The sequence below is a fragment of the Sporolactobacillus mangiferae genome, from assembly GCF_023336505.1.
Taxonomy (GTDB): Bacteria; Bacillota; Bacilli; order Bacillales; family Sporolactobacillaceae; genus Sporolactobacillus; species Sporolactobacillus mangiferae.
Window position 1 is genome coordinate 1 of sequence record NZ_JAMAST010000017.1, and the last position, 52,959, is coordinate 52,959.

General features: G+C 42.6%; 52 protein-coding genes, 1 pseudogene and 1 riboswitch. Of the genes and pseudogenes, 43 read left to right on the forward strand and 10 right to left on the reverse strand.

Going from position 1 to position 52,959, the window contains the following annotated elements; translation table 11 throughout:
* Positions 1–25 precede the first annotated feature (25 nt).
* Entirely contained in the window at positions 26–811 is a 786-nt protein-coding gene (locus M3N64_RS11480) for an exodeoxyribonuclease III (RefSeq protein ID WP_249102427.1), read from the forward strand.
* 327 nt (positions 812–1,138) lie between these two features.
* On the opposite strand, the gene M3N64_RS11485 is transcribed toward M3N64_RS11480, so the two are convergent.
* Positions 1,139–2,248 carry an iron-containing alcohol dehydrogenase family protein gene (locus tag M3N64_RS11485; protein ID WP_249102338.1) on the reverse strand — a complete coding sequence of 370 codons (1,110 nt, stop codon included), beginning with the start codon at positions 2,246–2,248 and terminating at the stop codon, positions 1,139–1,141.
* A gap of 250 nt (positions 2,249–2,498) precedes the next feature.
* On the opposite strand from M3N64_RS11485, the gene M3N64_RS11490 reads away from it, so the two are divergent.
* The 6 genes from M3N64_RS11490 (at position 2,499) to comGB (ending at position 9,246) form a co-directional block, all read left to right on the forward strand.
* Positions 2,499–3,461, forward strand: coding sequence for a D-2-hydroxyacid dehydrogenase (locus M3N64_RS11490; RefSeq protein WP_249102339.1), 963 nt, complete (start codon positions 2,499–2,501; stop codon positions 3,459–3,461).
* Between the two features lie 148 nt (positions 3,462–3,609).
* Entirely contained in the window at positions 3,610–4,032 is a 423-nt protein-coding gene (locus M3N64_RS11495) for a hypothetical protein (RefSeq protein ID WP_249102342.1), read from the forward strand.
* Between the two features lie 662 nt (positions 4,033–4,694).
* Complete coding sequence (locus tag M3N64_RS11500; protein ID WP_249102343.1) at positions 4,695–6,035, forward strand: murein hydrolase activator EnvC family protein; 1,341 nt, start codon at positions 4,695–4,697, stop codon at positions 6,033–6,035.
* A gap of 518 nt (positions 6,036–6,553) precedes the next feature.
* Complete coding sequence (locus tag M3N64_RS11505) at positions 6,554–6,943, forward strand: Spx/MgsR family RNA polymerase-binding regulatory protein (RefSeq protein ID WP_249102346.1); 390 nt, start codon at positions 6,554–6,556, stop codon at positions 6,941–6,943.
* A gap of 205 nt (positions 6,944–7,148) precedes the next feature.
* Positions 7,149–8,267 carry a competence type IV pilus ATPase ComGA gene (comGA, locus tag M3N64_RS11510; RefSeq protein WP_249102348.1) on the forward strand — a complete coding sequence of 373 codons (1,119 nt, stop codon included), beginning with the start codon at positions 7,149–7,151 and terminating at the stop codon, positions 8,265–8,267.
* Positions 8,215–9,246, forward strand: coding sequence for a competence type IV pilus assembly protein ComGB (comGB, locus tag M3N64_RS11515; protein ID WP_249102349.1), 1,032 nt, complete (start codon positions 8,215–8,217; stop codon positions 9,244–9,246). Before comGA ends, comGB begins: the two co-directional genes overlap by 53 nt.
* Here the strand turns inward: comGB and M3N64_RS11520 are convergent.
* Positions 9,233–10,036, reverse strand: coding sequence for a YqhG family protein (locus M3N64_RS11520; RefSeq protein WP_249102351.1), 804 nt, complete (start codon positions 10,034–10,036; stop codon positions 9,233–9,235). The two genes, comGB and M3N64_RS11520, sit on opposite strands and share 14 nt — an antisense overlap.
* The gene (locus M3N64_RS11525; RefSeq protein ID WP_249102353.1) at positions 10,014–11,690 is read right to left on the reverse strand and encodes a DEAD/DEAH box helicase; all 1,677 of its coding nucleotides are present in this window, start codon (positions 11,688–11,690) and stop codon (positions 10,014–10,016) included. Before M3N64_RS11525 ends, M3N64_RS11520 begins: the two co-directional genes overlap by 23 nt.
* Positions 11,691–11,824: 134 nt before the next feature.
* A riboswitch (glycine riboswitch) is annotated at positions 11,825–11,915 on the forward strand.
* Between the two features lie 263 nt (positions 11,916–12,178).
* On the opposite strand from M3N64_RS11525, the gene gcvT reads away from it, so the two are divergent.
* From gcvT to gcvPB, 3 genes are read left to right on the forward strand one after another with little or no spacing between them, the layout of a single operon-like run.
* Positions 12,179–13,276 (forward strand): glycine cleavage system aminomethyltransferase GcvT, encoded by a 1,098-nt coding sequence (gene gcvT / locus M3N64_RS11530; protein WP_249102354.1) that lies wholly within the window; start codon positions 12,179–12,181, stop codon positions 13,274–13,276.
* Positions 13,277–13,289: 13 nt separating this feature from the next.
* Positions 13,290–14,645: an aminomethyl-transferring glycine dehydrogenase subunit GcvPA gene (gene gcvPA, locus M3N64_RS11535; protein ID WP_249102355.1), complete on the forward strand. Its 1,356-nt coding sequence runs from the start codon at positions 13,290–13,292 to the stop codon at positions 14,643–14,645.
* The gene (gene gcvPB, locus M3N64_RS11540) at positions 14,638–16,101 is read left to right on the forward strand and encodes an aminomethyl-transferring glycine dehydrogenase subunit GcvPB (RefSeq protein ID WP_249102356.1); all 1,464 of its coding nucleotides are present in this window, start codon (positions 14,638–14,640) and stop codon (positions 16,099–16,101) included. Before gcvPA ends, gcvPB begins: the two co-directional genes overlap by 8 nt.
* Positions 16,102–16,425: 324 nt before the next feature.
* Here the strand turns inward: gcvPB and M3N64_RS11545 are convergent, their stop codons facing one another.
* On the reverse strand, positions 16,426–16,809 hold the full coding sequence (locus M3N64_RS11545) for a rhodanese-like domain-containing protein (protein WP_438271019.1): 384 nt from the start codon (positions 16,807–16,809) through the stop codon (positions 16,426–16,428).
* A gap of 195 nt (positions 16,810–17,004) precedes the next feature.
* Here M3N64_RS11545 and mntR point away from each other — a divergent pair, with 195 nt between their 5' ends.
* Positions 17,005–17,433, forward strand: a complete 429-nt coding sequence (mntR, locus tag M3N64_RS11550) for a transcriptional regulator MntR (RefSeq protein WP_249102358.1) — start codon at positions 17,005–17,007, stop codon at positions 17,431–17,433.
* Positions 17,434–17,509: 76 nt separating this feature from the next.
* Positions 17,510–18,397, forward strand: a complete 888-nt coding sequence (locus M3N64_RS11555) for a patatin-like phospholipase family protein (RefSeq protein ID WP_249102359.1) — start codon at positions 17,510–17,512, stop codon at positions 18,395–18,397.
* Positions 18,398–18,855: 458 nt separating this feature from the next.
* Here the strand turns inward: M3N64_RS11555 and M3N64_RS11560 are convergent, their stop codons facing one another.
* On the reverse strand, positions 18,856–19,263 hold the full coding sequence (locus tag M3N64_RS11560; protein ID WP_249102361.1) for a hypothetical protein: 408 nt from the start codon (positions 19,261–19,263) through the stop codon (positions 18,856–18,858).
* 20 nt (positions 19,264–19,283) lie between these two features.
* Positions 19,284–20,234: a DUF1385 domain-containing protein gene (locus tag M3N64_RS11565; protein WP_249102363.1), complete on the reverse strand. Its 951-nt coding sequence runs from the start codon at positions 20,232–20,234 to the stop codon at positions 19,284–19,286.
* A 129-nt stretch (positions 20,235–20,363) separates the two neighbouring features.
* Between M3N64_RS11565 and M3N64_RS11570 the strand changes: the two genes are divergently transcribed.
* The 28 genes from M3N64_RS11570 (at position 20,364) to M3N64_RS11710 (ending at position 46,309) form a co-directional block, all read left to right on the forward strand.
* Positions 20,364–20,960 (forward strand): YqhR family membrane protein, encoded by a 597-nt coding sequence (locus M3N64_RS11570; protein ID WP_249102365.1) that lies wholly within the window; start codon positions 20,364–20,366, stop codon positions 20,958–20,960.
* Between the two features lie 210 nt (positions 20,961–21,170).
* A complete protein-coding gene (gene efp, locus M3N64_RS11575) occupies positions 21,171–21,728 on the forward strand; it encodes an elongation factor P (protein WP_249102368.1) in 558 nt (185 codons plus the stop codon).
* 514 nt (positions 21,729–22,242) lie between these two features.
* Entirely contained in the window at positions 22,243–23,196 is a 954-nt protein-coding gene (spoIIIAA, locus tag M3N64_RS11580; protein WP_438271020.1) for a stage III sporulation protein AA, read from the forward strand.
* Positions 23,193–23,708: a stage III sporulation protein SpoIIIAB gene (gene spoIIIAB, locus M3N64_RS11585; protein ID WP_249102371.1), complete on the forward strand. Its 516-nt coding sequence runs from the start codon at positions 23,193–23,195 to the stop codon at positions 23,706–23,708. The genes spoIIIAA and spoIIIAB overlap by 4 nt, the downstream gene beginning before the upstream one ends.
* Positions 23,709–23,875: 167 nt before the next feature.
* Positions 23,876–24,079: a stage III sporulation protein AC gene (gene spoIIIAC / locus M3N64_RS11590; RefSeq protein ID WP_249102373.1), complete on the forward strand. Its 204-nt coding sequence runs from the start codon at positions 23,876–23,878 to the stop codon at positions 24,077–24,079.
* 14 nt (positions 24,080–24,093) lie between these two features.
* Positions 24,094–24,495 (forward strand): stage III sporulation protein AD, encoded by a 402-nt coding sequence (spoIIIAD, locus tag M3N64_RS11595; RefSeq protein ID WP_249102375.1) that lies wholly within the window; start codon positions 24,094–24,096, stop codon positions 24,493–24,495.
* A gap of 1 nt (position 24,496) precedes the next feature.
* The gene (gene spoIIIAE, locus M3N64_RS11600) at positions 24,497–25,696 is read left to right on the forward strand and encodes a stage III sporulation protein AE (protein ID WP_249102377.1); all 1,200 of its coding nucleotides are present in this window, start codon (positions 24,497–24,499) and stop codon (positions 25,694–25,696) included.
* Positions 25,697–25,710: 14 nt separating this feature from the next.
* On the forward strand, positions 25,711–26,346 hold the full coding sequence (spoIIIAF, locus tag M3N64_RS11605; RefSeq protein WP_249102379.1) for a stage III sporulation protein AF: 636 nt from the start codon (positions 25,711–25,713) through the stop codon (positions 26,344–26,346).
* Positions 26,347–26,352: 6 nt separating this feature from the next.
* Positions 26,353–27,012 (forward strand): stage III sporulation protein AG, encoded by a 660-nt coding sequence (gene spoIIIAG, locus M3N64_RS11610; RefSeq protein ID WP_249102381.1) that lies wholly within the window; start codon positions 26,353–26,355, stop codon positions 27,010–27,012.
* A 13-nt stretch (positions 27,013–27,025) separates the two neighbouring features.
* Positions 27,026–27,565 carry a SpoIIIAH-like family protein gene (locus tag M3N64_RS11620; RefSeq protein ID WP_283163431.1) on the forward strand — a complete coding sequence of 180 codons (540 nt, stop codon included), beginning with the start codon at positions 27,026–27,028 and terminating at the stop codon, positions 27,563–27,565.
* A 310-nt stretch (positions 27,566–27,875) separates the two neighbouring features.
* Positions 27,876–28,364: an acetyl-CoA carboxylase biotin carboxyl carrier protein gene (accB, locus tag M3N64_RS11625; RefSeq protein WP_249102383.1), complete on the forward strand. Its 489-nt coding sequence runs from the start codon at positions 27,876–27,878 to the stop codon at positions 28,362–28,364.
* A 15-nt stretch (positions 28,365–28,379) separates the two neighbouring features.
* Complete coding sequence (gene accC / locus M3N64_RS11630) at positions 28,380–29,732, forward strand: acetyl-CoA carboxylase biotin carboxylase subunit (protein WP_249102385.1); 1,353 nt, start codon at positions 28,380–28,382, stop codon at positions 29,730–29,732.
* A gap of 19 nt (positions 29,733–29,751) precedes the next feature.
* Positions 29,752–30,156, forward strand: coding sequence for an Asp23/Gls24 family envelope stress response protein (locus M3N64_RS11635; protein ID WP_249102386.1), 405 nt, complete (start codon positions 29,752–29,754; stop codon positions 30,154–30,156).
* A gap of 448 nt (positions 30,157–30,604) precedes the next feature.
* The gene (nusB, locus tag M3N64_RS11640) at positions 30,605–31,009 is read left to right on the forward strand and encodes a transcription antitermination factor NusB (RefSeq protein WP_249102388.1); all 405 of its coding nucleotides are present in this window, start codon (positions 30,605–30,607) and stop codon (positions 31,007–31,009) included.
* A 15-nt stretch (positions 31,010–31,024) separates the two neighbouring features.
* Positions 31,025–31,885 carry a bifunctional 5,10-methylenetetrahydrofolate dehydrogenase/5,10-methenyltetrahydrofolate cyclohydrolase gene (locus M3N64_RS11645; RefSeq protein WP_249102389.1) on the forward strand — a complete coding sequence of 287 codons (861 nt, stop codon included), beginning with the start codon at positions 31,025–31,027 and terminating at the stop codon, positions 31,883–31,885.
* Positions 31,886–31,890: 5 nt separating this feature from the next.
* A complete protein-coding gene (gene xseA / locus M3N64_RS11650; protein ID WP_249102392.1) occupies positions 31,891–33,246 on the forward strand; it encodes an exodeoxyribonuclease VII large subunit in 1,356 nt (451 codons plus the stop codon).
* Positions 33,239–33,493, forward strand: a complete 255-nt coding sequence (locus M3N64_RS11655; RefSeq protein ID WP_249102394.1) for an exodeoxyribonuclease VII small subunit — start codon at positions 33,239–33,241, stop codon at positions 33,491–33,493. Before xseA ends, M3N64_RS11655 begins: the two co-directional genes overlap by 8 nt.
* Positions 33,490–34,374, forward strand: coding sequence for a polyprenyl synthetase family protein (locus M3N64_RS11660; RefSeq protein WP_249102396.1), 885 nt, complete (start codon positions 33,490–33,492; stop codon positions 34,372–34,374). The genes M3N64_RS11655 and M3N64_RS11660 overlap by 4 nt, the downstream gene beginning before the upstream one ends.
* A gap of 757 nt (positions 34,375–35,131) precedes the next feature.
* Complete coding sequence (locus M3N64_RS11665) at positions 35,132–35,761, forward strand: hypothetical protein (RefSeq protein WP_249102397.1); 630 nt, start codon at positions 35,132–35,134, stop codon at positions 35,759–35,761.
* Between the two features lie 5 nt (positions 35,762–35,766).
* Positions 35,767–37,683, forward strand: coding sequence for a 1-deoxy-D-xylulose-5-phosphate synthase (gene dxs / locus M3N64_RS11670; protein ID WP_249102399.1), 1,917 nt, complete (start codon positions 35,767–35,769; stop codon positions 37,681–37,683).
* The gene (locus M3N64_RS11675) at positions 37,680–38,501 is read left to right on the forward strand and encodes a TlyA family RNA methyltransferase (RefSeq protein ID WP_249102401.1); all 822 of its coding nucleotides are present in this window, start codon (positions 37,680–37,682) and stop codon (positions 38,499–38,501) included. The genes dxs and M3N64_RS11675 overlap by 4 nt, the downstream gene beginning before the upstream one ends.
* Positions 38,502–38,733: 232 nt before the next feature.
* Positions 38,734–40,434, forward strand: coding sequence for a DNA repair protein RecN (gene recN / locus M3N64_RS11680; protein ID WP_249102402.1), 1,701 nt, complete (start codon positions 38,734–38,736; stop codon positions 40,432–40,434).
* 128 nt (positions 40,435–40,562) lie between these two features.
* Entirely contained in the window at positions 40,563–41,825 is a 1,263-nt protein-coding gene (gene spoIVB / locus M3N64_RS11685; protein WP_249102404.1) for a SpoIVB peptidase, read from the forward strand.
* A gap of 183 nt (positions 41,826–42,008) precedes the next feature.
* On the forward strand, positions 42,009–42,818 hold the full coding sequence (gene spo0A / locus M3N64_RS11690; protein ID WP_249102406.1) for a sporulation transcription factor Spo0A: 810 nt from the start codon (positions 42,009–42,011) through the stop codon (positions 42,816–42,818).
* A 461-nt stretch (positions 42,819–43,279) separates the two neighbouring features.
* Complete coding sequence (locus tag M3N64_RS11695) at positions 43,280–43,498, forward strand: hypothetical protein (RefSeq protein ID WP_249102407.1); 219 nt, start codon at positions 43,280–43,282, stop codon at positions 43,496–43,498.
* A 685-nt stretch (positions 43,499–44,183) separates the two neighbouring features.
* Positions 44,184–44,447: a hypothetical protein gene (locus M3N64_RS11700; RefSeq protein ID WP_249102409.1), complete on the forward strand. Its 264-nt coding sequence runs from the start codon at positions 44,184–44,186 to the stop codon at positions 44,445–44,447.
* A gap of 564 nt (positions 44,448–45,011) precedes the next feature.
* Complete coding sequence (locus M3N64_RS11705; protein WP_249102411.1) at positions 45,012–45,368, forward strand: DUF805 domain-containing protein; 357 nt, start codon at positions 45,012–45,014, stop codon at positions 45,366–45,368.
* Between the two features lie 722 nt (positions 45,369–46,090).
* Positions 46,091–46,309, forward strand: a complete 219-nt coding sequence (locus M3N64_RS11710; RefSeq protein WP_249102412.1) for a hypothetical protein — start codon at positions 46,091–46,093, stop codon at positions 46,307–46,309.
* A gap of 170 nt (positions 46,310–46,479) precedes the next feature.
* On the opposite strand, the gene M3N64_RS11715 is transcribed toward M3N64_RS11710, so the two are convergent.
* Positions 46,480–47,316 carry a hypothetical protein gene (locus M3N64_RS11715; protein WP_249102413.1) on the reverse strand — a complete coding sequence of 279 codons (837 nt, stop codon included), beginning with the start codon at positions 47,314–47,316 and terminating at the stop codon, positions 46,480–46,482.
* 671 nt (positions 47,317–47,987) lie between these two features.
* Here M3N64_RS11715 and M3N64_RS11720 point away from each other — a divergent pair.
* Together M3N64_RS11720 and M3N64_RS11725 are read left to right on the forward strand one after the other, a co-directional pair.
* Positions 47,988–48,417 (forward strand): annotated as a pseudogene (locus M3N64_RS11720) (GRP family sugar transporter).
* 266 nt (positions 48,418–48,683) lie between these two features.
* Complete coding sequence (locus M3N64_RS11725; protein WP_249102414.1) at positions 48,684–48,953, forward strand: phosphocarrier protein HPr; 270 nt, start codon at positions 48,684–48,686, stop codon at positions 48,951–48,953.
* Between the two features lie 229 nt (positions 48,954–49,182).
* On the opposite strand, the gene yidC is transcribed toward M3N64_RS11725, so the two are convergent.
* From yidC to M3N64_RS11740, 3 genes are all read right to left on the reverse strand, one after another.
* Entirely contained in the window at positions 49,183–49,869 is a 687-nt protein-coding gene (yidC, locus tag M3N64_RS11730) for a membrane protein insertase YidC (RefSeq protein ID WP_249102415.1), read from the reverse strand.
* A 706-nt stretch (positions 49,870–50,575) separates the two neighbouring features.
* Positions 50,576–51,256: an LrgB family protein gene (locus M3N64_RS11735; protein WP_249102420.1), complete on the reverse strand. Its 681-nt coding sequence runs from the start codon at positions 51,254–51,256 to the stop codon at positions 50,576–50,578.
* Positions 51,253–51,630, reverse strand: a complete 378-nt coding sequence (locus M3N64_RS11740) for a CidA/LrgA family protein (protein WP_249102440.1) — start codon at positions 51,628–51,630, stop codon at positions 51,253–51,255. The genes M3N64_RS11735 and M3N64_RS11740 overlap by 4 nt, the downstream gene beginning before the upstream one ends.
* A gap of 141 nt (positions 51,631–51,771) precedes the next feature.
* Between M3N64_RS11740 and M3N64_RS11745 the strand changes: the two genes are divergently transcribed.
* Complete coding sequence (locus M3N64_RS11745) at positions 51,772–52,665, forward strand: LysR family transcriptional regulator (RefSeq protein ID WP_249102423.1); 894 nt, start codon at positions 51,772–51,774, stop codon at positions 52,663–52,665.
* The last annotated feature ends 294 nt before the right edge of the window (positions 52,666–52,959 follow it).

A 52,959-nucleotide genomic window follows, 5' to 3' on the forward strand; every position in this document is an offset into this window, starting at 1 on the left:
ACATAAGAATTGCAAGGAGACGAAAATGAAGCTTATCTCATGGAATGTTAATGGCTTTCGGGCATTGTTGCGAAAAATGGATGTCTATGCCTGGATGCAGAAAAACAATGTGGATGCACTCTGTATTCAAGAGACAAAGATGCATCAGGGCCAGGTTCAATTCGATACGCCAGGTTATTATCAATATTGGAATGATGCTGTGCGTAAAGGATATTCGGGCACGGCCATTTTCACCAAATACAAACCCGTAAATGTGACCTATGGAATGGGTATTGATATGCATGACCAGGAAGGGCGGTTGATTACACTTGAATACGAGCGTTTTTTCCTGCTCGCGGTTTATACACCTAATGCGAAACGTGACCTGACAAGACTTGATTATCGTCTTGAGTGGGGCACAGCATTCAAAAATTATGTGAGACAATTGGATGAAATCAAACCGGTCATTTTTTGTGGAGACCTCAATGTTGCACATACAGAAATTGACTTGACCTATCCTAAGAGCAACAAGGGGAATTCAGGCTTTACCATTGAAGAGAGACAAGATTTTTCATCGTTGCTGGATTGCGGTTTTATTGACAGTTTTCGCGCGCTTTATCCGAATCAAACAGGTGCATATACGTGGTGGTCATTCCAGTTCAATGCACGCCAAAGAAACATTGGCTGGCGTATTGATTATTTCGTAACTTCTGAACGTTTACGCAACCGGATGATCGACGCGAAAATTCTTTGTGAAGTAGCCGGATCAGATCATTGTCCAATTGAACTTGATTTGAATGATTCTTTTACGACCGACAAAAATGCTATGTAAAGAATGCGAATGTTCTCTGCAGTGGGTTCGCTCATTCATGAAAAAATTGACAGTAAAATTCAGTGATTTTAATTAGAAAACCTGGCTTCGTCAAGCTTCCGGCGAAGGCGAAGCCGCCGTCGCGACGGCCATGGACGGCCTAGTGTCCGATAAGCCGCAGGACGCGGCGTTTTTTCGGACCACTTATACTATGTTCCTTAAAATTTATAAACTTTCTTATAGCTTAAAAAGAGAAGCGATTCATTTCTGATCGTTTCTCTTTTTTGGACGGTAAAAATTTTAAGATGATCATATCAGTGCCTGCGCCACAGAGATGGCCGGTTCAGGTCACTTTACTGCGTTTTGATTTGCCCACTTTTCAAGTTCGATAATTGCGTCATATACACGATCGACCGTACATTGAATTGGGTACTTATGAATCAGTGATGTCGGCTTTAATGCGGAAACGGCAATTTCACGGATTTCCTGCCTGGTTATGTTTCCTAAAGACAGATCTTCCAAACTTACGGGCAAATTGAGTGCGCGATAAAAGGGGAGCAGACGTTTCATTTCATCGAATTTTTCTTCGATAACGAGCTCTACCATGATTCCATATGCAACTTTAATGCCATGCAGCAGATGGTGTGTTTCCTTCCTGATGGTTAACGCATCGTGAATGGCGTGCGCCGCCGTTGCGCGTGCATATTCATCGCCGAATCCGCCGACCAGTCCGCTTGCCATAATATTTGTTTCCATCACTTGAATCCAGTCGTCACTCAGCTTTCCTTCCCGCATATCCTGAATCGCTTTTTCCGCATGCTGAAGCGGAATTTCAAGGCATTGTCTTGCAGCCTCACGTGAAAAATAAAGCGCGATTCCGCTTCGTTCTGCCTGTTGAAGCTGCAGGTCCGATTCATACCACTTGGCAATCGTATCAGCTACACCGGCAATAAAATAATCAATCGGTGAATCCAGAATCACACGCGGTTCAACCAGTACCAGACTGGTTTGCGAAGGGAAGATCTCATGCCCGATACATTCGCCGTTGTCTTTGTACATGACGGAAAGACAGGACCAGGCTGCGCAGTTGCTGGCCATTGTGGGCAGAAGGATGACAGGAACACATCCGGCTTTATATGCAGCCGCCTTGGCGGTATCCATCACTTTTCCGCCGCCGAGCCCAATGATCGCATCAGCGTTTTCGTTCTTCAGTAATTGAATGACACGATCAATTTCGTTATTCGAGCATTCACCGTTAAATGTGATATCGATGACATGAAAACCGTGCGCAGGCAAATCCGGCAGGTACTTTTCCGCTTTCCCCAATGATTTGGTGCCATGCAGGAAGAGTACTTTTTTGATAAAACGCGCGTTCAATGCAGATGGTAGTCGATCATAGGCTCCGACTTCCGAAATATACTCCTGCGGTGCAATTCTTGATATGAGTTGCAGTGCCATATGCATTCGCTCCTTAGTGAAATGAAATGAAGCTTTTAATTTTTTCAGTTAGTGTGTGTGAACTTTATACTAGTCGTTTTTTTATAGCTGTGTCAACGTAAATGAATCGAAAAATGCAGAGTTTTTGTATTGTTTTTTATGCATTTTTAGCATGGATGTTATTTCAAAGCCATTTTTATCGCTTCATCGTTTGAATGCTTATATACTTGCTTATAGGCAGAAGTCGAATTCAAAGAATGCAGGTGATCAAATGAATAAAATCGTATTTGGTTTTAATGAAGAATTTTTTTTGAACGAGCAGGAACTTCATAAATTGGAACAAACGACCATGGGCCAATGCTCTTTTGTGATTTTACAGAAGGATAAAATTCCAGACGGAGTTTCTATTTCTGACGCAGTTGCATTTGTCGGCGCCCCCTCAGATGAGATGCTGAAAAAGATGCCGTTACTGCGCTGGCTGCAATTGCCAAGTGCCGGAGCAAATCATTTTGTGAACCATCCTGATCTTGCAAAAAGTGTGGTGCTTACAAATTCAAGCGGCGTGTTTGGTGTGCAGGGTGCGGAGCATACGTTGGCGCTCATACTGGCGTTGGCCCGGGAAATTCCACTTTATGTGAAGCAGGCACAGCAGCATCTTTGGCAACAAGGGAGCAAGTGTCTCAGTATTGACGGATCGACAGCCACTATTATTGGCTTTGGAGATATTGGATCGGAAATCGCGCATCGACTTAAAGCATTCGGCACACGGATATTTGCAGTAAAAAGAAATGCAGGAAAAGTGCCGCAGGATGCTGACGCAGTGTTTGATCTGGACAACTTTGACCGCGCTTTAAATGAATCGGATATTGTTATTAACGTCCTCCCATTAACGAAGGAAACCGACTCAGTCATTAATCGGGAACGTTTCGATTCAATGAAAAGAGGCACGCTGTTCATCAATGTCGGCCGAGGCCGCACTGTTGATGAAACCGCGCTGATCGAAGCGCTTGAGTCAGGAAACGTTGGCGGTGCAGGACTTGATGTGACTGTTGAAGAACCTTTGCCGGCAGCGAGTCGTTTATGGGGTTTTTCCAATGTACTCATTACGTCTCACTCACTCGGAGTAGGTCCCGGAAAATATCAAAAAAGAGCTGCTTTGATTGAACGAAACCTGAAACATTTCATACTTGGCGAAAATCTGGAAAATCGTGTAGATCGCAGCCTGGGCTACTGAGTGGCAGAATGACTGATTCATAAATTAATAAAAAAGGCGATCACCGATCTTCAATTGCGTTAGCTTTTCATTTGTCAATATTATTCCATCAACCCATTGAAGAACTCTTTTGTCTAAAAGAAAACGACCGGAAAGGAATGCTATAGTAATGAGAATCTATCATAAGCGTAATTTTGCAGAGGGCTTATTTTTTGGAGTGCTTTTTCTTAGTTTAATAATAATTACAGTCATCGGACATAAAGAGCTATCGTTTTCAGAGATTGCTTTAGGGAGTCTTTCTCTTCTTATCTCGATTTCTTTTATCATGCGAAGCTTATCAAAGAAATCGAGCGCGAAAGATCTTAGAGATGAAAAAGATGAACGTAATCGACTCATAGAATACAAAGTCGCAATGATTTTTGAAAAAATCGTTTGGAATACTAGTCTAATATTAACAATTATTTTTGCTGTGTTATTTGCTGTTACAAAGTACTCATGGCTAATATGGCCGCTGTTAGGCTCAGCGATATTATTCAATGTAGGGTTTGTTATTCTATTACTGGGCTCAATCTATTTTGAAAGAAATTCTTAAATGTCGTAATTTATTGCCAGTAGTCTTGTCAATGTGACATGAATTAGATAAAGTCATACAAAATGCCATATTTAGCCCTGTACCATGCAAAGAAAGCAGTTGAATTGAGTAGTGAGAACGATCCGAATTATGTTGATTACCTTGCTGATCTTTCACATTTAAGGATTGAGCCAGTTGAACTGGTAACTAATAGAAGATGGCAAAATGATAGCAAAAAAAATATTAGAGATTGATCCTGACAATGCATTTGTCAATTGTGAAATTAAAAAAGGAAATTTATAATAGTCCACGCATACACCACATCTTTACATTATTATCACCGGATCTGTATTCTTTAGCGCGCTGATTGTGAGAGTAATAGACAATTCTGGTTCCCGTTGGCGACGTCCTCGTTTCTTTTTTAACTCACTCATTTCCATTTTTTCAAATCGCTGCTGCCAACTTCAGAAGGTCAGTTCACTTTTTGACCGTTTTTTTAACACTTTTTTAGTTTCGGTTAATTGAAATAAAGTTGTAATCAAAATTTGTCGGAAATAGGGAGAAACTGTTGTTATAATAGAGATATAAAGATTTAACAGATGGGTTGATACATAGTTTATAAGTCCAGTGAAATTTGTGTTGATGATGTGCTGCATCGTCTGCCTGCAAGGAGTTCGGTCGTTATGAAGTTAAAAATGAACGGAATTGCTGCTGTATGCCTTTCATGCACACTTGCGTGGAGTATAACCGGCATTCCAGTACATGCTGAATCGCAGTCTGAACTGAAGGCTAAGCTTAATGCGATTCAAAGCCAGAAAAAAGAAAATACAAATCAAATCTCTGAATCTAAGCAAAAGCTGACAGACAATCAAGAGAAGCAAGATACAATTGTGAGTAATTTAAAAGAATCGGAGAAGAAAATTACTTCAACGAATCAGAAAATTGAGGACACCTCCAATCGTGTACAGAGAAATCAGAGAGCTATGGCTGAACTCAAAAGCGAAATCAAAAAAATTGACAAGCGCATACAAAATCGTAATCAATTATTAAAAGGAAGGCTTCGTTCAATATACATAAGCGGGGGCGCAGTCCGCTACCTTGATGTTTTGTTCGGGTCGAAAAGCTTCGGTAACTTTCTGGATCGATTGCTCGCACTTAAAATGATTACTGATCAGGATAATCGGATTATCACTGATCAAAAAAAGGACAAACAGGCTCAGAAAACGAAACAGAAACGGCTCCGCGCAGTCCTTGTACAGACGTCCAACGATTTGCATGAGCTTCAGACAATGAAGAATGATCTTGATCAGGAAAAAGCTCATAAGCAGGAATTGCTTGCCGGCCTAAAGGATCAGGCATCGGATATTGAGAAAACGATGATGTCCTCAAAGGAACAGGCGGGCATTTTAGGAGCGCAGGAATCGGTCATCAAGAAGCAGTTGGCGGATCAGCAGGCTAAAGCACGTGCGGATGCGGCGGCAAAAGCTGAAGTGGAAAAAAAGAAAGCTGATGAAAAGAAAGCTGCGTCAGCTGATCACAACCGTTCGGTCACAGTTACAAGTACAACGCAGACTTCAGCGGAGACAACTGATTCGAACAACAGTTCTTCCTCCAGCAGTCAGGGTATGTTCGTGATGCCTGCGGCCGGTTATATTTCTTCAGGGTTTGGCTATCGAACCTTTGATGGAGAATTTCATCCGGGCATTGATATTGCCAACAGTACGGGCACGCCAATTCACGCGGCTGCGGATGGCATCGTGTTCCGCGCTTATCAATCGTCAAGTTACGGAAATTGTGTGATGATTTCACATGTGATCAATGGACAGCTATACACAACCGTTTATGCACACTTATCGGCGATCTATGTTTCAGATGGACAGAGTGTGTCTCAGGGGCAGTCGATTGGTGCGATGGGCAATACAGGCGAATCAAGCGGATCACATCTGCATTTTGAACTATACAAAGGACGTTGGACACCGCCGCCACATAACGGTGCGGTCAACCCGCTGAATTTTTTAAATTAATCGTTAACAAGAGGTGTCTCAAAAGTCTATTGACAATGGAGGCACCCTTTAAAATGACATACGTTTTGGATATTAAATGCGCGGGGAGTGGACGTCTGCGGGGAGCGTTTCAGCTGATCGCAGACAAAGGAGACCTCGCAGATTCCAGCTTGCCCGCGGCAAGCGAGCACTGAAGCGATGATGTCAACAAAACAAACAGATCAAAGACTCCGGTAGAAAACTGTGAAAACACGCGATGACCGGTAAATGATGATTAGTGACCGGTAAATCATGCTGAATGGTCGGTAAATCGCAGTCAAACGGCATCCTGTGAAAGTACGTCCTGTATGCAACGCGAAAGCCACCGCATCGTGCGGAAATAAGGACCGGGCTATGCCCGGTTTTTCTTATCAATCAATATAATTTTGGTGCTACGAAAATCAACAGTAAAGATTAACAGTTTGTTTACAAAAATGTTTAAAAAGTTAGTGTAGCGGGTAGAAGAAAATACACACAATACAGGAACAGGTGGGAGGCTGATGGCTAAAGTAATTTTTTATACCTATCCTAGCTGTACGTCATGCAGAAAAACCAAAGTCTGGCTGACCGATCACGAAGTTAATTATGAAGAGCGTCATCTTTTTCGCAATCGTCCGAATGCGAATGAATTAATGGAACTGCTTAAATTGTCAAAGTCCGGCGTTGAAGAACTGGTTGCAAAGCGAAGCGACACATATAAACGTTTAAAAGTAAATTTGAACGATCTTCCGCTTAGTCAGGCAATTCAGCTGCTTTCAGATGATCCTAAGCTATTAAAACGTCCAATTATTACGGATGGAAAACATTTGGTTGTTGGTTATCATAAAGAAGATTTACGCCGAATTGCTTCAGAAAAAGATAAACATAAACAGGAAAGTAAACTTGTATAGTGCAGTTAACAGTCGGAGTCTCTCATAGTGCCGGCTGTTTTACAGTTGCTTAGTTAACGCGGGCATCAAGGTTACAACAAAAAGAAGCCAAAAAATTAATTAATAAAAAAGGAGTTTATTCAAGATATAGAGAATTAATTATTAACCCTGATTTTTGGAAATAAGCCTGCTTAGCATTCTAATTTAATTTGAAAGCAGGTGACCTATGACCCAACCTTATCAAGACATGACTGAACTCAGAAGGAAGCTGCTTGAATATGCGTGCGGCTTCGGTGCCTCGGACATTCATCTTATTCCGCGTACCCATCACACCCTCGTGGAATTCAGAATCAACGGTTATTTTTATGAGCATGAACTTCTGCATGCTGAAGTCGCTGACCGGTTGATCGCCAGCTTCAAATTCTCTGCGGGCATGGACATCGGCGAACACCGCCTCCCACAAAACGGTGCGATGCAGGTACAGATCAAACATCAGTCCTTTGCACTTCGACTGTCCGTATTGCCAACCCCAAATAAAGAAAGCCTGGTTATTCGTATTCTCCCGCAGAAAAATGAACTAACGATTGAGAGTTTAACCGTATTTGATGAAGTAAAAAGAGGTTTGTCCTCACTTCTTGCCTATGAAAGCGGGCTGATCTTGATTTCAGGTCCAACCGGATCTGGCAAGACAACAACCCTTTACGCGCTCCTCTCCGCATTTCAGAAACGATACCATTCAAGAGTGATTACCATTGAAGATCCAATTGAGAAGAAATACGATGCGTTTATCCAAATGGAAGTCAACGAAAAGGCTAATTTCACTTATGCCAGTGGCTTTCGCGCACTGCTTCGTCACGATCCCGATATGATCATGATCGGTGAGATCCGTGATGAAGAGACCGCAAAAATAGCTGTGCGGGCATCGCTGACAGGCCATCTCGTGCTATCTACGGTTCACGCGTCGAATGCGCCTTTGACTGTGCAGCGTATGACGGAATTGGGTATTCCGCGTTTTGATCTTAAAGAAACTCTCGTTGCAGTTATCGCTGAGCGGCTGGTAACTGTTCAATGTCCTGAATGTGGTCAGACATGCAGTCCTGATTGTCCGCATCGCCATCATCCAAAGCGAACCGGGGTGTTCGAGATTCTTGCCGGTATGCCACTTTATGATTATCTGTCAGGTAAGATGCAACGGCCATCCATACCCGCATACAAAACGATTGAAGATTTCCTTGAAGAAGGTGTCGAAGCTGGGTGGATAGCAGAAAAAGCGACGAGGAGGGCGCCTGAAGATGTTCGAGCGAAAAAACTGGACGAGAAGGGAACAGGCTCATTTTTTAATTAATCTTGGAGAATGCATGAAAAGCGGATATCCATTGAAAAGCGCACTCCAAATTCAGGCAGATCGAAACAGATCACGGATCCGTAATGAAATCTTGCAAATGATCGAATGTTTGAAAGGCGGAAAACCATTTTACGAAACGCTGCTTATAAGTCGGTTTCCAGAAGATATCTCTTGTGTCATTTATTTTTCCGAGGCAAGCGGCAAACTGTCTGATGCACTGATCGAAAATGGACATTCATTGATGAAACGGGAAATTTACCGGCAAACATTGACACGCCTGATTCGCTATCCGTTGTTTCTCATCTGGTTTCTGTTTATGATTATTTACGTTGTCGGGCGTTTTTTATTACCCAATTTTGTTCAAATGTATCGCTCAATGGCTTTGGAGCTCCCAGCTATCACACGCTGGATGCTTTTTTTTGCTGAACACACAGTTTATATGCTGGGCATCTTAGTTGTTCTTTTTGCTGCTGTATTGTTAGTCGCGTTTTTCATTCGCCGTTTCAGTTTGCTTTCCAAAATTGCATTCATTGCTCGCGTGCCATGGATTCAGTCGTTTATTCAGCTCCACTATACGTATCAGTTTTCTTTTCACGTCAGCAGCCTGCTGCGTTCAGGATTGTCAATGGGACAGGTAATCGATATCTTCACAAAAAAAGGCGCCTCAGCTTTCCTTGAACTGGAATCCACTCGAATCAATCGTTTATTAGCCCAGGGAATCTCATTAGAAAAAACGCTTGAGAATATTGCTTACTATCTTCCAGAATTACAGACGGTCATTGTGCAAGGAAGTGTGCAGGGATCGCTTGGAGACGGACTCCACAATTACAGCAACGAACTGATGAAAAGGATGGAACAAAAAATCAAGGGGCTGCTGGCCATGTGTCAACCAGCTTTGCTCATGTTTATCGGCGGTTTTGTACTCTTATTGTTTCTCTCCATTTTACTGCCCGTTTTTCAAATGATTAACGGGTTTTGACGGTATTGGGCAGAAAAGTGGCTGAGTTGAGGTAAAACAGCCCAGCATTGATGAGTTGAATATGAATATATGGTTTGTATTGTGCCTCAAGCGCCTGTTTTTCCAGATCATAGCGTTCAGGCTTTTCGGCCCTATGCTCATAAAAGGAATCAAGCAGAGACTGGTCCTTTTCCCATCGCTTTTTCGCTTCTTCTGCCCACTTTGAGGACTCGGCATTAATTTCTGATTCGATATACTGTTCAATTCGTCTGATACCGCTTTGAATCGTAATCAGAGGTTTCAGAGTATAGCAATAGTCGGGCAGTTTTTGATTGAGGCGCAGGCGAGTAAGCATTGTCTGAAATCCTTCAATCAGCGTGCCGTTAATGAGTTGAAGCCCAATGGAAGTTAAGCGCTCCTTTTTCAGATCACATTGATAGCTGACTTTCATATTTATACCAATCCACGGCTCAAGAGCAGATGATTGTTGATAAGGAATAATTTGGTAAAGGCGAATATAACGCCCTAATTCCTCCGTGACATGAAAGATCTGATGAAGCCGCGGGGAACCAAAATGTATGAGTTCACCATCTTCAGTACGATCATCAAATTTGAAAGCCAGCACGGCCGTTTCTGCTTTCTGACGGGTTTGCTCGATATAATGCCAGTAAAATGGACGATTCATTAATAATTTGTCCATTTGTTTCGTCAGTTTTACTTTAAAATGCGGATCATTTTTTGGAGAGAGCACGGTACAATCGGAGCTTGTAAAAAAGCGTTCGAGAAAATCACGAATTTCCGCTTGATTCATGTTTTTCCTCCTTTGCTAACTGTTGCTGCTCAAAATTTATGACACTGGTAAGATTATCTAACTTGATTTTTATTTCTCCATCGGAATCGGATTCTTCAAAAATTCGGGAAACCTGGCGTTCCACGTTCTTTAAATCAATGTGCGTAAGAATTTTGTCCAATTCACCGACAACCTGCTCGAATAAATGAATTTTGTTGTACAGCAAATGTAAAATGTGACTTTCAACTGTTCCCCGTGTTGCAAGATTATAAATATGCACGTCATTTTTCTGACCCAGACGATGAATGCGACCGATTCTTTGTTCGATACGCATCGGATTCCATGGTAAATCGTAATTGATTAAATGACTGGCAAATTGTAGGTTAATTCCCTCTCCGCCTGCTTCAGTGGCAACAAGCACCTGAACTTTATTTTGAAAGAGCATGCGCATCCAATCCTTTTTGTTTTTTCTGAATCCACCGCTGAAGGGGACTGATGAAATTCCGTTTTTTTTCAGAAACCATTGCAAATAGAGCTGAGTCGCACGATACTCTGTGAAAATAATGACTTTGTCATTAATCTGACTGATGAGTTCGAGTACTTTCTCTGCTTTTGCATTTTGGTTGATCCGGTTTAATTTTTCAAAAATATCATGCCACAAATACTCGTTCATTGGTGATGCGGTTTTTTTATAAATCTTATTGAGCGTAACAAAAACCGCTTCGCGGCTGCTGCATGCTTCACGCTGGAGAGTGAGCAGTGTAAACGGCTGGATCATTTCATTCTGTTTCAATAGAGCTAGGCGATCATAAAATGCCTGTTCTTCAGCAGTAAAAGGAATATCAAATGATTTAATGATACGTTTTGGCCAGTTGAGACCGGTATCCTCTCGGCGGTTGCGTACCATAACCTGATTAACAAGCGTTTTCAGTTTTGCTTCATTTTTAACATTTCGCTCACCTGATTTGTAGTTTTTGGAAAAGTTCTCTGCGTCACCCAGATATCCTGGCTTGAGAAGTGAAACAAGATAAAAGATTTCATTCACACGGTTCTGGATCGGCGTTGCTGTAAGCAGCAGGCAAAATTTTTTCTTCAGTGATTGAACAAATTGATAGTTTTTTGTTTTATGGTTTTTTAATTTATGTGCTTCATCGATAATAATCAGATCATAATTTTGCTGTCTGACCAGTTTACGGTGCGGCTCCCGCTTTGCTGTATCGATCGATGAAACGACGATGTCGCACTGACTCCAGACATAGGTTTTCCTCTGGGCAACGGCAGGAATATAAAATTTAGTGTTCAGTTCAGAAACCCATTGATGTACAAGAGAAGCGGGAACCAGAATGAGCACTTTTTTGACCAGTTCTCGAATCATATACTCTTTGATGATCAAACCGGCTTCAATGGTCTTTCCAAGTCCGACTTCATCGGCAAGAATGGCCTTGCCGTGCATTTCTTCGATGACCATCCGGGCTGTTTCGACCTGATGAGGATGCAACGTCAGCTGGGGCAGCTGGCTGGGCGCAATCAGGCCGCGAAAGTTAGGGACGATCCGCTCTTTTGCTGCAAGATAGGCAAGTGAAAAGTGTTCTGCTTTTGACCATGGCCCGTCATCTTTAATTCGTTTAAAAAATGGTTCATGCCAGCTTCTGTCAAAATGAATCAGCGATTTCATTTGAAACACCTTTGTATGTTAAAATTTTGTGAACAAAGTATTGCTAAATTTATCGTTGAAATGGTAGGATAACATTGTTAGTATGTACGACATTGCTATGAGTTAAACGGATGTATAAATTGAATGAAATGCGGATGAATTTGTGGGGAGAGACCGATTTAAAACGGTCGCCGAAGGAGCAAGCGAACAGCGAATCTCTCAGGCAAACAGGACTCATAATGGACGCACCTCTGGAGAGTGCCACGGGGCTACCAAAGGGGATACCGCTTTTTTCAGGCTGATGCAAAAGCGATAAACTTTCAGGTATAAGGACAGGGGAAGACTGATAAGTGTCTTCTTCTGTCTTTTTTTTATAAAAAATTGATCCTGTTACATAAGTTAGAAATCATGGGTCATACAAGATGAAGATTGGTTTGTCTCACATGCTTTGTAACCTGAATAACATCAGCCTGCAGTTTTTAAAAATTTTGATCAGGAGGGAATTAAAAATGCCGGATTTGAAGACAACGCCATTGTATGATTTTTACAAAAAACAGTCTGCAAAACTGATTGATTTCGGCGGTTATTTATTGCCTGTGCAGATATCGGGAATTAAGCAGGAACATCATGCGGTTCGAACTGCGGCGGGCATCTTTGATGTATCACATATGGGTGAGTTTCTAGTCAGGGGTGACCATGCAGCCCAGTTTCTCCAAATGATGGTGACAAATGATATATCGAAAGCGCAGCCGGGAGATGCGATTTATACAGCAATGTGCTACGAAAATGGTGGTACGGTCGATGATTTGCTCGTTTACTGTCTGAGTGAAAATCATTATCAGCTCGTGGTCAACGCCGCAAACATAAAAAAAGATTTTCTTTGGATCTCTGACCATGCACCCCAACAGGTTATCCTGACTGATCAATCGGATAAAACAGCATTGCTTGCTGTCCAGGGACCAAGGGCTCTGGACATTGTTCAGAAAATTACTGATTTTGAATTATCAACGATCAAGCACTTTAAATTTGTCGAAAACGTTCCCCTTGGCGGCATTCCCTGTCTTGTTTCTCGAACTGGCTACACTGGTGAGGATGGCCTTGAAATTTACTGTGCATGGGAAAAGGCGCCGCAAATATGGGCCGCACTGCTTATCGCCGGTGAAAAAGACGGATTAATTCCCTGTGGACTTGGTGCACGTGATACGCTCCGATTTGAGGCGCGGCTTCCTCTGTACGGGCAGGAATTGAGTCCTGAAATTACACCGCTTGAAGCAGGAATCGGCTTTGCGGTAAAAACACAGAAAAGTGAAAATTTTATTGGCAAATCTGCACTGATTAATCAAAAAGCGGATGGATTGAAGCGCAAAATTGTCGGAATTGAGATGATTGACCGTGCAATTCCACGCACTCATTACTCTGTCTATGCAGAGGCAACAAAAATCGGCGAGATCACAACGGGGACACAATCTCCGACACTCGGTAAAAATCTGGGACTTGCACTGATTGACAGTAATTGGACGAAAACAGGGACCATTGTGGAAGTCGATATTCGAGGTAAAAGGAAAAAAGCCAAAGTAATCAAGACCCCTTTCTATAAAAAGAGCTGAGGAGGATTTATATATGTCAGAGTTTCGTTATCTACCGGTGACGGAGGAAGATCGCCAGGAAATGCTCGCAACCATTGGTGTTCAATCGGATGAAGATCTTTTCTCGGATGTTCCTGAAAAGATTCGTTTTAAGGGAGAATTAAAGCTGGAACCGAAACTGTCCGAACCGGAATTGTTGCGTTTTTTTAATGGACTTGCCAAAAAAAACATCAGTACGAGTGAATATCCGTCATTTCTCGGAGCAGGGGTGTACGAACATTACATTCCGTCTGTTGTGGACAGCGTGATTTCTCGCGGAGAGTTCTATACGGCTTATACCCCATATCAGGCTGAGGTCTCACAGGGTGAACTGCAGGCGATATTTGAGTTTCAGTCATTGATTTGTGAATTGACGGGAATGGAAGCTGCGAATTCGTCCATGTATGACGGTTCGACGGCGCTTGCTGAAGCCGCTCTTCTTTCAAGCGGCGTCACCCATAACAAAAAAATTGTTGTTTCTGATACCGTTCATCCTGAATACCGTCAAGTGCTGGCAACGTATGCACATGGACGCGGATTGGATATCGAGACAGTACCTGGTACTGACGGAAGCACCGATCTCAAAAAACTGGAAGCTGCAATGGATGATCATGTATCCTGTGTGATTGTGCAATATCCGAACTTTTTCGGTCAAATTGAGCTATTAAGAGATATTGAGGAAATTGTGCATGGAGCAAAGAAAGCACATTTTATAGTTGCCAGCAATCCGCTGTCATTAGGGATACTTACTTCGCCGGGTGAGCTTATGGCAGATATTGTTGTCGGGGACTGTCAGCCGCTTGGTATTACTGAATCGTTTGGCGGGCCACACTGCGGCTATTTTGCTGTCTCAAAAAAGCTGATACGAAAAGTGCCCGGCCGTTTGGTTGGTGAGACAGTGGATGAACAAGGTCAGCGCGGCTATGTGCTGACACTTCAGGCGCGTGAGCAGCATATCCGAAGAGAAAAGGCAACATCAAATATTTGCTCTAATCAGGCACTCAATGCATTGGCTTCTTCAGTCGCGATGAATGCTTTTGGAAAGCAGGGCATTACGGAACTCGCTTATCAGAACATTCAAAAAGCGCATTATGCAGCTGGAAAACTGAAGGAATCAGGTATTTCCGTTACCGATGGTCATCCATTTTTTAATGAATTCATCATTGATTGCCGCAAACCGGTATCCAGCGTAAATCGCCAGCTGCTGGAGAAAGGGATCATCGGTGGTTTTGATTTAGGGCGTGCTTATGAACAAATGCAGAATAAAATGCTGATTGCTGTTACGGAACTGAGAACGAAAAATGAAATTGATCAATTGACGGAAGTATTAGGAGGGATTATCGGTGACTAATCAAAATCAGCCGCTGATTTTTGAACGCAGCAGAAAAAATCGTACAGCGTACAGTCTGCCTGAACTTGATGTTCCGGAAAAGCCGCTTGATGAAATGGTTGGTCCGGACTATTTGCGTGAAAACAGTCCGGAATTTCCAGAGGTATCTGAATTGGAGCTTGTTCGTCATTATATGGCACTTTCAAAAAGAAACTTTGGTGTAGATAATGGATTTTATCCGCTTGGCTCTTGCACGATGAAGTATAATCCAAAAGTGAATGAATACATTGCCCGTCTTGATGGATTGACGCATATTCATCCTTATCAGGATGAACAGACAATCCAAGGTGCGCTGGAGTTGCTCTACCGACTGCAGAACAATCTTCAGGAAATAACCGGAATGGATGCGGTAACGCTCCAGCCAGCTGCCGGTGCTCACGGGGAATGGACTGGTTTGATGATTATTCGCGCTTTCCACGAAGCAAACGGAGATTTTAAGCGCACCAAGGTGATCATTCCAGACACCGCACATGGCACGAATCCTGCCTCAGCGTCCGTCGCGGGTTTTGAAGCGGTCACAGTTAAATCGAATGCACACGGATTGGTTGACATCGATGATCTTCGCAGGGTTGCGGACGAAACCACAGCGGCCTTGATGTTGACGAATCCGAATACACTGGGCTTATTTGAAACGAATATTCAGGAGATTGCCGACATTATTCATCAGGCCGGTGGAAAAGTTTATTATGATGGGGCCAATATGAATGCGATTATGGGAGTGACGCGTCCCGGTGATATGGGCTATGACGTTGTGCATCTGAATCTTCATAAGACTTTTACCGGTCCACACGGAGGCGGTGGACCGGGTTCTGGCCCTGTTGGCGTTAAAACAGAGCTTGAACCGTTCCTTCCGAAACCGTTGATCATAAAAAAGCAGGACGGCAGCTTCGGCTTTGACAACAATCGTCCGCAATCCATTGGCCGTGTCAAAGCGTTTTACGGGAATTTCGGGATTAACGTCCGGGCGTATGCCTATATTCGTACGATGGGCGGTAAAGGGCTTAAGCAAGTGTCAAAGGATGCTGTTTTAAATGCGAACTATCTGCTAAAACGGCTTTCCGATCATTTCGACACACCATTTAAGCGAATATGCAAACATGAATTTGTACTTTCCGGAAGCAGGCAGAAAAATTTAGGCGTCCGAACACTTGATATAGCAAAGCGCTTGCTCGATTTTGGCTATTATCCGCCTACAATTTACTTCCCATTACTTGTTGACGAGGCTTTGATGATTGAGCCGACGGAGACAGAATCAAAAGAAACTTTAGATGCTTTTGCTGATCATTTGATTGCCATTACAGAGGAAGCGGAGAATACACCCGAGATTGTTCAGGAAGCACCACATCATACGGTTATCGGCAGGCTTGATGAAACGAGAGCAGCACGTCATCCGGTTTTGCGTTATAGAAAGCAATAATCCATTCTATACAAATAGAAAACGTGGCTGAGCGCCATATAAATACTTTTTCATAGCTTCGTCATTCGTGTGATAACAACATGTTGCTTTAATATAGCTCAATCCATACAAAATTTCTTGCAGAGAAAAAGCACCCGAATGGGTGCTTTTTCCACTGTTTGTTTATTCCAGATCGACCATGAGTCGCTAATCTGTTCCTTTTGTTTGCATCATTGCTGTAGCCTGCCTGCTTGCCGTTGTCGCATATCTGCCCGTATGCTCAGCTGAGCCATTGTTTGATTGATTGGCTGTCATATACTTACTTTACCTTGTAAAAAATCTAAATTATCCTTTTTTAATACGGCCATTCCATTTTTTAAAGCCGCCGTCAAGCTGATAAAGATTTGTATAGTTCATTTTTTTTAGAACTTGTGCAGCCCGTGCACTGCGTGTTCCATTACTGTCATACAGATAGATCGGCATATCATGGCGCACTTCTGTATGACGCATTTTTAATTGAGTCAGCGGAATATTTCTTGCACCCAGAATATGTCCGTTTTTAAACTCATCCGGTTCACGCACATCGATTAGTTGCGCTTTACGGTAACCTGCACGAAAATCAACCTCTGAAAGCGTAGTGAGATAGCGTTTCTGTAAATACCTGGCAATAAAAAAATAGCCAAAATATGCAGCAATCATAGCAATTAAAATAATCCAACCCATGACCATTGTCCCCCTATTTCTTTTCATGTATCATTATAACGATTTATCTAATTTTATGAAAGATGCAGAGAAGCGCAAGTGCGGAGAAAGCATGTACCAAGTGTGATATGCATCTGCATTGATTTGGATAATTCTTGTTTTTTAAGTGCCATTATAGTAACATGGGAAAGTGAACATGGGAAGCCGTTAGGGGGAGACATGATGTCGCCTACTCCGAGTATGGAAGACTACATTGAACGTATTTACTGGTTAATTCAGGATAAAGGCTATGCAAGAGTTTCAGATATTGCAGAGGCACTTGATGTACATTCGTCTTCCGTGACGAAAATGGTACAGAAGCTGGACAAAGATCAATATTTAATTTATGAAAAATACAGAGGTTTTATCCTGACCCCGAAGGGCAAAAAAATGGGGAAGCGTCTCGTATACAGACATGAACTTCTGGAAGATTTCTTAAAGCTGATTGGTGTCCATGAAGAAAATGTCTACAAAGATGTGGAAGGCATTGAGCATCACCTCAGCTGGGATTCAATTGATCGGATTGGTGACGTTGTGCAGTATTTTGAAGAAGATCCGCAACGTGTGCACCAGTTGTTTGAGATAAAGGAAAGAAGCGATGAAGAAGAATAAAAGAGATCGGAAGGCAATCTTCCGGTCTCTTTTTCATTTTCCGATCATTTAATGATAAGTGAGGAGGGTGAGCGATGTGCTGATTGATATTGTTTTTTCAGGAGGCGGGGTTAAAGGCTTTGCTTTTTCCGGGGCACTTCACGTTCTTGAAAAAGCCGGATACACGTTCAAACGAACGGCAGGAACAAGCGCTGGTTCAATTGTTGCTTCGCTTGTCGCCGCAGGTTATCATGCAAATGATTTAAAAGAGATCATGGCTGAGATGGATACGAATCAGTTGATTGAGCCTTCTGCAGGTGGGATACGGTTTCAGCTTGTTAAGTGGCTGCGTCTTTATTTTAAGATGGGGCTGTTTAGCGGGAAGCAGCTTGAACAGTGGATTGCGGAACTTTTAAAGAAGAAGGGTATAGAAACATTTTCTGATTTACCCGATGACCGGTTGAAGATTGTTGTATCGGATGCCACAAAAGCAAAACTTGTCGTCATTCCTGATGATCTGCAAGATTACGGAATTGAGCCGGGCCGCTTTTCGGTTGCACGCGCCGTGCGGATGAGCTGTTCGCTGCCGTTCTTTTTTGAGCCGGTCCCACTTTATGATGCAAGCGGGGTTAAATCACTAATCGTTGACGGAGGTGTTCTGAGCAACTTTCCGTTGTGGATTTATGACAGGGAGAGTGAACTGCCCGCCCGCCCGTTCCTTGGTCTGCAAATTGTTGATCAAAATTCTGAGGCTGAAACTTTGAAAATAAACAATGCAGCAGATCTTTTTCGTGGTATCTTCAAGGCGATGCGCGAAGCACATGATGATCGCGTGGTTGAAAGGCTTAAGGGCTCCAATATTATTTGCCTTCCCATTGGGAGTGTACAGACAAAAGATTTACAAATCGCCAAAAAAGAACGTGAACGGCTATTTCAGATTGGGGCGGATTGTGCAAGAAAATTTTTAAGTCAGTGGAGCTATTAGTATGAACCGGAGAAAAAATCCGTTCAAAGGGTGCGGATCCCTATTCTTTGCTTTTTTAATCAACTAAATATGTCGCATCAAATATGTTCTGTTCCGATTCTCGATTTTCCGGACTATGTATTCGTATAAAAAAAGCAACGTGGAATCCGGTAGCTTTGAACCTTCGCGGATCATCTGCGTGAGCTCATATCAAATAGGGGATGTCTCGCCGTTAAGAAACTTTTGAGACATCCCCAAATGGTGGTTCTGTTGTTAGTGAAGCATGTTATTTTTCATCACAAAGTGGCTTATGAGTATAAATGAGCCGAAAAATTTAACAGAGCAAATGATAAAGGTATTTTTTCCAGAGTTCTCACGGTCTCCGGAAAATCGTCAGGAAGACAATGGCTTCGCCAGAGCCCCTGGCGAAACTGCCGTTGCACTTATTCGTTATTAAAAATATATATTTGCTTACAGTATTAAAAAAGTAATCTTTTCTTTTTTTTGTTTTTTCGCCCTTCAATGACGGTTAAATGACCATGCTCTTTATTCTGTTGGTGTGTCAGTTTTTTTATCGAATACGTACCATTTTTGATTACTTTAAGCTTTGTTGCTGCATGCATATTACGCGTTTTCCTGCTGTAAGCGGCAACCCTTCTCCGTCTTCGTGACTGGCGCGCTGCTTTCTTATAGCGTGCCTGATCAACATTCCCGGTCCATTCTGCAAGACGTCTGAAAAAGAATAAACCAATGATGACAACGAGAGCCAAAATAATCAATTGAGTAATAATCACTGTTTTCTGGCTCGGCAGAAACATGGAGAGCAGTCCGAAAAGTCCGAGCCCTCCGATAATAAGGAAGGTCAAAGAATAAAAAAATGTTTTCAAGGACACTCACCCCCGTTAAGTTACAGCACTTGTTGTACAAGTGTCTGATTTTTTTCGATTTCCGATTCTCTGCGTCGCATGGTTTCAAATGCACAGATACCGATTTCAATTTGTTCGTCGTCAGGCTCTTTTGTCGTCAGCAATTGAACCCAAAGTCCCGGGTAGCCAAGCCATCTTAGAACTGGAATATGCCGCACTTTATTGGTCAGCCGAAGGATCTCATAAGCAAGCCCCAGGTCGAGCGGAATCAGTGCAACCCGATAAATAAGGCGGAGCCAGAGCGGTTCAGTCGGGACGAAGAAATAGAGAAAGATACTGATTATTGCGGTAAACAGAATATAGCTTGATCCGCAGCGATAATGAAGTCTTGAATGCTTCTTTACATTTGCAACGGTCAGCGATTCGCCGCTTTCAAATGTATTGATTACTTTATGCTCTGCACCATGATATTGAAACAGTCTTTTCATCATTGGCGTAAGCGAAACAAAATAAACATACCCGACAAGAAGCAGAATTTTAAAGAAACCTTCAAGCAATACTTGAGCAGCATCTCCAGATATTATGGGCTCAAAAAGATTGGCGACGAATGCCGGAACCAGGGTGAAAACAAATTTGGCAAACAGAAAGGACAGGATGCCAAGTGCGGTTAACCCAATAACGGTTTCCAGATGAATGCCTCTTTCGGGCTCATTTTCGATACGTTTATCATCGCCTGGATCTTCATCGAAGACTTCGGACGCATAATTCAGATGTTTTGTTCCGATTGCGCTTGCTTCAATAATCGCTACCATACCGCGTATAATTGGTATTTTTCGAAAAAACGACAATGAGCGAAACGTTTTTTTAGGTGCCTCGAAATAGGTGACGGAATGATCTTTGCGGCGCACAGCTGTTACCGTTGTGTATTTGCCGCCCATCATTACACCCTCAATGACAGCCTGACCGCCATATATTGAAAGATTTTTATGCATGATTGAATCAGCCCGATCTCTTTTTTGATTTAATGTTTATATACTTATATTTATTCTACCTGAATTTAGTTAAAACCTCTACATTTCTGCTGTTCCTGTATAACGATTTCCAATCGGGATTTTTTTCGTGTGAACCGCGGTTTAATGTACATGCTTTGCAGGCTTTTCGGGCATAATGATGCACATAAAAAACGTTTGGAAGAAGTGTGGGCGATGGCCAGACGAGCAAAAAAAAGTAAATCCTCTAAAAAAAAGCAACCATTAGCTAAGTCATTGGGAAGAACTGCAATTACCGGATTATTCGGTGGTTTCTTTTGGGCGAGTATCGGGCTAGTCTGCTATCTGCTCAATTTTAGTAAAATCGGACCTGCATTGCTATTTGATCCTTTTCCCTATTGGTCATGGAGGAGTCAGCTAAGCGGACAGATGCTTGCCGTCGCCGGCATCAGTGTGCTTTCGGTCTTCGTTGCCATGCTGTATCTTGTTGCATTCAGCAGGATAAAATCCATGTGGTTCTCCATTGGATTTGGTCTATGCTTATGGGGGGGCGTTTTTTTCCTGTGTCGACCGTTTTTAAACCATTTGCCGCATCTGAAAAACCTGGATTTAAATACATTGATCACATCACTTTGTTTGTTCGCACTCTACGGTTTATTTATCGGTTATTCGATTTCTTTTGATTTTGAAGAACAAAATTCAACCGGGAACAGCTATTCAAATCAGTAATGCTGTGGTAAAATGGCTAAAGTGAATTTTTTTGCGTGTCGTTCATTGATGTGGGCGGGTAAATCACTGTTACATTTCTGTTCATGCATTTTTTCCGTTCAGGTGAATGCATGCTTTTTTCATGAGTGTGTTCATGCACAGCATTCTTTTTGAAAGAATGCTGTGCATGGTTTCCCGCTGCTGCAAGCGATGCATTAAAGGAGGAAGCTTATGATTTCTGTAAACGATTTTAAAACAGGCTTGACGATTGAAGTTGATGGAGATATATTATCCGTTATTGAATTCCAGCATGTCAAGCCGGGAAAAGGTGCGGCATTTGTTCGTTCGAAACTGAGAAATCTTCGTACCGGCGCCATTCAGGAAAAAACATTCCGCGGTGGTGAAAAAGTCAACCCTGCACGAATTGAAAACCGAAAAATGCAATATTTGTATTCAAGCGGTCCCACTTATACATTTATGGATATGGAATCCTATGAACAAATTGATCTGGATGAAAGCCAGATTAAAGAACAGCTTAATTTTCTAAAAGAAAATATGGAGTGTAACATCCAGTCTTATGAAGGTGAAACCCTGGGTGTTGCCCTTCCGAACACGGTGGTCCTTGAAGTGACTGCTACCGAGCCGGGCATTAAAGGAGATACAGCATCCGGCGGATCAAAACCAGCTACTTTGGAAACAGGCTACGTGGTTCAGGTTCCGTTCTTTGTAAATGAGGGCGATAAGCTCGTTATTGATACACGTTCCGGACTTTACGTTTCCCGGGCGTAATTGATTCTTTGCTTAAACTAAATGGATATGCGATGCAAAACCAGCTTCTTCGGAAGCTGGTTTTTTTAAGAGGTTAAAGAAGGATAAGATGGTGCCCTGCAGGCAACTAGCAAAACAATACAATGCCTTGCCTGGGCATCAATAAATCATGGTTGGAGATGGAGGACCGGGCTATGCCCGGTTTTTCTAATACTATAAGAAAGTATATAAAATTTAAGGAACATAGTATAAGCGGTCCGAAAAAACGCCGCGTCCTGCGGCTTATCGGACACTAGGCCGTCCATGGCTGTCGCGACGGCGGCTTCGCCCGTGTCAAAGGCTTGGCAAAGCCAAGCTTTCTAATGGGTTAACAAGTATTCTTTCACGTGATTCACAACGGTAAAAATTGAGACTTGGAATAAGAATGAATCTGTCATGAGCCGACGTATCAATCATATTGTGTACAAGCAGACATATATTTTGAAGAGGACTTATTAGTTGTCTGCCGCAAGTCATTGATCCGAGGTGAATGTCCTTGAAACAGATCCTTCCTTATCTACCTGAAGCTTTTCAGCAAATCATCTTTCGGATGCCTGAACATGACCGTGAAATGCTTGAAGAAATACGCCTGCGTACGGAAAGGCCGCTTGAACTGATTGTATCAGGGAAAAGGTGGAAACCGTCAGAAGGAACCGAACTTCCCATTTTCCACAGAGAACAGGCCAGGCAGCTGCTGCAAAAAATCAGTAAATATTCATTGTACACGCTGGAAGAAGAACTAAAACGCGGATTTGTTACGATTCAGGGAGGGCACCGCATTGGACTTGCCGGACGGGTATTGACAGAACACGGTCATGTGCTTCGACTGCGCGATGTCACCTTCTTTAATATTCGGCTTGCAAAACAGAAGATCGGTGCTGCTCTCCCGCTTGTGCCTTATTTATATAATCGGTTTCGATGGTACAATACCCTTCTGATTGGCGCACCGCAAACAGGAAAAACGACGATGCTGAGAGATTTGGCACGACTTGTGAGCGAAGGGATGCCTGAACGATATATCCAATCACGTAAAACGGCAATCGTCGATGAGCGCTCGGAAATTGCCGGCTGTGTGAACGGCGTTCCGCAAAATCGATTAGGATCACGTACGGATGTTATGGATGCCTGTCCAAAGGCGGAAGGGATGATGATGATGATCCGATCCATGAGTCCTGAGGTGCTTATTGTTGACGAAATTGGAGGCAAAGCAGATACAGATGCCCTTTTTGAAGCACTCAATGCCGGGGTTTCGGTTATTGCAACCGCACATGGCTTTACCTTTGAACAGCTTGCTCAGCGCCCTTCCATCCGGCCGCTTGTCGATGCCCGTCTTTTTGACCGTTATGTGATCCTTTCGCGACGAAGTTACGTTGAACAAACGGGCTGCCGGCTTACGATACTGGACCAGTCAGGTAGAAAGATGTCTGCGACAGAAGGGATCTGGCAGTGATAAAGATCATAGGGTCACTCTTAATCCTGTTTTCATCAACTGCGATTGGCTTGCTGCTTGCCAGGCGATATCGTGATCGTCCAAGAGAAATCCGTCAATGGCGTTCGGCACTTCAATCGATTGAAGCTGAAATTGTCTATGGACGTGTGCCTGTTGATCAGCTGGCGGATGATCTGTCCAGGCAAATGCCGGTACCGCTTTCAGATTTTTTTACTTTACTTAAAGAATTACTGGACGGACAAGACCTGCCACTTCAGGATGCATGGATTCGAGCGGTTCATCAATTTTGGACGAGGACCTCAATGAAGCAGCCCGAAAAAGAAATTATACTCCAGTTTGGTTCAACACTTGGAGCGGAGGATGCAGAAAATCAGCAAAGGCATATTCAGCTCGCCCTCGCTCATTTGGCACGCGAGGAGTCAGATGCACGTCAGGCTCAGAAATCCAATGAGAAAATGATGCGAAGTTTAGGTGTTTTAACCGGAGTTTTGATCGTTCTGTTATTTCTATAAGTTAGGCTCTGTTCAGCGTTGCTGCTGCTTTTTTGATTCATTGGTTTGCTGAACTTGTGTAAGAACAAGTCTTACTTTGAATACATGATGGAATACAAGATGACTCTTTAACAGATCCATAAATTAAAGCTGACTTTCATGTGCTGCGAGGGAGAGGAGGGGGCCCCGTGTCATTAGATGTAAATACGATTTTTCAAATTGCAGGCATCGGTATTATTGTTGCGATGATCCAGACAGTCTTAAAACAAATGGGAAAAGAGGACTGGGCGCAATGGGTCACATTAATCGGGTTTATTGTGATTCTCTACATGGCTGCAACGCTCATTGATGATCTGTTTGAGAAAATACGCCAGGTATTTCTGAACATGTAACGGGGAGACGGCCAATGGATATACTTCAGATCGTCGGGCTGGGACTCGCCGCCACATTTCTCGCCCTCGTACTTAAGGAAAAAAATCAAGTGTTCGCGCTGGTGGTTTCAGTTGCAGCGAGTGTCTTTATTTTATTGATGTTGATCGACCAGATTCAGCTGGTCATGAATATGTTAAAAAGCATGGCGAAAAATGCACATTTAAATAACGTTTATGTGGCTACTATTATTAAAATCATTGGCATTGCTTATATATCGGAATTTGGGGCACAAATTGCGAAAGATGCCGGCCAGGGCTCGATGGCAGGGAAAATTGAATTGGCAGGAAAGATCATTATTCTTGTGATGGCAATTCCGATTTTGACAGCGATCGTTGAAACGATTATGAATTTAATGCCGCAAATGGGAGGTGGTTAAAATGGCGGTCCGCAAAAGGATAGATGGTCTGCATGTTCTTTTTATTTTCATGGCAGTTCTGTTTTTTATTTTTTGTGCGGACAAGCCGGTTTATGCGGATCAGTCAGGTAATTCAGTTAAAGAATGGTCTGATCAGCAGCTGGATAAATTGGATACTGCTCAGATCGAGACCTATTGGAAAAAGGTTGTTAACGATTATGGCGGTTATCTTCCCGAGACCGATCCGAGTTTCAAAAATTTTGTGCATTCAAATAAGCAGGGCTTTGTTAAGCAGCTGATTAGCGGGGCGGTACATTCATTGTTCCATGAACTGCTGGTGAGCAGTAAGCTTCTTGGCACGCTGATTTTACTTACCGTCTTCTCCACATTGCTTCAGACCATTCAGTCTGCATTTGAGCATAAAGCAGTATCAAAGGTTGCTTATATCGTTGTGACAATGGTGCTGATCATTCTTCTCCTCAACAGTTTTCACCTTGTCATTACCTATATGAATGATACGGTGAATACGATGAGCCATTTTCTTGTTGCACTCATTCCGCTTATTTTTGCGTTGACTGCTGTTACGGGAGGTATGGCATCGGTTGCCTTTTTTCATCCACTTGTGATCTTTCTTGTGAATGCATCCGGCTGGCTGATTTCATCCTTTGTCATTCCCATGCTGATCCTGTCCGCATTGCTCGCAATTGTCAGTACCCTTTCTGACCATTACAAACTGACAAGGCTGAGTGACCTTTTGAAAAACGTAGCGCTCTTTACTTTAGCTGGTTTTTTCGCCGTTTTTCTAGGTGTGATTTCAGTTCAGGGAGCGGCAACAGCCATATCTGACGGACTGATGGTGAAATCGGCAAAGTTTTTTACAGGAAATTTTATTCCTGTTGTTGGGCGAATGTTTACAGAGGCAGCGGACACAATTATGGGCGCATCCGTGTTACTTAAGAATACGGTTGGTATCGCCGGCTTACTTATTTTGATTTGCATAACTATTTTTCCACTTATAAAAATTCTGTCACTCGCATTTATATACAATCTGGCAGCGGCGGTCCTTCAGCCGCTTGGTGGCGGACCGGTTATCGATTGCCTTGTTATTATGGCGAAAAGTGTTTTTTATCTTTTTGCTTCGCTTGCCGTTGTTTCACTGATGTTCTTTCTTGCAATCACGATCATCATTGCGTCGGGAAATCTCTCGCTGATGGTTCGATAGGGGGGATTTTTAATATGAACTATCTCGTCCATTGGGTATCAGAAGTTGTTTTGATCGTTCTCTTTGCCGTTATTCTCGAGTTACTTATACCGGCCGGAGCATTTCAAAAATACATCAAGTTTGTTATTGGGCTTGTACTCATTGTTGCGCTTTTGGATCCTGTCATCCGGCTGTTCCATGTGGATCCAAATAGTCTTCTTGGAGATCTGAATACGGAGCGGTACAACGGATCCGTAAAAAATGAAACATACCGGCAAAAAAGTGAGATACAAAAGGATCAAGCCGCATATATTCAAGAACAAGTGGTTGTCCAGATGAAGAATCAAGTGAAGGAGGAGTTGAATGAGAAATACGGATTGCAGATCACCCATTTGGCACTTACTGCAAAAAAAAATACCGGACAAGAATTTTCTTTGGACAAGGTTACGGTCACTGTGGGCAAAGCAGATACAGATTCAGGCGGCCAAGAATCAGGAAGTCAGACCATTCAACCCGTTAAAAGTGTTTCAATCAACATAGGTAAAGCGAGACATGTGCCTGAAAGTAAGAAATATGAATACAAAAAGCTGAGCGGCGTCCGCTCCTTCCTTGGCAAACGATGGGCGCTTGATCCGGGCCTCATCAAAATAAATACTGAAGGAGGGGGTTAACCCGAGATGCGATGGATCAAACCTATGCTGCAAATGATTTTCGGTAATCAGGACCATGACGGAAAGTTTACAAAAAATACAAAAAATACGTTTGTAAAACTTGTGATGCTGGCACTGGTCGGCATGGCGCTGCTCACGGCAAATCATTTTTTCTCAGGAAAACCTTCCTCCGCAACGCAGGAAAGCAAAACAGTATTCAGCAGCAAGGATTCCAAAGATTTGTCGGAGATCAAGGCTGGCGGCAGCCAGAATGCGTCAACGACGATTGAAAAATATGAATCCTATGTGAATCAAAATCTGAAAAATATATTAGAACAAATCCGTGGTGTATCCAATGTATCGGTGATGGTCACGTTTGCCTCAACAGAAAAGAACATCTATCAAAATAATACTAAGACACAAGATAATCAGACAAGCGAGACGGATCGAAACGGCGGGAAGCGTGAAGTGAACGAACGGAATGAGGACACGGAAGTTGTGATGATTGATCGTGATGGCAATAAGGCACCGGTTGTTATCGGGAAGGAACAGCCGACGGTTCGTGGTGTCATCGTCGTTGCACAGGGAGCTGCCGAGCCAACCATTAAAGTACAGATCATGAATGCAGTTGCGACGGTTTTGGACATCCCTACTTATAAGGTTGAAGTATTGGATAAAAATGAATGAGGAGGCAATCCAAATGTTAAAAAAACAAACGATCTGGCTGCTTACAATGTTAAGCTTAATTGTGGTTCTGTCGGTCTATGCTTTGTCCACTTCAGGCAGTCATTCAGGTCAGGAAGCCAAACCATCTGCACAGGAAGCACAGTCTGTATCAGCTGATGTAAAGAACGGTAAATCTACCGATGCGAACGTAAGTGCCGTGGCTGCAAAACTGGCTGATATTGAATTAAGCAAGAATGATGAACGTGCACAGCTTGAAAAAAAGTATGAAAGCGTCATTGCCTCAAAAAGCAGTTCTGCAAAGGAAATCAGTGCAGCATATGATCAGATGTCCACTTTGAAGTCATTGGCGGACAGTGAAAAAATGCTTGAAGATGTGATTCGGTCCAAGGGGTTTAAAAACAGTGTTGTGAAAACGAGTGGAAGCCAGGTTCAAATTTTTGTGGACTCAAATAAATTAACTGATAAGCAGGCGAACAATCTGATCCAATTGACAAATGAGTATCTGGGAACAGGCAGAGTAGTCAGTGTTACCTATGCGTTAAACGAAAAATGACAACTATGGAAATTAGAGAAGATTTTTAGCTTGAAATTCGGTAGAATAGAAACTGTTGCAATCATCTGCAGCAGTTTTTTTGTATGCTGTAAGAAACATTTTGCTGCATGAGTGCGTACAAGTTGTTGATATTTAATTATAGGTTGTGTTAAAGAAGCATGCTGTTTTTCAAGCGGTGACGTTTAACAGTGCCTGTAAACAGACGAAAACCTTTGCCTGATTATTGGTGAACGGATGATTGTTGATTCCGAAAAACGATCGATGATATGCTATAATTGGGAACAAAGGTACGGACAAAGGAGTGCTGGTTTTGTTGACTATTGAAGAAATAAAAGCATTAATAAAGGAGATGGATTCATCTTCGATCAGTGAACTGAAGTTTGAGTCGGATGATGCGAAAGTGACTTTGAGGAAGGCCGATGCATTTGCCGGCAAGACCGTTGTTCAAGCGATTCCCGAATCTGCGCCAATTCAGGTACCGGCGCAGCCGCAGCCTTTTGCTCAGCAAAGTGCGCCTGAGGAGCAGACAGTAAACGCTGATAAAGCGGAGGAAGCATCACTGCATCGAATTACGGCCCCAATGGTAGGGACTTTTTATTCTTCGTCATCACCGGATGCGGATGCTTTTGTTCAAAAAGGATCGAAGATTGACAAGAAATCAGTGGTCTGCATTATCGAAGCAATGAAACTATTCAATGAGATTGAGGCGGACTGCAAGGGAACCATCGTTGATATTCTCGCAGAGGACGGTCAACTTGTTGAATACGGGCAGCCATTATTTCTAGTCAGGGAAGATTAAGGAGTTCATACATTCATGATAAAAAAAGTTTTAATTGCAAATAGAGGAGAGATTGCGGTTAGAATTATCCGCGCATGCAAAGAATTGGGGGTAGAGACCGTTGCGGTCTATTCTCAGGCGGATAAGGACGCGTTGCATGTCCAGCTTGCTGACGAGGCCTACTGTATTGGCCCGAACGCCCCAAGAGACAGCTATCTGAGTTACACGAACATGATCAGTGTTGCGACACTTACCGGCTGCGATGCGGTTCATCCGGGATATGGATTCCTTTCCGAGAACGCGGATTTTGCTGAAATGTGCGAGGAATGTAATCTTATATTTATAGGGCCTACTTCGGACGCCATTAATAAAATGGGGATTAAGGATGTCGCAAAACAAACGATGAAAAATGCCGGTGTGCCGGTTGTTCCCGGATCGAACGGAGTCATCGGCAATGTGGAAGACGGAGTAAAGATTGCCGGCGATATAGGATATCCGGTCTTAATCAAGGCGACGGCCGGCGGTGGCGGAAAGGGCATCCGGGTTGCCAGAAACGAAGAAGAACTGCGTCATGGCATTACGATTACGCAGCAGGAAGCAGATACTTCATTCGGCAATTCCGGAGTCTACATTGAAAAATATATTGAGGATTTCCGTCATGTAGAGATCCAGGTGCTTGCGGATAGCCAGGGGCATGTGATCCATCTCGGCGAGCGAGACTGCACGATTCAGAGACGATTACAAAAACTGCTTGAGGAGTCTCCTTCACCGGCTTTGAATGAAGCGAAACGTCGTGAAATGGGTATGGCGGCGGTGCGTGCCGCTCGCGCAGTAAACTATCGGGGTGCCGGCACAATTGAATTTATCTATGAACCAAGCGGGTCATTCTATTTCATGGAAATGAATACGAGAATTCAGGTGGAACACGGAGTGACCGAATCAGTAACCGGTCTCGATCTGGTCAAGGAGCAAATTCGTATCGCTTCGGGGGAGCCGCTTTCTATAGATCAGGAGGCAGTCCGGTTAAACGGACATGCGATTGAATGCCGCATCAATGCTGAAGATCCGGAAAAGAACTTTATGCCTTCCTGCGGGCGTGTGGAGACCTATTTAGCTCCGGGCGGTCCCGGCGTACGCATTGATTCGGCAGCCTATCAGGGTTATTTTATACCCCCTTACTATGATTCCATGGTTGCCAAAGTTATTGCCTATGGAAAAACACGTGAAGACGCAATTAACATCATGCAGCGGGCACTGGACGAATATGTGATTGAAGGAATCAAGACCACCATTCCTTTTCACCTTAGATTGCTTCAGCATCCTGTGTTTGTGAGCGGTAATTTTAATACCAAGTTTTTGGAAAAATATCCGTTAAATGAACAGAGCTAACTATGGAGGTGTGTGACACATGCCTGAAAATGAAAATCGGTCAATTGAAGTTGAAGAACAGCAGGAGGATCTGGGGAGAATTGAAATTTCTCCAGAAGTTATTGAGGTGATTGCAAGCCTTGCGGCAGTAGAAGTGGTTGGTGTCAGCGATATGCATGGCCATTTTGCTTCAGGAATGGTTGAGAAACTGAGCGGCCGTAATTATCGGAAGGGCGTAAAAGTGGATTTAAATGATGACGGCATTACCATTGATGTACAGTTAACGATGAATTACGGAGTCTCAATTCCGGACGTTGCGGGAAGGGTACAAGAAAATATTGCTCAGGCACTGAAACGAATGACTGCGCTCGACGTTCACGAAATCAACATTCATGTCGTCGGCATCCATTTCCAGCATAAAGACAGTAACATCTCAGAAGGCTGAAAAGAGGATGTCTCAAAAGTCTATTGACAATGGGACATCTTTTACGTGCGCGGGTAGCGGACTCCTGCGGGATGTTCCTGTTGATCACGAGCCAAAGTGGACCTCGCAGGCGTTGTAGGATCTGACGAGGAGCCTCCTTGATCGTCCGCGTCGGCCCTGTTGATACGAGCAATCGGAGCGCAGTATAAAGTTCAGTACCTTTTGGGACAGTCTCTTCTTCATATGCGTGCAAAATGGGCATAATGTTCTTTTGTGATTGCATGCGTCTTATGCTGGAAGATCGTATCATTGCATTGTTTTTACAGACGAAATTGATCAGGTACACGTCATTTAAAAATTTTTTAGAACTGGATCCAGTGCATAACCTTATGCAGCCTGCAGTATAGAGCGGAGGCGCTTCTATCTGTGCTAAGGCTTAATAACGATCAGCAAAGGAGGGGGAATAAGCATGAATCGACGAGACGCACGCAAGATGGCTCTACAAGCCCTGTTTCAAATGTCACTCAGCGGCACGGATCGCACGACTGCACTGGAAGCGCTCAATGAGGGCGGACAACCGATTGATCCTTTTGTCAATCAGTTACTGGATCAGGTTCTGGCGCACGATAAGGAAATTGATCGACTGATTAGCAGGCATTTGCAGAATTGGTCACTCACCCGTGTTGGAAATATTGATAAAGCGATTCTTAGACTTGCGGTTGGTGAAATGCTGTTTATGGACGATGTTCCGGTTACCGTGACAGTTAATGAAGCTGTTGAGCTTTGCAAGGTTTTCAGTGACGAGCAGACAAGAATTTTTGTCAACGGTGTTTTATCAGGTATTTCCAAGGAAATGGAGACGAAAAAAAGGTAGGGGACGGGTCAAACGATGGTGGCCAAGCTAATCGATGGAAAAGCCATTGCAGCTGCGAAAAGGCAAGCGATAAAGGCACACATAAATATTTTGAAAAGACAGGGAATGATACCAGGGCTGGCCGTTATTTCGATTGGAAGCGATCCTGCTTCTGAGGCGTATGTCAGAGGAAAAGTTCGTGACTGCATAGAAGTAGGTATCCATTCGGAGGTTATTCGTTTTTCGGAAAATGTTACAGAAGAGCAGTTGCTCCGTGAGATCAGAGCGTTGAATGTCGATGATCATATTCACGGCATGCTTATTCAGCTGCCGCTTCCTGAGCACATCTCCAAATGGAAAGTTGCTCAGACGATTGGCCCGGAAAAAGATATTGACGGATTTCACCCGGTTAACATCGGGAAAGTGGCCGCCAATGAGGGTGGCTTTGTCCCCTGTACAGCGGCAGGCATCATTGAAATGATAAGGGAAACCGGTGTTTCTGTATCCGGTCAGCACGTGGTGATTGCCGGACGCAGCACGGTCGTCGGTAAACCTCTCGCCCTTCTTTTTTTAAATCAGGATGCGACGGTGACCATTTGTCACTCGAGAACCAGGCAGCTTTTCCAGTATACAAGGCAGGCGGATATTCTGGTTGCAGCAACAGGAAAAGAGGCTTTGTTTCATGCGGGGGACATTAAACCGGGCGCGATTGTCATAGACGTTGGCATGACTCGGAGCGCTGAAGGAAACCTTGTCGGTGATGTTGCATTTGAAGAAGTTAAAAACAAGGCATCATTGATTACGCCGGTTCCCGGCGGTGTTGGACCGATGACTCGTGTCATGCTTTTGGAACATACATTAATTGCGGCTGAACAGCAGCGCAAAAAGGGCAGCTGATTGTGATGGAAAACGATCATTATATAAGCGTGACAAAATTGACTCGGTATATCAAGCAACTCATGGAGACTGACGATGTACTGCAGGATGTATGGCTGCGCGGGGAAATATCTAATTTCAAGCGCCATTCACGCGGACATCTATACTTAACAATTAAAGATAAAAATGCAAGAATCCGTGCCGTTATGTTTGCTGGAAACGCGCGCCGGTTAAATTTTGAGCCTGAAGACGGAATGAAGGTGCTCATACAGGGATCGGTCGCCGTGTATGAACCATATGGAGAATACCAGATTTATATTCGCGATATGGAACAGGATGGATTAGGCAGACTTTATCTTGCCTTTGAAGCATTAAAAAAGAAGCTTCAGGAAAAAGGCATGTTTGATCCTTCATTAAAAAAACCGATTCCTGCGATACCCTATGAAGTAGGCATTGTGACCTCTACGACCGGTGCTGCAATACGGGATCTGTTTACGACAATAAAAAGAAGATTCCCTGCTGCCAGAATAACGGTTTTTCCGGTGCTCGTTCAGGGAGCCGCAGCTGCCCCATCGATCGCGGCAGCTATTGAGCAGGCGAATCAGTTCACACAACTTGATGTTTTAATTGTTGGTCGCGGTGGCGGATCGATTGAGGATCTTTGGGCATTTAACGAAGAAATCGTGGCAGAGGCAATATTCAGTTCGAAAATCCCTGTGATTTCTGCTGTTGGCCATGAAACTGATTTTACTATCGCTGATTTCGTTGCAGATAAACGCGCGCCAACACCTACAGCAGCTGGTGAGTTTGCAGTACCGAATCGTGCGGATCTTGATCTGAGAATCAAAAATTTGCAGACTCGTCTGACTCAGGCTCTGCTGGGACAAGTCCGCACGCTTAATGTCCGACTGCAGCGTATCCGGCAATCATATGCATTTCGCTATCCGAGACAGCTGATTCTTCAAAAAGAACAGGAATATGACAGAGTGATCAATCTGCTGAACAATGCCGTACAGAATCAAATGCTTCGTAAGCGCGAACGGCTGATCATGCTTCGTCGTCTGCTCGGGCAGAGCAATCCGCAGCAATTGATCCGGCAGGCAGAATACACACTGGCAGAGCGTAGACAGCAGCTTATGCATACGTTTAAGATTTACCTCAGGGATCGAAAAAATCATTTTGCGCATATGACTGCGCAGTTGAACAGCGTAAGCCCGCTCAGTATTATGGGCCGGGGCTATGGACTGGCATTCAATGAAGCAGATCATCTCATCAAGTCGGTACATGATACAGCACCTGGTGAAAAGCTTTGCCTCCAGCTGCACGACGGGAAAATCGACTGCCAGGTTTGGGGCATTGAGGAGGAGAACATACATGAGTGAGCAAGCAGAAGAAAATTCAAAAGAATTGGCATTTGAAGAAGCAATGGAGAATCTGGAACAAATTGTAAAGCAACTGGAGGAAAGTGATGTCCCATTGGAGAAGGCGATCGGGCTGTTTCAAAAAGGCATGGCACTCTCTAAACTCTGCCACGAGAAACTTCAATCTGTTGAGAAACAAATGGATCGGCTGATTGGAACGGACGGGAATCCTGAACCCTTTTCAGTTCAAGGGAATGTGGAACAGTGAACGCTACTTTAAAAACCTTTATGTCTGAGAAAAGAAAATGGTTTGACACGCAACTGTCATTGATTTTTCAGGATGCACCAATCACTCCTAAATTAAAGCAGGCCATGCGATATTCACTGGAAGCAGGCGGCAAAAGGATCCGTCCAATTTTGATTTTTGCGACATTGAATATGCTTGGAAAAAATGAAAACCTTGGGCTCCGAACGGCTATTGGGCTTGAGATGATTCACACGTATTCGCTGATTCACGATGATCTTCCGGCAATGGATAATGATGACCTGCGTCGCGGAAAACCGACAAATCATTGTGTATTTGGAGAAGCGACAGCTATATTGGCCGGTGATGGTCTGCTGACCTCGGCCTTTCAAATCATTGCAGAGGACCGGATGCTGGAACTCGAAACCCGAACGGAAATGATTAGCTTGCTGGCAAGTGCAGCCGGACCTGAGGGTATGGTCGGTGGTCAGGAGGATGATATCGAAGCGGAAGAAAAGACATTGAGTCTGCAGGACTTAATTCTTGTCCATAGAAGAAAAACCGGGAAATTGCTGCGGTTCCCTGTTGAAGCAGCTGCGGTGATTGCCAAAGTGGAAAAAGAGATCTACAGTACTCTGGTGCGTTATGCGGAGCATCTGGGACTGGCTTTCCAAATTGGCGACGATATTCTTGACATTGTCGGTGATGAAAAGAAACTGGGGAAACCGATTGGCAGCGATGTCGCGAATCATAAGAATACATACGTCAGCTTGCTTGGGATGACAGGCGCAAAAGAAAAGCTTTCACAGGAAATTTATGCCGCCATCGAACAGTTGAAGCGTATAAATTGTGAAAGCAGCCTGCTGAATGATCTGGCGCTGTATTTACTTGAACGCACCCATTGATTTGCATGTATTGATTGAGTGTTTGACAATTTTGTGATAAACTAAATTGCAATAATTGAAGGTGCAGTATTCTAGTCACTCTACTTCGCTTGAAGACGGGGCTAAAAATCCGTCAAAGGGCACATCGATGAAGTTCCTGGTGCCGGCTTAAGGCGCCCAGCTTTGGGCTTGTGCTGGGAGTAAAGGGCGTAGGGCGATCCGCAACGGCATGTGGGCGAAGACCCTGCGCCCGTGGAGACACATACGTTGTTTGCTTTTGGCAATGACTGTGTGGAAAACCTGTTACGTAAGTACTTCGTTAGGGGAAAGCGAACAGCGTAGCCTGCCTTGAGTGGGAAAGAGGGGATGGCTGGCACAGAACTTTGAAATACTTGGCCGGTATGATAAGGGGTGCCTACCTGAAATCAATTCTGCAAAAGAGGCTAGAGCGAAGCTTCAAGAGTGCCTGAGGAAATCTCCTAGACTGTCTGCTTCAGTTGCAGCATTTGAGTCGGATTATAGTGCGGTCTGAGTGGTGTTCCAGTTCAGTGTACGGCAACGGCACTGGTCAAATTTTAAAAGGAAACTGCCTGCTTGGCGACAACAGGTAATTTGATGGGAAAACCTACTGGACCTAAGCCGCAATATTTACTTCTCAAATGGCCTTTTTACATAATTTAACTATTTTTTATGTGTTATTTTATATATAAATGAAGGATTAATAAGGATGCGATAGATCTGGCCCGGCCTCAGGGACTTTTAGAAAGGCTGGAAGTTTATGAAAAACGAAATTAAAAAATCGCTTCGATGGGCACTGCCGTTAGCTATGATCACGTTTGTGCTGGCGGCTATTTTTTCAATTGTCTCTACTGCAGTGCTTAGCAATGCCAGCGTTTTCAGTGGTATTATTGTCGTTATCGCTATTATATTTGTAGCCCTTTTTTTTGATTTGATCGGCGTTGCTTCGACTGCCTCGAGTGAAGCGCCGTTTCATGCCATTGCTTCCAAGGGGATTAAGGGCGCAAAATATTCGGTTTGGTTAACCAAAAATGCCGATCGGGTCAATACATTTTGTACAGATGTGATTGGTGATGCAAGTGCGATTATCAGCGGGACGGCTGCTTCGGTTGTCGTGGTGGAATTCATGGCGCTGCTCGTATACAATAAGAACGGTGTTGCGGAATACGTCATATCTGTCATTGTGACCAGCTGCGTTGCTGCCTTAACGGTGTTCGTGAAGGCGCTCGGAAAGGGCTTCGCCATTAAAAACGCAACCAAAATTATTTTTAAGGTCGGCTACGCGATTTATATTATCGAAGAACGCCTGCATCTGCCGATTCTCAAAGTTCTGGATACAAAAAAGAAAAAAAAGAGCAAGAAGAGAAAAACGGCAAGAAAGGATGTATGATCTTCATGGATGTTTCTAAAATTAAGAACCCAAAATTTTTAAAAAAAATGTCCGTCAATCAAATGACCGATCTTGCCGGTGATATCCGCTCTTTTTTGATTGAAAAACTCTCCAAAACAGGCGGGCATCTTGCACCGAATCTTGGGGTCGTTGAACTGACGCTTGCACTTCATAAAATTTTTAACAGTCCGACCGATAAGCTCGTGTGGGATGTCGGGCATCAGACCTATGTGCATAAGATCTTAACCGGCAGAGGAGATCGCTTTGATACACTCCGGCAATTTAACGGTTTATGCGGTTTCCCAAAACGCAATGAAAGCGAACATGATGTGTGGGAAACAGGTCACAGTTCCACATCGCTTTCGGCTGCGCTCGGTATGGCTGTCGCGCGTGACCTGAAGCATGAGCACTTCAATGTCGTAGCGGTGATTGGCGATGGAGCACTGACCGGAGGCATGGCCTTGGAAGCTTTGAATGATATCGGCCATCAAAAGAGAAACCTGATTATTATCTTGAATGATAATGAAATGTCCATCGCGCCAAATGTCGGGGCACTTCATAATATGTTAAACCGGATCCGTTCAGCGAATAAATACACACGTGCAAAAGAGGATCTGGAATATCTTATGAAAAAGATTCCAGCATTTGGAGGCAAACTTGCTTCCGTTGCTGAACGCTTAAAAGATCGACTTAAATATTTGCTTGTATCCGGTGTTTTTTTTGAAGAACTGGGGATTACTTATCTTGGCCCCGTTGATGGGCATAACCTTAATGCACTGATTGACAATCTCAATTATGCACAAAAAAGAAAAGGTCCGGTTTTGATTCATGTACTGACACAAAAGGGCAAGGGCTACAGACCCGCAGAATTGGATGAAATCGGAACATGGCATGGTACAGGTCCGTACAAAATTGAATCCGGGGCCTTTATAAAACCGGTTGCCGCAGCTCCTGCGTACAGCAAAGTTGTCAACGACATCCTGCAGGAACTTGCACGAAAAGATAAACGGATTGTGGTCGTTTCGCCTGCCATGGTTGTCGGATCGAAACTTGAAGGCTTTGCAAAGGAGTTTCCAGACAGGCTTTTTGACGTGGGGATTGCTGAGCAGCATGCGGCAACCTTTGCTGCGGGATTGGCAACACAACATATGAAACCGGTGCTTTCGATCTATTCCACGTTTATGCAGCGTGCATACGATCAAATTTTACATGATATCTGCCGGCAAAATTTAAATGTGGTGATTGCCGTTGACCGGGCGGGTTTGGTCGGCGCAGATGGAGAAACGCATCAAGGCGTGTTTGATGTTGGCTTTCTGCGAAGTTTGCCCAATTTAACGATCATGATGGGTAAGGACGAGAATGAACTAAGAAATATGATCTTTACGGCGCTGCGTTATGATCAGGGTCCAATTGCGGTGCGTTATCCGCGTGGAAATGGGATCGGCGCGGTGATAAGCAAAAGCCCTACGGAGATTCCAATTGGTACGTGGGAGATCTTGCGTGATGGTCATGATGCATCGGTGCTTGCCTTTGGACCGATGCTCCAGCCTGCATTGGCCGCTGCGAAGCAGCTGGAGGGTGAAGGCATCCATTTAAAGGTGATCAATGCACGTTTCATCAAACCGCTTGATGAACGAATGCTGTCCGAACTGGCTGAGCAGGAGGCACCTGTTCTGACTGTTGAAGAAGGAATTCTGGCGGGGGGATTTGGCTCAAGCGTTCTGGAATATATGCATGATAAAGGCTTCCATAACTTAATCATTGAGCGTATGGGCATCGATGACTGTTTCGTTGCACATGGAAGTGTAAAGGAACTGCTTGCTTCCGTCGGTCTGACGAGTGAACGGATTGGCTCAAAAATAAAAAGTATGGTGCGAATGAAGTCAGGAAAAAACAAGATCAGAAGGGTTATTACTTCATGAAAGACAAAGAACGGGTCGATGTCCTGCTTGTGAGGAAAGGACTTTTTGAATCCAGAGAAAAAGCCCAGAGAGCGGTTATGGCTGGACTTGTTTATCATGATGAGCAGCGCATTGATAAACCTGGCAGCAAGGTGGAGAGTTCCATCGATCTTCATATCAAGGGAAACCCGCTTCCATATGTTGGTCGAGGCGGATTGAAACTTGAGAAGGCCATTAAGGTTTTTCATTTAAATCTTAAAGATATTGTTGCACTGGATATTGGGGCTTCAACCGGGGGCTTTACCGATTGCGCGCTTCAAAATGGCGCCGCAAAAGTATATGCGCTGGATGTAGGATACAATCAGCTGGCATGGAAGCTGCGCAGCGATCCGCGTGTCATCGTAATGGAAAAAACCAATTTTCGTTATTGCAGACCGGAACATTTTTTAGAGGGCATTCCAGAATTTGCGTCGATTGATGTTTCCTTTATTTCATTGAAAAAGATCCTTCCGCCGCTCATCGGTATCCTTAAGCGTCACAGCGAAGCAGTTGCATTGATTAAACCGCAATTCGAAGCCGGACGGGATCAGGTAGGTAAAAAGGGAATTGTCCATGATGCAAAAGTTCACCTTACTGTTATTGATGATATTCTGCGCTTCGCGCTTACATGCGGCTTTTCATTGCTTGATCTAAGCTATTCTCCGATTACCGGAGGAGACGGAAATATTGAATTTTTACTCCATATGCGCTCGGACCAGAGCCAGGCAAAGAATCTGCTTCAAAACCAGCCTGCAGAGATTGTTAAAGAAGCGCACCAGCATTTTAATCGCAAAGCATAAACGGATTTGTTTTCCGGTTATGCTTTTTCTCATACTAAAAAAAGTATATAAATTTTAAGGAAATAGTATAAGCGCGACGGCGACTTCACCCGTGTCAGAGGCTCGGCAAAGCCAAGTTTTCTAATGCAATTGATCGTTAATTTTTTTCCGTCATAAATAAGTTGACGTTTTAAAAAAAACAGTGGAAAATAGAAAAAGGGAACGAGCGTTCGGATGGAAGAGGTGAATTTTTATGCTAGCGGAATTGCAGATCATAAATTTTGCCATTATTGACAAACTGAATATATCTTTTGAAAACGGTCTGACTGTTTTTACCGGTGAAACAGGTGCCGGAAAATCAATGATTATCGATGCGATTGCCCTGCTTGCCGGTGCACGTGGGTCATCAGAATATGTTCGTCACGGTGCAAAAAAAGCAGAGATAGAAGCGCTGCTTGAAATTGAAGATCCGGAACGTCTGGCACCTCTGATCAGACAGACAGGTATGGATATTTCGGAAGATCAGATCATACTGAGAAGAGAAATTGCCGCCTCAGGCAAAAGTGTCTGCAGGATAAATGGCAAACTGGTTACGCTTTCTATACTGCAGCAGTTTGGTGAACTGCTTATTGACATTCACGGTCAGCATGAGCATCAGCGATTATTGAATCAGGCGAATCATATACGTTTCGTTGATCAATATGGAAGTGCATTGATCGCAAGCCTGAAAAGCAAATATAAAAAAACTTACGATCATGTGGCTGAAGTTGTGTCGGAATACAGAAGGTACAGCCGTGATGAAAAAGAAATTGCACAACGGATCGATTTGCTTAAATATCAGATTCAGGAGATTGGCGCTGCACAGTTAAGTGTTAATGAAGAACAATTGCTCAATGAGGAAAAAAGTAAGCTGGTCCATTATGAAAAGATTTTTAGTGCACTTAAATCAAGCTACCAGGCACTGAATGGGGAGCATGCCGTTTTGGATATGCTTCGGACCGTATCAGGAGGCCTGGATTCAGTCAGTGATCTGGATCCTCAGCTGGAAAATGTTTCCGAGTCAGTGGCCAACAGTTTTTATCTTTTAGAGGAACAAACCTCAACGATTCGAAACTACATGGAACAAATGGAGTATGATCCCAAACGCCTGGATGAGATTGAGGAAAGATTAAGCGACATCCAGTTGCTGAAACGCAAATACGGCAGCACGATCAAAGAAATCCTGAATTATTGGGTGCACGCAAAAAAAGAACTGGAAGAATTAAGTGCACGGGATGCAAATATGGAGACACTAAGCAAAGCATTAGCCGAAGGTCTGGCAGATTTAAGAGAAAAGGGAATGCAACTTAAAGATGCCAGAAAAGAAACGGGAAAACAGCTGGTTAAAGCAATTAATCGAGAATTTAAGGACTTGTGCATGGCAGATGCGCGCATGGAAATTCATGTTGATCTCAGCAATGATCTTGGTTCCTTTACAGGTTTTACTTCCGAAGGCATTGACTGCGTTACGTTCTACATCGCTACCAATCCCGGTGAACCTGCAAAACCGCTGGCAAAAATTGCCTCAGGCGGCGAACTTTCACGGATAATGCTGGCAATCAAATCTGTTTTTAAGAAAATGATGGGTGGAGCGACGATTATTTTTGATGAGGTCGATACGGGAGTCAGCGGACAGGCTGCGCAGGCAATGGCCGAGAAGATCAGCCGTTTATCTCAGAATGCTCAGGTTTTCTGCATTACCCATCTACCACAGGTGGCAGCCATGGCAGATCATCATATGTTTATTGAGAAGCACATGATGAAAGGGCATCGGACGGGTACAAGCATCAAATTATTAACAGAACCGGAAAAAATCAGAGAAATAAGCCGAATGATTTCGGGGTCTCAGATGACTGATCTGGCCCGGGAACATGCACGAGAATTAATTCGAATGGCTGAACAAGTGAAGCAATAATTACAGCTGGTATCCGTACCCTTTACTGGAATTAATCCTTTGCATGCATAGCTCATAATTCTTCTCGCCTCAGGAAATTTTAATAAATGCACGACAAGGTGCGGGTATTGGAGCGAGGAGAGTGAGTTATGAAAAAAAGAAAACATTGGGCATTAAGGGTTGTGCTTGTTCTTCTCAGCTTCATCATGATGAGTTCAAGCATAAGCATGGGAACTTCGGTTGTACATGTATGGCAGAACCTGAGTCTTGGCAGTTCTGGCATTTCAGAACGTATCGAACGAACGAGTGGATCACCGATTGCTATGATTGCAAAAAGACATAAAGTTCAATCGATACAAGAAGATCGGGAAACCGATAATAGGCTGAGGCAGGCAGATTATACCGTCAATACAGAAAAGCAGCCGATTTATTTAATTCCCGGTGGGCAATCCATAGGTGTACAGCTTAATACAAAAGGGGTGCTCGTTGTTGGCTATCATCTGATTCTGACAGAAAAAGGAGATGCGTCTCCAGGAGAATCCGCTGGTATTCGCATTGGTGATGTGATCACAAAAATTAATGGACAAAATATGGGATCAATTACCGATGTACGTCAGATCATGCGCCGAGCAGAAGCCGGAAGGCCATTGCAGGTCACGGTTCTCCGTCAAAGAGAAATCGTAGTCAAGCAGCTGAAGCCAATTTTGAACAAGAGAAACGGTCATTATCAATTGGGCCTTTTTATTCGTGATTCAGCATCAGGCATAGGCACAATGACTTTCTATGATCCAAACACGGGCATTTACGGAGCACTTGGTCACGTGATATCCGATCGAGACACCGGGCAGCCTCTGATGGTTAAAGATGGCCATATCGTTCGATCAATTGTGCAGGCGATTGACCGGGGGCAGGAAGGTAAACCGGGTGAAAAAATCGCATTTTTTCCCGAACATGCAGTAGGTATCGGTTCAGTCATAAAAAATACTCCTTTTGGTATTTACGGAAAAATGGGGAAAAGTTATATGACGCGATCAGATATATTTAAAAAGCCGCTTCCAATTGCAACTGCAAGCCAGGTTAAAGAAGGACCGGCAAAAATTCTTACCGTTCTTAACGGAAATAAAGTTGAGGCATTTAATATTCGAATTTTAAATTCCATTCCGCAGAAACATCCGGAAACAAAAGGATTGGTCATTAAAATTACGGATTCAAGGCTGCTTAAAACGACAGGAGGCATCATTCAGGGAATGAGTGGCAGTCCGATTATCCAGGATGGCCGGCTGGTTGGTGCAGTAACACATGTGTTTGTGAATGATCCAACGAGCGGTTATGGCGTACACATTGAATGGATGATCGATGAGGCAGGTTTACAGAGAAATCAGCAGGTATTAAATAAAGAAATAGCAAGCTGACCAATAATATTCGACAGATACAAGTAAAAATATGTAGAAAAAGTTCGATTGATGATTTTTTAACGATGATTTTGAGGAAAATGAAGGAAAAAAATAAACTGAAGTGAAAAAGAATAAAAAGGATACTCTTCCCTCTTGTCGAAAAGATAACATGTAGAACATTTTGACAAGGGGGATTTGATTTTGCAAACAATTAAGATCTGCCTGGCAGACGATAATCAGGAATTGATTTTTTTGATTACAGAATTTATAAAAACACAGGATGACATGGAAGTTGTCGGTACTGCAAGCAATGGGCAGGATTGCCTTGAAATGCTGAAAACCGTGACTCCAGACGTGCTTTTATTAGATATTATTATGCCGCATCTCGACGGACTGGGCGTCCTTGAACAAATCCATGAAAATCCTGAGTTTGCAAAACCAGGCATTATCATGCTCACTGCTTTTGGCCAGGAGGATGTAACAAAAAAAGCAGTTGAATTAGGTGTTTCTTACTTTATTTTAAAACCTTTTGACATGGATAATCTGGCAAACCACATTCGTCAGGTTGCCGGGAAAAAAGCAATGAATCCGATGTTCTCTGCACGTTCCATCAAAAAGCCATCATTATCCGATAAAAATCATGATCTCAACGCAAGCATTACAGACATCATTCACGAGATTGGCGTACCTGCACATATAAAAGGGTACATGTACCTTCGTGAGGCTATTTCAATGGTTTACCATGATATCGAACTGCTCGGTTCGATAACCAAAGTCCTTTATCCAGACATTGCAAAAAAGTATAAAACAACGCCAAGTCGCGTGGAACGAGCCATTCGGCATGCCATTGAGGTTGCCTGGAGCAGAGGAAACGTTGATTCAATCTCTAAGCTATTCGGCTACACAGTATCCATGTCGAAAGCAAAGCCGACCAATTCCGAGTTCATCGCCATGGTCGCCGATAAGCTGCGTATCGAAAACCGTGCGGAAGAATCGATGAAGATTTTGTGAATGCGTGAACTTCCGGTACATGGGGTAAAGTGGAAACTAAACGGTTTTACCAACCAGTTGTCATAATGAAGGCCACCTGTTTTTTCTTTCAATTTGAATGACATCTTCATTTATTGGGTTAAGAAATTCAATAAATGAAGGTGTTTATTTTTTGAAGGACTCTTTGTATATTGAAAATTTCATGCTGTATTGCATCTCCAAAAGTTTGTCCCAAAAACTTTTAATGAAGTGGCTGAAGTTGAGAATCAGCAAGTTCAAAAATACACTTTGTATTTAAAGAGAAAATGCATTCTCGTGATTGCATTAAAATGCCCGTGATCAAAATATATCATGTCAAATAAGCCAGCCCTCTCACGGAACTGAATATTTTTTATAACTATGCCGAATCGCGAGTTGTAAATGTGATAACAAAAAAAGGAAATTGCGGTATAGTTAAAAATAAAGGGAGGAAATGGAATTCAATGAAATATAAAAAATTCTTTTTTTGGCTGATCGTGGCCATTTTATTATCCTTGATTGACATGGACGTATCAGTAGGATATAGCTTAAATCATAAAATATGGTATCGATTTCTTGAGTTTTTTGTCTTGTTCCCGATTTGGATCTATGTCATGCTCATTTTTAAACCTGAAACAGCAAATAGAAAAATAAAAATGAAAAAAGAGAGGGTGAGTAAGTGAGTTTTTTCTCAAAAATAAGTGATCGAAATACTTTAAAGTGTTCTATCTGCGGCCGAGCAATCAATCCAGGGGAATTTGTGTGTATCATAGGAAAGTCGCCGGAAAAATCATACGGAGGAATGACTGTACCTATCATAAATCAATGGGTAAAAAGTTCCTCTGGAGAAATATTTTGCCAACCTTGCTTTAACAAAAATTGTAATGGTTGATTTCCGTTTCAGGCAAATAGAGACGGCAGCATAAAAATCAAGATATGTTTCAGTTTCTGCTTGCCTTTCAAACTGAGGAGGACTTATGAAAAAATGAATTCCAGTTTTAATGGGATTGACTTTACTATTTCTATTAAGTGCTTGTAATGACAGTTCACAGAATGTTGACGAAAAAGCCGATAAGAAGACCATTGATCAATCATCGGATAGGGTATCTGCACTAAGGGATATTATTATTATTGGATTCGTGAAGCATCAAAAAGTGCCATTGCAAATGGTAGCACGGGGACAGTGACAAAATTTAAAGTTTATGAAGATGGTACATATATAGAAACACCATGATTATATAGAACCAAAACAACAGGAAATAGCTGTTCATGGTTTTCGTAAGAAAAGAAACAGAACTGACCAATTAAATGATCTAAATGATCACCTGCACAAAAATGACTTTATGTATTTTGAAGGGAATTTTAATTATGGATATTCTGATTGATCTGATTTTTGGAATATTTGAGTTTATCTTTGCACCTCAAAATCGCGTTCAGTCTAATCTTGCATCTCTTGAAAGTAAGGAATGGTTTAGACGGAATTATAACAGAAAAATATTAGAGGATCCTAAATTTAGGAGATTTATAAAAAAATATCATTTGAAAAAGATATTTCAGGATAAAGATCGAGAAGAGAATTTTAAAAGGGAGCTAGAAAAATGGGTAAAGGCTAATCAGGCAAGATTTTATTAGCGAACGCAGCCAGTTCTTAATGCATCAGAAGGAGTTTTATTATTGTCCAGAAAAATGAAGTTATTAGTATCTATTATTTTTTGCCTTTCTACTTTACTTTATGCAGATCGACATAGTTGCTTTTTATCATTAGGTTTTCCATTGGATTACGTGAGAATCTATCACTTTGGTGAACCGATAAAAAGAAGCTTTTTGAACGGATTTTGGGATACTGTAATTTTGCTTACTAATTTTGCATTAGACGTTGCAATCTTTTATTTTATTATGACTGTAACCGATAGGATTATGATAAGAATAAAAAATTGTTCCACTAATTGATCTCCTGTTAATCCATCTTTGTTTACTGATTTGTCCACTGGTAATTTATAAAAAATCAAATAAACTTGCAACATTTAAACGCAAGTTAATCTTCTTCCACGTTGCTCATGCGCGATCCCGCACGATCCCGCACAAATAAATGCGTGGTCCCGCATCATAAATGCGGTCCCGCAAATTGAAATTTGCGGTAAAATTAAATGGAGGTTGAAATAAATAATAAATACATATTTTCTAAGGTGGGTAACGATGAACTGGTATATTGATGTCATTAAGAACTATGCGGTCTTTAGCGGTCGTGCAACGCGCATGGAATACTGGATGTTCACTTTATTTAATGTTATTTTTTCAGTTGCCGCTATGTTGATTGATCACTTTATACTGAACGGACTACGTCTTACAGATACTTTGTATACGCTGGCTGTTCTTGTTCCTGGTCTAGCGGTTGGGGCCCGCAGACTTCATGACATTGGGAGAACAGGATGGTGGCAGCTCATTGCTTTCATTCCACTTCTTGGGGCTATTGTCCTGCTCATTTTCTTTTGTACAGACAGCCAGGATAAAACCAATAAATATGGGCCTGACCCAAAAGAATTGACGATTTAAACGAAAAGGTGAGGGTGTCTCAAAAGTCTTTTGACGACGGGACACCCTTTAAAATTACGTATATTTTGGGATTAAGGCGAAGATGCAAGACTTCTGCGGAATGTCCCTGTTGGTGCCAACCGGAACGCAGTATAAGTTCGGTACCTTTTGGAACAGTCTCATATTTTATAAATAATTTTTCACAAGTAAAGGACAAACCAACAAAACATCTGGCCCATTCTTTACTTTTTTCAGAAATCCAAGGAATCGATTGCTCAGTTGGAAGATATGAAAGGGCAGTACTTTTCCTGCATGGCCCTAATCTGCATGAATCACAGTTTTATTATAGAATTCCGGATGAAAAGGATTGTGATGAAAATTAGAGCGATGATAACGTGTATTGTTGAAAAAGTTTTGCAAAAAATGGATTGGTCGTTTCTCCTGGCTTTTCCTGTTGTTTCTACAGCCATGTATGCTGTTCATGCTTATCGAAAGGTGATAAAAGTAATTTGCGGCAGAGTTTGAAATGGAGAATGCGAAATAAGAAAACACTTCAAAGAAAAATGACGGGTTAAGTTCTGCTTTTCGATTATAGTGCGGACATTTTTGGATTTATGAGGTGAGCCGATTAACAGTCGGTTAACCAGACGCGCCTGTTTGGAACACTTAATTAATCGGAAAAGTGTATACTGTGCAACTGAAACTATAAACGATTTGTCTTATTAAAGTTTGGAGGAAAGTACATGTACATAAAGTTTGCCTTCGTCCTTTTTATAACAAGCGCTGCAATGTTTTTCTGTATCGAGCTGCTAAACAAAGTTTATTCGATGCTGCTTTCAGGCGGTGTGCTGCAAACAGGTGATACAGATTATTCTTATTTTTCTTCAACGCTCATCTGGATACCGTTGATTTTACTTATCCTTTCAATTGTGGCTGCGTCTTACTCTTTTTATAAAAATTAATAAATGTACTGTCAGAAGGAAAATTCAATAAAAATGGCTGAATCTCCTGATCGGCTTATGAGTTTCGCCTTTATTCATCGTAACCATCTCTTTCGGATGGTGTTAGGAGATCCAGGACCCGATTTTTTGGGGCGAATGATACATGATGTAGAAATGGAGGGCTGGCTTATTTATTTTACTGATGCCGTTATTTTAAGCAGGGTAAGCGCACCTGACGTATCATTTATTGTATAGACGGTTTTTCCATTTTGCCAACTGATCGTGTCTTTTCGACTATCTGTATACATTTGAGCCGTCCCATAAGCGTGAGGAACAGGCAACGCAGTTTTCTCTAAAAATCCGACGACCTGTCTTGCCAGATTCGTACCCTTCTGGGATTCTGAGGTCGGAGACAGAACCGCAAGCATCCATCTGCCTTCGTTCCAGGAAATGCCTGCTGTGCCGGCACCAGCGTCTGAATAGCCAGTGATATTATGACCAAGGCTGACTGTGCTTCCATCGGAGGATGTGTACTTACGATATGGAATCTGCTTTTCTGCATCTGCAGCGCTGGGAAAAACGGTTGCTTTTATGGTAGCAATGGTTTTAGCATTTTTCAGAGCTGAATCATTCACTTTTGTTTGGCGATCCGTCTGTTTGAAGGTAACAGAGTACCCTTTTTCTGACGAACTGACAAGAGCTGAGAGATATTTACCGTTTGCTACAGGAAGGAATTGCGGCAAGCGCACGACATCAATTTTAAGTTTGCTGCGAACTTCATTGAGCACGCTTGATTCAGAAGCGCTATTTTTCGTTTTAGATTCTGCTGACGGTTCATTCGTCGAATTGGATGAAGCATCGGATGTTGATGAATTGCTGCCCGCGCTTTCGGATGAACTCTGCGCTACTTGACTTGAATTCGGCTCTTTGGACGTATTCGATTTCTGATCCTGATTTGATCCGCCCCAACAACCGCTGATCAGCATCATACACAACAACCCAGTAAAAAGAGCAGCTGATTTTTTCATGAGTAGAAACCTCCTCAGTTGAAAAGTAGGAATTGAGTTGAACTTGATCGTGCAAACAAAGCAACATTACATTTAAGTATATCAATCGGTCATTACACAGAGGTTAATGGATGATTACAATGGCACCTTTTATTCATGAAATCAGAAGATTAGGATGAGTGTCGGCGATATGTTAAGGCAATTCATATCTAAAATATACCTTTTTTCATTTCATTTTCGCTTTCAGAGCTATGTGGTGAAACGATCATTAATTTTGCGTCGATCAGGGACAAACAATCACGGTTATTATGTATTAAATTTGGCAATTTATCACTTTATACCGTTTAGAAAGGTGTGGAACGTTTGGTAGGCTTATTTATTTCAATGATTCCGTCACCTTCTATGGGGACAATTTCTCTTGTCAGCGCTAAAATGGGAGGTACACCCTATCATCAGGTGTTCGCATGGCAATCGGTGGATTGATTTTTTCAACTACACTGTTTTTTTTCGCTTCTCCAATGCTAAATTTAATGATTGTTATTATGAGTTTCATCTCTGGGTTTTGTTAGGCGATTGGCCAATTTCATCAGTTTGCCGCAATGAAAATGCTTGGCATTCCAAAGACAATGCCAGCTTGCGGGTGCGGCGTTATGCGGTATCATTATATTCCATGATGGGCTACTCTTGAGTGTATGAGTTTAGGCATTTCTGCACTTGTTCTGATCGTAATCGGGGTTCTGCTTACTTCAAGAGAAAAACGAACGCGAAAGCATCAGACAAATTCAACGGTTAAAGGAATTATTCTTCTTTTTGTGTCCACACTAGGGTATGTGTCATACATTGTGCATCTGCAATTATTTCGAATTGATGGATGGTCTGCGATTATGCCACAGACAACGGGTATGATTGCTGGAGCGCTTGCTCTGTCGTTCAATTTACAATCGTCATACTGTTTATAATATCATTTCCAGGCTCATGCGGGCCGGTGGCAATTTGTCACTGTTAGTTGCAACAAAAATGGAAGGAGTTACGATTGGTTTTTCAATGTCTCAGCTTAGGACCATGCTCTCAACGTTAGGTAGTATTTATTTGCTTGATGAAAAAAGACAAGAAATCAGATGAATTTGTTATTCATTGGATGTCTCGTGATTATCATTGGCGGCATTCTCCTTGGTTTATAAAAAGATGAATCAGGAAAGAAAAGAAACGATTTCAAAATTTTAATGATTTAGTCATGACATGAATGAAAATGAATGATAAAATAGAACTAGACTTTTTGAAGAATCTTGTCATCGTAAAGATGTAAACGGTTCTTTAAAGAACATCGCAGGCTAATCAAAAACAGATGCCTGTTCAGTTCAACTATTATGAATGGAGCGATTGGAAAAATGGAAAAAACGTATATTGTCACTGATGAAACGGGCATTCACGCACGCCCTGCTACCGTGCTTGTTAGTGAAGCAAGCAAATTTGAATCAAACATTAACATCGAATATAATGGCAAGAAAGCGAACCTGAAGAGCATTATGGGTGTTATGGCACTTGGCATCATGAAGGGTGCGGAATTTAAAATCGTTACGGAAGGCTCCGATGCGGAAGATGCATCCGCAGCACTTGACAATGTGATTTCTGCACAGGGAATTGGCAAAGAAAAATAATTTTCGTAAAAAAGACAGGCAGATTTGGGGTAATACCCGAACCTGCCTGTCTTTTTTTATATTTACATAGGTAAGGAAAGTATACGTTTTTGCCTCGTACCCAATCAATAAAAAAATGGTTCAGCTGCGTATCAAAGCGTTGGTGCAGGATGCACTCGTGTCAAGCCAGCAACCAAACTTAAAAGGACTCAATCAACATCTCGTGGTCGGATCGGCTGCTCGATTTTTCTTAACCAGTCTGTCTCTGCTTTCTTGTTTTTCGAAGGAGAAGATGTGAAAAATACGATTGTCCAATCAGAAAAAGCCCACCGACCACCCAATAAAGAGGAAGTGCTGCTGAAGTTGACATAGACGCAAAGACGATCATAATCGGAGACATCAGACCAATCCATTGAAGTGAACGGTTCTGCTGCTCATTTCCAGTGGTCGGCATGAGCTTCTGACTGATGCGGAACTGCAGAAAGTAAACGATGCCGGCAATCAAGGTTAATGTCAGGTCGGTATGCCCCAGATTAAACCAGAGAAAATGATGGGCAGCAATTTCGTGCGAGTTTCTGATTGCATAATAAAATCCCATTAATATCGGCATCTGGATGAAAACAGGCAGGCATCCCATCGAAGAAAAGACGTTCAGATTATGTTTTTTGTATAGCGCCATCATTTCCATCTGTATTTTTTGTTTTTCCGTTGGGTCTGTTGTTTCAGAAAGCCTCTTTTGAATTTCGGTTAGTTCGGGTTTCAATTTATCCATTTTTTCCCGAACCTCAAATTGTCGAATATATTGTCGCACCATCATTGGCGCGAGCAACAGTCGAATCAAAAGAGTCAATACTATAATCGCCAAACCATAACTGTTGCCAAAAAGTGACGCGGTATTTTGAATTAAGTACGTAAAAGGAGCGATAAGCACGTGCATGGTGTTCCTCCTGTATTTGTTTTATTAGATATACAAACCAGGAGCTGGACAATGATCCTCGGAATCTGCATGTGCGGCTTCTTTGCGCCTGACAGTTCGTGATAGCGTGCATGCGGAACAGCTGCTAATTAACCGCAAAATACACTGCTTATAAAATGATCTCATGTATTTTGTACAAGTTTGGCAATGGGATCCATATGCTTTTTTTTCATGAGTATACAAAGCCTGCTGAATAAATTGAAGTGAAAATTCCAAGGCAATCAAAAGCACAGGCAATGATGGATCGTTCATGAGATAAATACAGAGATCAAGCGTAATACTCACCTGCCTTAAAGTGTTGTCCTCAGCCATCATATCATGAATGCTCTTATTAAAGCACTCAATATTTAAAGCACAGGCATAGAAAATTGTGAAACTGCAGGTGAGTCTTAATATTTCATTGTACAGGCATTTTTATGACTAGCATTAGAAACCAGAAAAAAACGCTCAGTCTGCAATCTCCGATCATGATTTATTGATTTATGCTTGCCCGATTGCATCAGCGCTGCGGATGCTCGCTTGCCGCGGGCGCCAGCACGTATTCGCTTTGATGCCTGGGCATGACGCAGTTTTTTGTTTGCTATCGAGGAAAATCATTTACTTTTCATCCTGTATGAAAAAAACGCTCCGTCTCAACGGGGAGCGTATAATATTATTTGGAAAAACATTACAGAAGAATGAGTGGTGTCAGGATTGGCGCAAATACAAGTGTAAAGATGGCTGCAAGTACCATGGCAAGACTTGCGGCAGCGCCTTCTTCACTTCCGAACTCCAGTGCCTTCGACGTTCCGGCGCCATGTGCCCCCATACCTAATAACAGTCCTTTTGCCAGCTTTTCTTTAATGTGTAAATAGCGAATGATCATGGGGCCGAGAATCAAGCCGGTAATGCCTGTCACAATAACAAATATGGCGGTCATTGTCGGCATTCCGCCGATATCTACGGACACTGCCATCGCGATTGGCGTGGTGATTGAGCGCGGCAGCAGACTCAGCAGGTAGTGATCGTTTAATTTAACAATATGGCTGAATATACCGGAACTGATCAATGCAACCGAAACGCCCGTCGTCATGCTGATTGTAATGATTTTTGCATATTTTTTCATAACCTTGCGGAATTTGTACAGAGGAACGGCAAAACCGACTACCGCAGGCTGTAACAAGTTACTCAGCCAGCGTCCTCCGCTGTCATAATCAGAATAATCAATGTGGAAACCGACAAGCATTGATGACAGAACGCAGGGGGCTACGAGAAGAGGGGAAAGAAATGCGTATTTAATCCTGCTGTATATTTTTTTTGAAAGATAATAAACCAACACGGTAAACAGAATGCATATAAATGCAATCATTTAACGGTCTCTCCTTTATGTTTTGCCAGTTTGTGAATTGAAAATTGAGCAACAACACCTGTGACGGTCATGACGGTAATTGTGCTTAATAAAATGACAACGAGAAATTGTGAACCATGCCGCAGAATTTCATCCTTGTATTGGATGATTGCAACCGCGGAGGGGATAAAGAAGAGAAGCATTTCTGACATGAGAAAACTTGCTCCTGCCTCAACTGCAGACAGCTTCAATACTTTAAAATGCAGCAGGCCCAGAATAATGAAAAGCCCAATAATGCTTCCAGAAACAGGCAAGTGAAACCAGCCGGAAAGCATATTGCCTACGAGCGCAAAAAGATACAGGAAACAAATCTGGCAAACAATACGAAGAAACATAAGCAAAATAGTGACACTTCCTTATTTTTTGAAACAGCTGTGATATACATCACAGTTAATTATACAAAAGTTGAATATACAGGTACAATAGATATCAGGAATTTATGCATTCCGATCACCTATAGCTTGGGAGCGGTGAATATGGACATTAAACATCTGCATTATTTTTTGGAGGTCGCAATCAGAAAGAGTTTTACAAAAGCGGCGCATCATTTATATGTGACGCAACCGACCATCAGTAAAATGGTGCGTGACATAGAAGACGAACTGGGTATGGTTTTGCTTGATCGAACAGGTAAAGAAATCGAACTGACTGATGCTGGTAAAATTGTATTCGAGCAGGCTCAGAAGATTGTCCAGTCCTTTGGGCATCTGTCGGATGAACTGAGCGATTTAATGCATGCAAAGAAAGGAAAACTGACTGTTGGTTTGTCACCGATGATTGGCATTCAATTTTTTCCAGGCATTCTAAGCCGTTTTCACAAGGAATTTCCAGGTATTGATCTGCACATCGCTGAATATGGAGCAAAAAAAGTTGCGGATTGTGTTTCGGAAGGTTTGCTGGAAGTTGGCGTTACCGTTGGCCATTTTGATGAGGAACAATTTCATTCATTCGTCTTTTTTGAGGATGATCTTTGCCTTGTTGTGCATACATCAAGTCCTTTTGCGACATTCGATGAAGTTCGACTCTCAGATCTTTGCGATGAACATTTTATTTTATTCCCAGAGGAATTTTCGTTGCGAAGCATGGTTTTGAACAGCTGTGAAAAGGCGGGATTTCAACCGAATATTGTTTTTGAGAGTTCGCAATGGGAGCTTATGGTTAAGATGGTGTCGGAAGGTTTCGGTATTGCATTCCTTCCAAAGAGCATTCTCGATAGGGTTGATCAAAACAGGGAATCAATTGTTTCGATTCCAATTGCGGATTCCGAACTTAATTGGCGTTTGTCTATGATATGGAAAAAAAATCATTACTTATCTTATGCGGCAAGAACATGGATTTCCGAGACACGTAAGGCATTTAGCAGCATATAATGCGAATGTGTTTGGTTTTTGAAGCAAAACGGAATATATGCTTGACATCTAATTCTATTAATGCTATTTTTAAAAAGCTGTCCTATGAAAATGAGTTTAAAAATATTGACATATGTGACAGGCAACTGTTATAATTATATACGAAACATCGAATTGTTATTGACAACATATATCTTTTTTGATAAGATGAATCAGTTGTCATTAATTGCTAGGAATGTTCCTTGAAAACTGAACAAAAGCCAAGCGTGATTGACAAGGGTTAAACCCCTGATTGATTCAAATAGCTATGGATCC

What these genes read in the sequence shown, in the direction of transcription:
- M3N64_RS11480 (WP_249102427.1), top strand. Translation starts at nt 26, where the DNA reads ATGAAGCTTATCTCATGGAATGTTAATGGCTTTCGGGCATTGTTGCGA.
- M3N64_RS11485 (WP_249102338.1), bottom strand. Translation starts at nt 2,248, where the DNA reads ATGGCACTGCAACTCATATCAAGAATTGCACCGCAGGAGTATATTTCG.
- M3N64_RS11490 (WP_249102339.1), top strand. Translation starts at nt 2,499, where the DNA reads ATGAATAAAATCGTATTTGGTTTTAATGAAGAATTTTTTTTGAACGAG.
- M3N64_RS11495 (WP_249102342.1), top strand. Translation starts at nt 3,610, where the DNA reads ATGAGAATCTATCATAAGCGTAATTTTGCAGAGGGCTTATTTTTTGGA.
- M3N64_RS11500 (WP_249102343.1), top strand. Translation starts at nt 4,695, where the DNA reads ATGAAGTTAAAAATGAACGGAATTGCTGCTGTATGCCTTTCATGCACA.
- M3N64_RS11505 (WP_249102346.1), top strand. Translation starts at nt 6,554, where the DNA reads ATGGCTAAAGTAATTTTTTATACCTATCCTAGCTGTACGTCATGCAGA.
- comGA (WP_249102348.1), top strand. Translation starts at nt 7,149, where the DNA reads ATGACCCAACCTTATCAAGACATGACTGAACTCAGAAGGAAGCTGCTT.
- comGB (WP_249102349.1), top strand. Translation starts at nt 8,215, where the DNA reads ATGTTCGAGCGAAAAAACTGGACGAGAAGGGAACAGGCTCATTTTTTA.
- M3N64_RS11520 (WP_249102351.1), bottom strand. Translation starts at nt 10,036, where the DNA reads ATGAATCAAGCGGAAATTCGTGATTTTCTCGAACGCTTTTTTACAAGC.
- M3N64_RS11525 (WP_249102353.1), bottom strand. Translation starts at nt 11,690, where the DNA reads ATGAAATCGCTGATTCATTTTGACAGAAGCTGGCATGAACCATTTTTT.
- gcvT (WP_249102354.1), top strand. Translation starts at nt 12,179, where the DNA reads ATGCCGGATTTGAAGACAACGCCATTGTATGATTTTTACAAAAAACAG.
- gcvPA (WP_249102355.1), top strand. Translation starts at nt 13,290, where the DNA reads ATGTCAGAGTTTCGTTATCTACCGGTGACGGAGGAAGATCGCCAGGAA.
- M3N64_RS11545 (WP_438271019.1), bottom strand. Translation starts at nt 16,809, where the DNA reads ATGGTCATGGGTTGGATTATTTTAATTGCTATGATTGCTGCATATTTT.
- mntR (WP_249102358.1), top strand. Translation starts at nt 17,005, where the DNA reads ATGTCGCCTACTCCGAGTATGGAAGACTACATTGAACGTATTTACTGG.
- M3N64_RS11565 (WP_249102363.1), bottom strand. Translation starts at nt 20,234, where the DNA reads ATGCATAAAAATCTTTCAATATATGGCGGTCAGGCTGTCATTGAGGGT.
- efp (WP_249102368.1), top strand. Translation starts at nt 21,171, where the DNA reads ATGATTTCTGTAAACGATTTTAAAACAGGCTTGACGATTGAAGTTGAT.
- spoIIIAD (WP_249102375.1), top strand. Translation starts at nt 24,094, where the DNA reads ATGGATATACTTCAGATCGTCGGGCTGGGACTCGCCGCCACATTTCTC.
- spoIIIAE (WP_249102377.1), top strand. Translation starts at nt 24,497, where the DNA reads ATGGCGGTCCGCAAAAGGATAGATGGTCTGCATGTTCTTTTTATTTTC.
- spoIIIAF (WP_249102379.1), top strand. Translation starts at nt 25,711, where the DNA reads ATGAACTATCTCGTCCATTGGGTATCAGAAGTTGTTTTGATCGTTCTC.
- spoIIIAG (WP_249102381.1), top strand. Translation starts at nt 26,353, where the DNA reads ATGCGATGGATCAAACCTATGCTGCAAATGATTTTCGGTAATCAGGAC.
- M3N64_RS11620 (WP_283163431.1), top strand. Translation starts at nt 27,026, where the DNA reads ATGTTAAAAAAACAAACGATCTGGCTGCTTACAATGTTAAGCTTAATT.
- accC (WP_249102385.1), top strand. Translation starts at nt 28,380, where the DNA reads ATGATAAAAAAAGTTTTAATTGCAAATAGAGGAGAGATTGCGGTTAGA.
- M3N64_RS11635 (WP_249102386.1), top strand. Translation starts at nt 29,752, where the DNA reads ATGCCTGAAAATGAAAATCGGTCAATTGAAGTTGAAGAACAGCAGGAG.
- nusB (WP_249102388.1), top strand. Translation starts at nt 30,605, where the DNA reads ATGAATCGACGAGACGCACGCAAGATGGCTCTACAAGCCCTGTTTCAA.
- M3N64_RS11645 (WP_249102389.1), top strand. Translation starts at nt 31,025, where the DNA reads ATGGTGGCCAAGCTAATCGATGGAAAAGCCATTGCAGCTGCGAAAAGG.
- xseA (WP_249102392.1), top strand. Translation starts at nt 31,891, where the DNA reads ATGGAAAACGATCATTATATAAGCGTGACAAAATTGACTCGGTATATC.
- M3N64_RS11655 (WP_249102394.1), top strand. Translation starts at nt 33,239, where the DNA reads ATGAGTGAGCAAGCAGAAGAAAATTCAAAAGAATTGGCATTTGAAGAA.
- M3N64_RS11665 (WP_249102397.1), top strand. Translation starts at nt 35,132, where the DNA reads ATGAAAAACGAAATTAAAAAATCGCTTCGATGGGCACTGCCGTTAGCT.
- dxs (WP_249102399.1), top strand. Translation starts at nt 35,767, where the DNA reads ATGGATGTTTCTAAAATTAAGAACCCAAAATTTTTAAAAAAAATGTCC.
- M3N64_RS11675 (WP_249102401.1), top strand. Translation starts at nt 37,680, where the DNA reads ATGAAAGACAAAGAACGGGTCGATGTCCTGCTTGTGAGGAAAGGACTT.
- recN (WP_249102402.1), top strand. Translation starts at nt 38,734, where the DNA reads ATGCTAGCGGAATTGCAGATCATAAATTTTGCCATTATTGACAAACTG.
- spoIVB (WP_249102404.1), top strand. Translation starts at nt 40,563, where the DNA reads ATGAAAAAAAGAAAACATTGGGCATTAAGGGTTGTGCTTGTTCTTCTC.
- M3N64_RS11695 (WP_249102407.1), top strand. Translation starts at nt 43,280, where the DNA reads ATGAAATATAAAAAATTCTTTTTTTGGCTGATCGTGGCCATTTTATTA.
- M3N64_RS11700 (WP_249102409.1), top strand. Translation starts at nt 44,184, where the DNA reads ATGGATATTCTGATTGATCTGATTTTTGGAATATTTGAGTTTATCTTT.
- M3N64_RS11705 (WP_249102411.1), top strand. Translation starts at nt 45,012, where the DNA reads ATGAACTGGTATATTGATGTCATTAAGAACTATGCGGTCTTTAGCGGT.
- M3N64_RS11710 (WP_249102412.1), top strand. Translation starts at nt 46,091, where the DNA reads ATGTACATAAAGTTTGCCTTCGTCCTTTTTATAACAAGCGCTGCAATG.
- M3N64_RS11715 (WP_249102413.1), bottom strand. Translation starts at nt 47,316, where the DNA reads ATGAAAAAATCAGCTGCTCTTTTTACTGGGTTGTTGTGTATGATGCTG.
- M3N64_RS11725 (WP_249102414.1), top strand. Translation starts at nt 48,684, where the DNA reads ATGGAAAAAACGTATATTGTCACTGATGAAACGGGCATTCACGCACGC.
- yidC (WP_249102415.1), bottom strand. Translation starts at nt 49,869, where the DNA reads ATGCACGTGCTTATCGCTCCTTTTACGTACTTAATTCAAAATACCGCG.
- M3N64_RS11735 (WP_249102420.1), bottom strand. Translation starts at nt 51,256, where the DNA reads ATGATTGCATTTATATGCATTCTGTTTACCGTGTTGGTTTATTATCTT.
- M3N64_RS11740 (WP_249102440.1), bottom strand. Translation starts at nt 51,630, where the DNA reads ATGTTTCTTCGTATTGTTTGCCAGATTTGTTTCCTGTATCTTTTTGCG.
- M3N64_RS11745 (WP_249102423.1), top strand. Translation starts at nt 51,772, where the DNA reads ATGGACATTAAACATCTGCATTATTTTTTGGAGGTCGCAATCAGAAAG.